This is a genomic window from Bradyrhizobium sp. AUGA SZCCT0176 (genome assembly GCF_018130145.1).
Classification (GTDB): Bacteria; Pseudomonadota; Alphaproteobacteria; order Rhizobiales; family Xanthobacteraceae; genus Bradyrhizobium.
Map to the genome: position 1 here is coordinate 56,726 of NZ_JAFCMB010000011.1, position 57,671 is coordinate 114,396.

Here is a 57,671-nt window from a genome sequence, read left to right on the forward strand (position 1 = left end):
GGCAGATTTCGCTGATCAGGTCGCCGGCATGGGTGCCAACTATGCCGCCGCCGACCACGCGATGGGTCGTCGTATCGAACAGCAGCTTGGTGAAGCCCTCGTCGCGGCCGTTGGCGATGGCGCGGCCCGAGGCCGCCCATGGAAACACCGCCTTGCCGACCTTGAGACCCTCGGCCTTGCACTGCTCCTCGGTCTTCCCGGCCCAGGCTACCTCAGGATCGGTGTAGGCGACAGACGGAATCTGCCGCGCGTCGAAATACGACTTCTCGCCATGCGCTACTTCCGCGGCGACATGGCCTTCATGCACCGCCTTGTGCGCCAGCATCGGCTGGCCGACGACGTCCCCGATCGCAAAGATATGCGCCACGTTGGTGCGCATCTGCCTGTCGACGTCGATGAAGCCTCGCTCGGTCACCGCGATGCCGGCCTTCTCGGCCCCGATCTGCTTGCCGTTCGGGCTTCGGCCGACCGAGACCAGAACGAGATCATAGACCTGCGGCCCGGCAGGCGCCTGCTCGCCCTCGAAACTCACCTCGATTCCGGCTTCTGTCGCCTTCGCACCCACCGTTTTGGTCTTCAGCATGACCTTGTCGAAGCGGCCCGCGTTCATCTTCTCCCAGACCTTGACCAGGTCTCGGTCGGCCCCCTGCATCAGCCCGTCGAGCATTTCGACAACGTCGATGCGTGCGCCGAGCGTCGAATAGACCGTCGCCATTTCGAGACCGATGATGCCACCACCGATCACCAGCATGCGCTTGGGGATTGATTTCAGCTGCAGCGCGCCGGTCGAATCGACGACGCGCGGATCTTCGGGCAGAAACGGCAGTTTCACGGCCTCGCTGCCGGCGGCGATGATGGCGTTGGCGAACTTGACCGTCTTCTTGCCTCCGGCTGAGACAATCTCGAGATGGTGTGGGTCGAGGAAGGCACCGACGCCGGTCGCAACCTCGACCTTGCGCGCCTTCGCCATGCCGGCAAGGCCGCCGGTCAGCTTCTTGATCACGCCGTCCTTGAACGCGCGCAGCTTGCCGAGGTCGATCTTCGGCGCGCCAAAGGAAATGCCGTGGTCGGGCAGATGTTTGACTTCGTCGACTACGGAAGCCGTATGCAGCAGCGCCTTGCTCGGGATGCAGCCGACGTTGAGGCACACGCCACCGAGCGTGTCGTAACGTTCGACCAGCACGGTCTTCATGCCGAGATCGGCGGCGCGGAAAGCGGCCGAGTAGCCACCGGGACCGGCGCCCAGCACCAACATATCGCATTCGATGTCCGCCTTGCCGGCATAGGACGCGGCGGAAGGCGCGGCCGGCGGCGGGCTGGCGGTCGCCGCCGGCTGCGATGCTGGCGCGGGCTTCGGCGCAGCGACCGCGCCTTCTGCCTCCAGCACGAGGATGGTCGATCCTTCGCTCACCTTGTCGTCGACCTTGACCCTGACCTCCTTGACGACGCCGGCGTGGGACGACGGAATCTCCATCGACGCCTTGTCGGACTCGACCATGATGAGGCTGGTGTCGACCGCGACGGTCTCGCCGGGCTTCACCAGGACCTCGATGACGGCAACGTCCTTGAAGTCACCGATATCCGGAATTTTCACTTCGATCTGCTGAGCCATGCTGTTTCCCCCGATCTCAGAACAGCACGCGCCGCAGATCGGCGAGCACGCTGGCGAAGTAGACGTTGAAGCGCGCAGCCGCCGCACCGTCGATGACGCGGTGGTCCCAGGACAGCGACAGCGGCAGCGTCAGCCGCCAGTTCGAGGTCTTGCCGTCGGAAGAGTGCTGCTTCCAGTAGCCCTTGCAGACGCCCATGATCGCGACTTCGGGCGCATTGATGATCGGCGTGAAATAGATGCCGCCGATGCCGCCGAGCGAGGAGATCGAGAACGTCCCACCCTGCATCTGGTCGGGCTTGATCTTGCCTTCGCGCGCGAGCTTGGCGAGGGCGTTCATCTCCTTGGCAATCTCCGGCACCGATTTCTTGTCGGCATCGCGGATGACAGGCACCATCAGGCCGTTCGGCGTATCAGCGGCAAAGCCGATGTGCCAGTAGTTCTTGTAGACGAGCGCATCGCCGTCGAGGCTGGCATTGAATTCCGGGAACTTCTGCAGCGTTGCGACCGCGGCCTTCACCATGAACGGCAGGAGCGAGAGCTTGACGCCGCTCTTCTCCAGCTCCTTGTTCATCGTCACCCGGAATTGTTCGAGATCGGTGATGTCAGCCTCGTCGTGGGTCGTGACGTGCGGGATGACGACCCAGTTGCGGTGCAGGTTGGCCGCGGAGATCTTCTTGATGCGGCCGAGTTCCTTGCGTTCGACCGGCCCGTATTTCGCAAAATCGACCTTGGGCCAGGGCAGAAGGTCAATACCGCCGACGCCGCCCCCACTGGCGGTCGCTGCTTGCGGCTTGGCTGGCGCCGCTCCGCCTTTGCCGAAGGCCTCGACGTCTTCACGCAGAATGCGGCCGTGATTCCCCGAGCCCTTGACCTTGCCGAGATCGACACCCCGTTCGCGCGCCAGCTTGCGCACGGCCGGACCGGCATAGGCGAGCGCGAAGCTTCCTTCATCAAAGGCGCCGACCACCGCCGTTCCAGCGGCGGTGGCCGACGAGGACGCAGGCGACGACACGGGAGGAATGTCGGCCTGCAAAGGTGCTGCGCCAGTTGCGAGCGACAGGATGACCGCGCCCTCGCTGACCTTGTCGCCGGTCTTGACCTTGATCTCGCGCACGGTGCCGGAGAGCGGCGCCGGCACTTCCATCGTCGCTTTGTCCGACTCGAGCGCGATCAGCGGATCCTCGGCTTTCACGCTGTCGCCGATCTTGACGAAGATTTCGATGACCGGAACGTCCTTGAAGTCGCCGATATCAGGGACTCGCACCTCGGCGACGCCGCCCGGTGCACTTACCGGCGACGGCGGAGCGCTGACGACCGGGCGCGCCTCGGCCTGCTCCGCGCCGGCGCCCTCGAACTGCACCACTACCGCGCCTTCGCTGACCTTGTCGCCGACCTTCACGACCACCGACTTCACCACGCCATCGCGCGGCGAAGGCACTTCCATGGTCGCCTTGTCGGACTCCAGCGCGACCAGCGGATCTTCGGCCTTCACCTTGTCGCCCGGCTTGACGAAGATTTCGATCACCGGGACGTCCTTGAAGTCACCGATATCGGGAACCTTGATGTCGATCAGACCACTCATCGCTCTGTCCTCGGCTCCGCTGGCTCACACGGTCCAGGGCGCAGCGCGCCCGGCGTCGATCTTGTATTTGGCGATGGCTTCAGCCACGATCGCCGGCTTGATCGCGCCGTCGTCGGCGAGCGCCTTGAGCGCGGCGATGGCGACGTAGTGGCGGTCGACCTCGAAGAACTTCCGGAGCTTCACGCGATAGTCGCTGCGGCCGAAGCCGTCGGTGCCGAGGGTGACGTATCGCCGTCCGGCTGCCTGGACATATTCGCGGATCTGGTCGGAGTAGCTGCGCATGTAGTCGGTCGACGCCACGACCGGCCCCGGATGGCCTTCAAGTTGCGCCTCGACCCAACTCTTGCGGCGCTGCTCGGTCGGATGCAGCAAATTCCAGCGCTCCGCCGCCATGCCGTCGCGGCGCAGTTCATTGAAGCTGGTCGCGCTCCAGACGTCGGCGGTAACGCCGAAATCCGCCTTGAGCAGATCCGCGGCCGCGATCACTTCGCGCAGGATCGTGCCGGAGCCCATGAGTTGGACGCGCAGACCCTTCTTCGCGGTCTCGCCGCCGTTCTTGAGGAGGTAGAGCCCCTTGAGGATTCCTTCTTCCGCCCCCTTGCCGGCCTCGGCCAGCCCCGGATGCTGATAGTTCTCGTTCATCAGGGTGATGTAGTAGTAGACGTCCTCCTGCACCTCATACATGCGGCGCATACCCTCGCGGACGATAGTCACGACCTCATAGGCAAAGGTCGGATCGTACGAGATGCAGTTCGGGATGGTGGCTGCCAGCAAATGGCTGTGGCCGTCCTCATGCTGCAAGCCCTCGCCGTTCAGCGTGGTGCGGCCGGCGGTGCCACCGAGCAGGAAGCCGCGGGCACGCATGTCGCCGGCGAGCCAGGCGAGATCGCCGACGCGCTGCAGGCCGAACATCGAATAATAGATGTAGAACGGGATCATCGGCACGTTGTTGGTCGAGTAGGACGTCGCTGCGACGATCCAGCTCGACATCGCGCCGCCTTCGTTGATGCCCTCCTGGAACACCTGTCCGCTCTTGTCCTCGCGGTAATACATCAGCTGGTCTGCATCCTGCGGCCGGTAGAGCTGACCGACCGACGAGTAGATGCCAAGTTGGCGGAACATGCCCTCCATGCCGAAGGTGCGGGATTCGTCCGGCACGATCGGCACGATGTGCTTGCCGATCGCTCTGTCGCGCACGAGGGTGCCGAGCATCTGCACGAAGGCCATCGTGGTCGAAATTTCGCGCTCGCCGCTGGCGTCGAGCAGCCGCTGGAACGTTGATAGCGGCGGAATTTGCAGGGAGGCGGATTTGCGCCGGCGCTGCGGCAGACTGCCGCCGAGCTTTGCGCGCTGGGCGTGGAAATACTTCATCTCCGGGCTGTCTTCCGGCAGACGGAGGAACGGAACCTTGCTCAGGTCCGCATCCGAGACCGGCACCTGGAAGCGATCGCGAAAGCCGCGCAGCGCATCCTGCGTCATCTTCTTGGCCTGATGCGCGATCATCTGGCCTTCGCCGGATTCGCCCATGCCAAAACCCTTGACGGTCTTCGGCAGGATGACGGTCGGCTGGCCCTTGTGATTCACGGCGGCGGTGTAGGCGGCGAACACCTTCTCCGGATCATGGCCGCCGCGCGCCAGCGCCCAGATATCGTCGTCGCTCATGTCGGCAACGAGTTCCTTCGTTTCCTCGTATTTGCCGAAGAAGTGCTCGCGAATGTAAGCGCCGCTCTTGCTCTTGAAGTCCTGGTATTCGCCGTCGACGCATTCGTCCATGAGCTGGAGCAGCCGCCCGCTCTTGTCCTTCTGCAGCAGGCGGTCCCAGCCCGAGCCCCACAGCACCTTGATGACGTTCCAGCCGGCGCCGCGGAACACGCTTTCGAGCTCCTGGACGATCTTGCCGTTGCCGCGGACCGGTCCGTCGAGCCGCTGCAGGTTGCAATTGATGACGAAGATCAGATTGTCGAGGTTTTCGCGGCCGGCGAGCGAAATCGCGCCGAGCGATTCCGGCTCATCGGTTTCGCCGTCGCCCATGAAGGCCCAGACCTTGCGATTGGCGGTTTCGGCCAGATGGCGGTTCTCCAGATATTTCAGGAACCGCGCCTGATAGATCGCCATCAGCGGCCCAAGCCCCATCGACACCGTTGGGAACTGCCAGAAGTCCGGCATCAGCCAGGGGTGCGGATAGCTCGACAATCCGCCGCCCGCGGTCTCCTGCCGGAAGCCGAGCAATTGCTCCTCGCTCAAGCGGCCTTCGAGAAAGGCGCGCGCATAGATGCCCGGCGAACAATGCCCCTGGACGAAAATGAGGTCGCCGCCATGCTTCTCGGTCGGCGCGTGCCAGAAATGGCCGAAGCCGATGTCGTAGAGTGTTGCCGCCGACTGGAAGCTCGCGATGTGGCCGCCAAGCTCCGAGCTCTCCTTGTTGGCGCGCAGCACGATGGCCAGCGCATTCCACCGGATGATCGAGCGAAGCTTGTGTTCGATCGCGCGATCGCCCGGCAGCGCCGGCTGCTGGTCCACCGGAATCGTGTTGCAATAGGGCGTGGTCAACGTCTGTTGAATGCCGAGGCCGCCGCTGCGCGCAGCGTCGATCACCGCATTGACGACAAACTCGGCCCGTTCGTTGCCGCGATGGCCCCGGACTGCCGACAAGGCATCCAGCCACTCCCGGGTTTCCAGCGGATCCAGATCATGCGCGTCCGCGACCTTCATTACCTTCTCCATTGCAGGCCAAGCCGAAAACAAGCGTCAACGTTCATTGCGCTCCGCGTACTGCGGAAACGCGCAATGCCGCACAGGCGATATCGCCTGGCGCTCTAGGTGATGAGTTGAATACTGGCTGGCATCTGAACGTCCCCTCGCTTTGTCTGTTCTTGAGCTGCCGCTTCTTTTGCGGATGCTTCTTTTGCCGATTACCTAAGCAGCATTCGTGCCAGACCACGAAAAGCGCGGCCCATCGCGCGCATGCCGTTCATTTTGCTTGAGATTGCGATGCAAGCCGTCGCGCCCTCGGGGGCGATCGGCTCGAATCTGTCTGAAGCTCCGGAAAACCACCCGGACGGATCACCCGAAATGTCGGACCGGAACGGCGACGGGTTCCAAATGCACGGCTCGAAGTCGGAAACCGGCCTGCGCGATCGAGGCAGCAGCGCCCGCGCAGCGCAGCGACCGGTCGCGAGGGGTCGCTGGTGGGAGGACGAAGAATCGAATTGACGAACTTCGTTTGGATAGCCGAATGTCCGCGAGCTGCCGCACTCACGAGGCTGACCAAATGACCGTCATACTCGATCTCCTCAACAGCGATCCGCGAGCCGGGATGCGGCCGGACAAGCCGCGTCACCCCGAAAAAGCCAAACGACCCGACACGCCCTTGCAGAGCAAGCCTGCGTGGATCCGCGTCAAGGCTCCCGGCTCGGCCGAATGGGCCGAGACGAAGCGCATCGTGCGCGAGAACAAGCTCGTGACCGTCTGCGAGGAAGCCAGTTGTCCGAACATTGGCGAGTGCTGGGCGAAGAAACACGCGACCTTCATGATCATGGGCGACACGTGCACGCGCGCCTGCGCTTTCTGCAACGTGCGCACTGGCCTGCCGGGTGCCCTCGATACGGATGAACCGGTCAAGGTCGCCGAAGCGGTAGCCAAGCTGGGACTGGAACATGTGGTCGTCACCTCGGTCGATCGTGACGACCTTGCCGATGGAGGTGCGGCGCATTTCGCCGCGACGATTGCGGCCATCCGCGCGGCAAGCCCAGGTACGACGGTCGAAATCCTGACCCCGGATTTCTTGCGTAAGCGCGGCGCACTCGAAACGGTGGTTGCAGCGAAACCCGACGTGTTCAACCATAATCTGGAGACCGTGCCGTCGAAATATCTGACGGTGCGGCCGGGCGCGCGCTATTTCCATTCGGTCCGGCTGCTGCAGCGCGTGAAGGAACTCGACGCACAGATCTTCACCAAGTCCGGAATCATGGTCGGCCTCGGCGAAGACCGGAGCGAGGTGCTGCAATTGATGGACGATCTGCGCTCCGCCGACGTCGATTTCCTGACCATCGGCCAGTATCTCCAGCCCACGCGCAAGCACCATGCGGTCGCACGCTTCGTTCCCCCTGACGAGTTCGAGGCCTATGAAAAGATCGCCTACGCCAAGGGCTTTCTGCTGGTGTCGGCCACGCCGCTGACACGCTCCTCACACCACGCGGGCGATGACTTCCGCAAGCTGCGCGAGCGCCGACGCGGTTTTCCCTGAGGAGCGTTGCAAAGCGAGTACCATCGAAACCGCGACCGGCTCTTGATCCATGGAATCGCCCCTGATTTTCTTCAATTCTCGCTTGGGTTGACTGACGCGCGACCTATCCGGGACTTCGACAACACGCTCGCTAGTTCTGAAGCTTTCTAAAGTGGAAAGAATAACCGGACCTGTCGAGATTGCCGCCGGGCCAGACGAGGCCTTTGGCGGAATCAATTGAGATCATGCGCGAAGTCATTGCCGAGTTCGGAAAGCCGGTGATGCTGTACTCGATCGGAAAAGATTCAAGCGTCATGCTGCATCTGGCGATCAAGGCGTTCCATCTGGCCAAGCTTCCCTTCCCGCTCTTGCACGTTGATACAACCTTAAAATTTCGCGAGATGATTACGTTTCGCAACGAAACCATTCGCCGAATCGGAATCGATCTGCTCGTTCACGTCAATCAGGATGGCTCGGCGCGCGGAATTGGACCGATTGCTTCCGGCTCCTCCGTGCATACCCAGTCGCGGCGGCCGTGAGCTTCATGGAGCACGAACCGATCATCACCGATCTGCAGAATACGTGGCTTGAGGGATATCAGAACGTGGCACCGGTGTCGAAAGAGGATGAGGCGATGCTTACCTTTGTGATGCTGAGGCGTATGCTGCTGACGGCCTGGATCGCATCGCACCCGGAAACCGAGCCGGCACGTCTGCTGGGAAACGGCTATGCGGAGGGCACAGTGGCGATGGGGCGGCGGTTTCTCCAGACTCTTTGACTGCAGACCGACTCGATCACGAAAATCCTCTTCGACAATTCTGGGTCGGCAGACCATCGCCGAAAAGAAGGTGCGTTAGCGAAGCTTTGCCCGGAGCCGCCGACATGACTGGTGCTCGGTGATCGCAAACGATCGGCAATCCGACTGTAACGCGCCCCGCATCAGTTGATGCCTGGGCTGCGTGGTCCTTGCCCGGAATGAATCGCGCCGCTCTGGCCTTGCGCGCAGCTGCATCTCGTGTTTGCTCGCCAGGTCGTCTGGCTTCGTCTTCACTCGGTGCCGATTGGTCTCTCTCGTTCAAGCGCGAGAGCTACGAACTAATGAAGGATCTGCTCGAGGAATGTCCTCGCCCGCTCGGACGCCGGATGATTGAAGAAGTTTTCCGGAGCCGCTTGCTCGACGATCTTTCCCTCATTCATGAATACGATCCGGTCCGCGACCTCGCGGGCGAAGCCCATCTCGTGGGTGACGCAGAGCATGGTCATGCCCTCTTCCGCCAGCTTCTTCATCGTTTCCAGTACTTCCTTGACCATTTCCGGATCAAGCGCCGACGTCGGCTCGTCGAACAGCATGATCTTCGGCCGCATGCAGAGCGCGCGCGCGATGGCGACGCGCTGCTGCTGTCCGCCCGACAACTGCCCCGGAAACTTTTCGGCTTGCTCGGGGATCCGAACCTTGGTCAGGAAGTGCATGGCGATGTCCTTCGCCTCTTGCTTCGTCATGCCGTTCACCGTCATCGGCGCCAGGATGCAGTTTTCCAGGGTCGTCATGTGCGGGAACAGGTTGAAGCTCTGGAACACCATTCCGGTGTCCCTCCGGATGGCGTCGATGTTCTTGCGCTGATCATCCAGCTCGGTGCCGTTGACGTAGATCAGCCCCTGGTCGTGCTTTTCGATATGATTGATGCACCGGATCAGGGTCGATTTCCCCGAACCGGACGGGCCGCAGATCACGATCTTCTCGCCACTGGCCACCTTGAGATCGATCTCGTTCAAGGCTGTAAATTCGCCGTAGTACTTGTAGACCGCCTCCATCCGAACCGCGGCCACCTCGCCTTTGCGGGGCTGCCCCTGTACATCGTCAATATCGGTTGCCATCGATGCGTTTCCTTAAGTGGCGCGCGAAGCGGAGCTGCTCCTCGCGACCGGAGCTTCGTTCCTCGCAACAACAACCTCCCCTCGACACAATCATGCTCTGGCCTCGAGGCCGGCTTGCGTCGGCGGCGCTGTTGCGTTGGATCTTCGCGATCTTGTCGCGCTCGAACGGCCAAAGTGCTTTTCAAGGCGGCGCTGAGCCACATCCCAGACCGAGGTGAGGATCAGGTAATAGGCCGTGGCGGCCGCATAGACTTCGAGAATCTGAAAATGCTCCTGCATCAGCATGTCGCTTCGGCGCATGATTTCCTCGACCGAGATGACAGAGGCGAGCGACGTCGCCTTCAGGAGCGAATTGATGGAGTTGCCGAGCGGCGGGATCATCAGTCGAAACGCTTGCGGAAGCGTAATGCGCCGGAACGTTACCCATCTCGACAGACTTAGAGCCCAGGCGGCCTCCCGTTGCCCGGCCGACACCGCCATGAAACCGCTGCGAACGATTTCAGCAAGATATGCGGCTTCATTGAGGATCAATCCGACCAGGGCGCAGGTGATCACGTCGAATTTGATACCCAGTTGCGGCAAGCCGCTGTAGATCACCACGAGCTGGATCAGGAGCGGCGTGCCGCGAAAGAACCAGATGTAGAATCGGGCGAAGCCGCTGAGCACAGGGTTGGATGACATGCGCATCAGCGCTATGCCCATCCCCAGAATGAGCCCGCCAACGACTCCGGCAACCGTCAAGCCGATGGTGACGAGCACGCCCTTCATCAGAAAGAAATTGAAAAAGTAGTCGACGCTGGCCGCCAGATTGAAATGGGTCATCGGCTCGTCTCCATGTGTCAGGCCGGACCGGGGCCGACGATTGCAAGCGCCTGATCGATCGGCTGGCTGAGCCAGTTCATCTGCCAGCTGCCGGCTTCGAAGGCGGATGGCTTTCCGATCAGATACCGTTCGGCAGCAAATTTTGTGCCGCCGTCGGGAGCAACGATATCGATGAAGGCTTCGTCGGACATGATGGCATCCTCAAGTCGGGCGAATGTCGCCGGCGCGGCGCGCGGCGCCGAGCGTCGTTGCGATGTCGTCGTAAAGTCCGGGCAGAACCGGCAACAGCGGTGGCCGCGGATCTGCGTTGCGGATCAGGCCGAGTTCTTTAAGGCCCACTTTCATGCGCGTATGCATGTCAACGATCGGTGCTGGACCGTAAATCGCCTTGACGATCGGATAGAGGCGCTCGTTCACGGCGCGCATCGCCTTGAGGTCGTCGGCGACCGACGCCTGCCAGAGTTCGATAAACAGATGCGGCGCCAGGCTGACGAGCCCGGACAGGATGCCGTCGCCACCGACAGCGAGCTGCGGCAGGAACCAGTTGTAATTCGAAGGCAAGACCGCGACCTCCGGATCGGCTTTTTTCACGGCCCGCCGGTTCTCGTCATAGGCGAGCATCGTATCGCTGCCTTCCTTGACGGCGATCACGCGGTCGATGGCCGCCATTTCGGCGAGCGTCTGCGGCGAATAACCAAAACCGGACGCCACCGGATACTGGAAGATAGACACCGGGATTGCGATTGCCTCGCTGACCGACCGCACGAAGCTAACCGGCGCGCGCGACGTGGCGGATGCACCGCCGCCGAGCGCGGCAGGCGGGAACAAGACCGCGCAATCCGCACCGGCGGCCTCGGCGAGCCGAGCCTGGCTGATGACGTCGGCGGTCGAGTGCGCAATGATGCCGGCAAGCAGCGGCTTCTCGCCGATATGGGTTCGGGTTCGCGCGATCACCGCCTGGCGCTCTTCGTCCGACAGCGAGGCGCCCTCGCCCGCATGCCCGTTGACAAAGACGGCCGCGATGCCATCCGGGCAGGCGCAATAATCGAGCAGCCGGGCGTAGCCTTCCCAGTCGATCGTCAGGTCGTCGTTGAATGGCAGCACGGTGGCGACCGTGACGCCGCGCAGATCGGGTTTCTTCATCCGATCACTCATGATCGCTCGCGCCGTGGAACCGCGCTGTGCCTGTGACGAGCTACTGCGATCATATGCGCGCCCTTTCCTCAGCCGGCGACCTGCCTTGATGAAACCATTGCCCCTGGCCAGACTAGGCCGAAGTTCGCTACCAACGCCCGCGCGGCCGCGTCCTGCGGGGCCGGCAATGGCAGACGCGGCGGACGGGGCACGCCGACAGAAAAGCCCATATGGCCGAGCAGCGCTTTGGTGCCGGCGACATAAGCCTGGCCGCCGACGAATTCGATCACCGGCAAATAATCGAGATAGAGCTTGCGCGCCGCATTGATCTCGCCTTCATCGGCGACGAGGCTGAAGATGCGCGCCATCGCCTGGGGCGCCACGTTGGAGGCAACCGCTACCCAGCCCTGCGCGCCCTCCACGAAAGATTCGAAGCCGAGGATGCCGCCGAATACGGTCATCCGGTCACCACACAGCCGGATGATGTCGCGCACGCGCGTCACCTCGAGCGTCGACTCCTTGATGTAAAGACAGTTGTCGATCTCAGCGAGCCGCGCCACCAGTGCCGGCTTGAGATCGACATTGGCAGTCGCGGGATTATTGTAGACCATGATGGGCAACGAGATCGCATCGGCCACGGTCTTGTAGTGATGGACGAGCTCGTCGTCGGTCGGCGTCGAATAGAACGGTGGAATGATCATCACGCCATCGGCGCCCAATTTTTCGGCATGACGGCTGAGGCGCACCACCTCTCGCGTATCCTCCGCACCGGTCCCGATCAGCACCGGCACACGACCCGCCGCCTGGGCAATGACCGTCTCGGCCACCAGAATTTTCTCGTCGTCATCGAGCGACAGGAATTCGCCAGTCGAGCCGAGCGGAATCAGCCCGTGGATCCCCTGCTCGATCTGCCAATCGACAAAGTCCCGCAACGCCTCGGCATCGACATCGCCGCCCGGCGTGAACGGCGTGATCATGACGGTGTAGGTGCCGCGAAATGTCTTCATCGAGGACTTCCAGTTGCTCAACGTGAACCCGAGCAGCGGCCCCTATCGCGGGCCACCGCATTGCTGCAAACGATTGCAGTATTGGCGTTGATTTGGGCAAGACCCATCTCAAATTTAGGCTTGCACGTGCAAATTTCTGCCAATACTGTTTTGCAATCGTTTCCATTCTAACGGCAGGATTGATGAGCGTCACGCTCAAAGATGTGGCACTGGCGGCCCGCGTTTCGATCAGCACAGCCTCGCGCGCGCTGGGCGGCAGCGGATTGACGAGCGAGCGTACCCAGCAGCGCCTGACGCGCATTGCGCGCGAGCTCGGCTACCGTCCCAACCCGATCGCACGCGGACTGAAAACCGGACAGTCGCGGCTGGTGGGGCTTTTGGTCCACAACCTCGCCAATGCGTCGTTCCAGGTAATGGCCGAGGTGGTGCAGGCGCGGCTGAAGGCGCTCGGTTACCAGATGCTGCTGTGCATCGCCGGCGACGATCCGCAGCTGGAAAGCGATACGCTGACGACACTTGCCGACCATCGCGTCGATGGACTGATCGTCGTGCCCACGGGCAAGAACGGCGCCCGCCTGACCGCTCTGGCAAATGAAATCCCGATCGTCTGCCTGGTGCGCCGCGACGACGGGACAGACCTCGAGACCGTACTCGCCGACGATTCAGAAGGCGCATACGTGGGCACGCGCTATCTCATCGAACTCGGGCATAGACGGATCGGGATCATTGTCGGCCGTCCAGATACAACGTCAGGACGGGAGCGACTGTCGGGATATGTCCGTGCACTGCGCGAGGCGTCGATACAAGTGGACGACGCGTTGATCCATGCCGGCCATTTCGAGCCGGAAACCGGCGCCGCCTCCTGTCGCAAGCTGCTGGATCTCGCCGAGCCCCCCAGTGCGATCTTCGTCGCCAACCACGAAGCGACGCTCGGCGTCCTGCGCGTGATCGCCGAACGTGGCCTGTCGATTCCCGATGATCTCTCGTTGCTCTGTTACGAGCATTCGCCCTGGTTCGAGTGGCATCGCCCGGCCATCAGCATCGTCGACAACGGCGCGAGCGACCTTGCCAACCTCGCCGTCGACCGCCTGCTGCACCGCATGGACGCCAAGGGCAACGGCGCCGATGGCGTGCGCGAATATCGCGTCGGCGCCCGGCTGGTGAAGCGCGATTCCTGCCGCCCGTTCGATCCGTCCCCACGCAAATCCTCCGCAACCAAATCGTCCAGAGCGAAGGCCTGACCGATGCCCTATGTCGAAATCCTTGCGCCGCCTGCCCCGCCTCAAAGCAAGGCCGCGTTGGCCAAATCCATCACCGACGGCCTGATGTCGAGCTTCGGCGTCGACGCGCAGACGATCACGCTCTATTTCCTGCCGATCGCTCCCGACGACTATGCCCATGCCGGCGAGATGGGATCACAAGGCACCGGCCAGCGTATCCTGCTCAAGGTGCACGCTTTCCGCCGCAGCGAGGCCGAGCGCCGTGCCGCCGCGGCTGCGCTGACGCGAAGCGTCTGCAACGCCTATGGCGTGCCGGGGGCCGATGTCGCCGCGTACTTCTTCGACCGCGAGAAGGACGAGGTCGCCCACGATTCCAAGCTTGCCAGCGACTGAGGGAAGCGACACGCCATGGACCGTTTCTACACCGAGGACCAGAAAGCGCTGCGAGACACCGCGCGTCGCTTCGCGCAGGCCGAAATCCTGCCGCGCGCCGCGGCGATCGATCGCGACGACCGCTTCGACCGTTCACTTTACAAGGGTATGGCCGACCTCGGCCTGTTCGGCATCTGCCTGCGCGAAGGCGCGGGCGGCGCAGGGCTCGACGCGGTCGCCGCCTGCATCGCCATGGAAGAGCTGGCACGTTGTTCGGGCGCGGTGGCCAACGCTTTCGCCATTCCGGTCGAAGCGGTGCTGTTTTTCGACCAGCACGGCACCGAGACGCACAAGGCGCTGATCCCGCAAATCCTGAACGGCGAGATTATCCCCGCCACCGCCGTCTCCGAACCCGACCACGGTTCCGATGTCGCCGGCATCAGGACATCAGCGGTGCGCGACGGCAACGGCTGGCTGCTCGACGGCACCAAGGCCTGGGTGACACTCGGCGGCGTCGCCGACCGCATCATGGTGTTCGCCCGCACCGGCGCCGAGTCCGGACACCGCGCCATTTCCTGCCTCCTCGTCGATGGCAAATTGCCGGGCATCGCGCGCGGCAAGAATGAAGAGCTCCTTGGCATGCACGGCCTCGAGGATTGCCAGATCACCTTCTCCGGCGTGCGCCTGCCGGCCGACAGCGTGATGGGGCCGGAGAACCAGGCCTTCAAGATGGCCATGAGCAACTTCAATTTCAGCCGGCTGATGATGGCGGCAATGGCACTCGGCATGGCACAGGCCGCGTTCGAGGATGCCACCGCCTACGCCAAGGACCGCAAGCAGTTCGGCCAGCCGATCATCGGTTTTCAGGCGATTCAGTTCATGCTGGCCGACATGGCGACCGACATCGCCGCCGCCCGCCTTCTGATCCACCACGCCGCGCGCTTGCACGACGCGCGCGAGCCGATCGCCAAGGAAGCGGCGCAAGCCAAGCTGTTCACCACCGACATGGCGATGAAGCACGTCTCCAACGCGCTGCAGATCCATGGCGGCAACGGCTATTCACGCGATTACCGCATTGAACGGCTGTTCCGCGACGTGCGCCTCGCACAGATTTATGAGGGCACCAACCAGATCCAGCGCCTCATCATCGCCCGCCAGGTCGAGAAGGAGGCCGCATGACGGCGAGCGTGCAACCGTGCTGAGCATCATCACCGCGGCACAGGCCGCAAGCCTGATCCGCGACACCGATACGCTGATCGTCGGCGGCAATGGCGGAACCGGCGTGGCGGAAGCCGTTCTCGATGCGCTGGAGCAGCGTTTCCTCGGCGGCGGCGGGCCGCACGGGCTAACGCTGATCAACATCACCGGCGTCGGCGCGGTGACCGAGAAGGGTCTATGCCATCTCGCGCATGAAGGCCTGATCGCGCGGGTGGTCGGCGGCAATTTCGGGCTGCAAGTGCCGTTCATGCGCCTGGTGCGCGACGAGTTGATCGACGCCTACAACTTCCCCCAAGGCGTGATGAGCCAGCTCTGCCGTGCCATGGCCGCAAAGCATCCCGGCGTGCTGACCCATGTCGGCCTCAACACCTACATGGACCCGCGCCAGGACGGGGGGCGCATGAATGCACGCACCACCCTGCCGCTGGTCGACCTCGTCGAACTGCAGGGCCAATCGTGGCTGCTCTACCGCGCGCCCTCGCCTCCCAACGTCGCCATCATCCGCGGCACTTCGGCCGACGAGGACGGCTATGTCAGCATGGAGCACGAAGGCACGACGCGCGAGGATCTCTCGATCGCGCAAGCCGTTCACAATGCCGGCGGCACTGTGATCTGCCAGGTGAAACGGATCGTCAAGCGCGGCTCGATCCATCCGCAGATGGTCAAGATCCCCGGCTTCCTGATCGACCACGTCGTGCTCGAACCCGGGCAGATGCAGACCTACGGCACGCTCTACGATCCTGCTCGCTGCGGCGAGACCCGCGTACCGGTCGCGATGATCGTGCCCGATCCGCTCACCGAACGGCGGGTGATCGCCCGCCGCGCCGCCTTCGAGCTGCGCCCGCGCGACGTGGTCAATCTCGGCGTCGGCATCTCGGCGATGATCCCCAATGTCGCAGCCGAGGAAGGCATCGCGGATCTGATCACCCTGACCGTGGAATCCGGCGTGGTCGGTGGCGTACCGGGCCATGCGCGAGAGTTCGGCACCGCCATCAATCCGCGCGCCATTCTCGATCAGGCCTACCAGTTCGATTTCTACGACGGCGGTGGCCTCTCCTGTGCCTTTCTCTCGTTCGCGGAAGTCGACGAGGTGGGCAATGTCAATGTCACCCGTTTCGGCGACCGCCGCGACGGCTCTGGCGGCTTCATCGACATCACCCAGAACGCCAAGCGGCTGATCTTCAGCGGCACCATGACCGGCGGCAAGTTCGACATCGCCGTCGAAAACGGGCGGCTGGCGATCCGCCGCGACGGCGCCTTCCGTAAATTCGTGCCGCAGGTCGGCCAGATCAGCTTCAGTGCTGGTCTGGCCGCGCAGCGCGGCCAGGAAGTCTCCTACGTCACCGAACGGGCCGTGTTCCAGCTGGAGAATGGCGGCATGACGCTGACCGAGATCGCCCCGGGCGTACGCCTGGAGCAGGATGTGCTGGCGCATATGGGATTCCGGCCGCGCATCAGCCCCGACCTCAAGGACATGGACCCGCGCATCTTCCGGCCCGGGCCGATGGGAATCGGCCAGAGCTTCGTTGAGCTGCCGGCTCGCCCGCGCAAGGTCGCCTGAGAACACGCTATGGAAACCACAGCCACCGCGCCGATCAATCTCCGCTTTGAAGATATCGAATCCGGCACGCAGTTCGAGAGCGCGGCACACACCGTGACGCCAGCCGATATCGCGGCCTTCGCCGACGTCACGCGCGATCATCATCCGCTGCATGTCAACGCTGCTTACGCGAAATCCCGCGGCTTTCCGGCAGTGATCGCGCATGGGCTGTATGGCCTGTCACTGATGGAAGGGCTGAAGTCGGAGCTGAAACTCTATGAAGAGACGTCAGTCGCCTCGCTCGGCTGGGACGGCGTGTGCTTCAAGGCGCCGGTGGTCGCCGGCGACCGCTTGCGCGTGCGATTCCGCTTCGTCGAGAAGCGCCCGACCCGCAACCCCGCGCGCGGCGTCGTCATCGAAGCACTCGAGCTGATCAACCAGCGCGACGAGGTGGTGACGGAAGCCCGCCATACCTCGCTGATCCTGACCCGCCAGCCCGATTGCGCATCCGCCACGCCGGACGCGTCATAACGAGACAACGAAAAGACGACCAGACCCGGGAACGCCGCCTCACCTATTCACTTTTTACACAGGGGTTCACGTCATGCGACTTCTCAATATCTTCTCCGCTCTGGCCGTGCTGATCGGCCTAGTCCCAACAGCTCACGCCCAGAACTGCACGCCAAGAGTGCCGGCATCGAGCCTGATCGAAGCCGGCAAATGGCAGATGTCCATCAATCCGACCCTGCCACCGCAGCAGTTCATCGACGACAAGGGCGAACTGCAGGGGCTCAATGTCGAACTGGCGCGCGAAATCGCCAAACGCATCTGCATCGAGCCGGTGTTCCTGCGGATGGATTTCCCGCCAATGATTCCGGGTCTGCGCTCCGGCCGCTTCGACGCCATCAACACCGGTCTGTTCTGGACCGAGGAGCGCTCGAAGATGCTGTACCTCGTGCCCTACGCGCAGCAGGCGATCAGCATCTATACCGATCCTGCATCCAGCCTGAAGCTGGAGAAGTTCGAAGATCTCGCCGGCCGCGTCGTCGGCGTCGAGTCGGCGACCTATACCGAGCGCAAGGCGCGCGAGTACAGCGCCGCGATGGTGGCCAAAGGGCTCAAGGAAATCGAGTTGCGCACGTTCACGACCGTCACCGCGACCTCGGCAGCCTTGCGCGCCGGACAGCTCGAGGCTGCGCTCAACATCAACGAGACCGCCAACTCGCTCGAGCAGCGCGGCATCGCCAAGATCTGGGTCAGGGACATTGCCGGCACCGACATTACCTTCGCCTTCCGCGACAAGCAGCTGGCGCAGGCGGCGGCAGACGCGCTGACGGCCATCCGCACCGACGGCACCTATGACAAGCTGTTCGACAAGTTCGGCATGACCAAGCTGAAAGCCACCACTTTCGTCATCCGCGGCGACGGCCCCACCAACTGACGGCAAGTGCTGCCGCATGGCGCGGCAGCGCTCCCCGGTGAGCAATCCGCAAACCGACCCGACCGGAGCGCGACATGACATTCGACACCATAATCCGCGGCGGCACAGTGGCGACGGCGTCCGACACCTTCGCCTGCGATGTCGGGATATCGGACGGACGGATTGCAGCCCTCGGCCACGGCCTCGGCGATGCGGGGCAGACCATCGATGCTACCGGCCGGCTGGTCCTGCCCGGCGGCATCGACAGCCATGTCCACTTTTCCCAGCCGAGCGGGCCGGGCATCGTCATGGCCGACGATTTCGAAAGCGGCACCCGCGCCGCCGCCTTCGGAGGCAACACCACGGTGCTGCCGTTCTGTCTGCAGGAACGCGGACAGAGCCTGCGGCAGGCGGTGCGGGACTATCACGCCAAGGCTGACGGCAATTGCTACATCGACGTCAGTTTCCACCTGATCATTTCGGACCCGACCGAACAGGTCCTCGGCCAGGAGCTCCCGGCCCTGATCAAGGACGGCTACACCTCGTTCAAGGTATTCATGACCTATGAGGATCTGGCGCTCAGCGATCGCCAGATCCTCGAGGTGATGTCGGTTGCCCGCGAGACCGGCGCGCTGGTCATGGTCCACGCCGAGAATTTCGACGCCATCCGTTTCCTCACCGATCGCCTGGAGCGAGGCGGACGTACCGCTCCGCATTTCCACGGCGCATCCCGGCCGATTGTCGTCGAACGCGAGGCCACCCATCGCGCCATCGCCCTCGCCGAGCTGACCGACGTGCCCGTGATGATCGTCCACGTCTCCAACCGCGAAGCGATGGAAGAAGTCCGTCGTGCCCAGCAGCGCGGCCTCAAGGTGTTTGGTGAAACCTGCCCGCAATATCTCGTCCTGACCGAGAAGGACATGGAGGGGCTCAACATGGAGGGGACTAAATACGTCTGCAGTCCGCCGCCACGCGATGTCCCAAGCCAGGTCGCCTGCTGGGAAGGATTGCAGCAAGGGATATTCAGCGTTTTCTCCTCCGACCATTGCGCGTTCCGTTACGACACGACCGGAAAGCTCGCCCCGAAAGGCCGCACCAGCTTTCGTTGGGTGCCGAACGGGATTCCCGGCGTCGAGACGCGGTTGCCGATTCTGTTCTCGGAAGGCGTGGTCAAGGGACGAATCGATCTGAACCGGTTCGTTGCCCTCTCGGCGACCAACCATGCCAAGACCTATGGTCTCTACCCGCGTAAGGGCACGATCGCGATCGGCTCCGACGCAGATATCGCGATCTGGGATCCGACGCGCGAGGTGACGATCAGCCAGGACATCCTGCATCACGGACCCGATTACACGCCCTATGAGGGCCTCCGCGTCACCGGTTGGCCGGTGACCACACTGGTGCGTGGTGAGGTGGTCGTCGCGGATGGCACCCTGGTCGGCCGCAAGGGGGCCGGCCAGCATCTGGCACGCGCCCCTTCGCAGTTCGCCTCCGCCCGCGACTAACGCGACCGGCCTAACCTCGAAACAATCGACCCATTGGCGATGATGTTCGCTTTGATCGAACGCACCGACGACAGATCGGCAATCGCGAGGTCACATTTCCGTGGCCCCCGCGATTGCGGTTCGTCCTCGACGGCGTCAGGCGAAGAAGTCCATCGGCCGCGATGCTTCGGCCTTGCGCCAGTTGAGATCGGCATCACCGACCCTGGCACCGAACGCGGACATATCCTGCCGCATCAGCGCGAGGAGCTGGTCCGCATCGCCTGTGACGGGCGGATGCGCACTTGCCGCGCCATTGTCGCCGGCGCCGGCATGCGGAGGCGGAGCCGATGCCCAATCGCCGGCGGCGATCGCTCCCACCCTGTCCGCCAGCGGTGGCGCGCGCTGCCCGAGCCAATCGCCGATCGAACGCGGGGGGCTTCCGGCCAGGATTTCGAGCGCTGAAGCCAGGTTCGAGGCCGGTGACGTTGTGCTCGGGGAGTCCGCAGCGGGGACGGCCGGCTGCTGCGGGGCCGACGCGTGGGTCAGCACGGCATCGACATATTGCATCGTGCTGCCATCGGTGCGGGTGTAGAGCCCGCGATTGACGATCGCCGTACTGCCGAACTGCCATTGAGCTTCGGTCGGCGTCGCCACGAGGTTGATCGAGCGCACATTCGCTTGCAGCAGCGACAGGATCTCCGCGTTCTGGGCGATGCCATCGCCATTGCGGTCCTGCCACACCCGGAAGTCCGAGAACCTGACATCACTGGCCGAGAGGATATGGTCTCCATTGCTGTCGAAGGCGCGCAGGCCCTCAAGATCGGAGTGAGCGCCGGCGACGTCGTCGATGAAGCTCAGCTCCTTGATACCGCTCACGGTCCCGTTGCGGTCGCGGTCGAGGAACAGGAAGGCTTCCGTAGCACCGATCCAGCTGGTGTCGTCGGCAATCCCGTTACCGTCGATGTCGAACCTGGCCGCGGACTGGGCGGCGGTCTGTGTCTCGACGCCCCTGCCATCCAGATCGAGGATGATGGGTGCCGCGAGGATGACGGTCTCGCCGTTGCGGAAGATCAGCTTCTCGATGCTCGATAGCGTATCGACCCCATCGTTGCCGTTCGCCGACGTCTGGTTGTCGGTGACCTGGACGGTGCCGCCCGTCGTCACCATCGAGTAGGTCGATCCGACGCCGTTGTAGTAGGCCGTATCCGTGCCATTGCCGCCGTTGATGGCGTCATTGCCGGTCATGCCCCAGAACGCGTCATCTCCGTCATTGCCATTGAGCGTGTCGTTGCCAACACCACCGGCAAGGCGGTCGGCATCGTCGCCGCCGGTGATAGTGTCGTTGCCGGCGCCGCCATAGATGCTGTTCGGGGCACCATTGGTGCCAACCAGCGTGTCGACGCCGGTCGTTCCCTGCACCCAGCCCTGGAAGGCGCTGGAGACGGTGAGCTGGACCGTAGAGGTCGCCGTCGTTACGCCATCGCTGATGACATAGGTGAAGCTGTCGGCGCCTTCATAGCCGAAGTCCGGCGTGTAGTGGATGCCATCGGTATCGAGGACCACGGTTCCCTTCGGCGCCGCGCCGACCGAGACGATGGTCAGCGTATCGCCGTCGATGTCGCTGTCGTTGGCGAGCAGGCTCTCGCGCGCGATCAGCAGCGTATCGCCGTTGGTGACGGAGAGCGGACCGTCGATGGCGGCGACGGGCTTGTCGTTGACCGGCGCAATCGTCAGGCGGAAGACGTCGCTCGCCGTGAGCGCGCCGTCGCTGGCCGTCACCTCGATGTCGAACGCTCCGTTGAAGTTCAACGGTGGCGTGCCCGTGAACCGGGTTCCGCTGAAAGTGAGCCAGGCCGGCAACGGATTGCCGTCGGCCAGTCTGGCCGTATAGGTCAGCGGATTGCCGTCGACATCGGTGAAGCGGCCGGCCGGAATCGTGATCGACACGGCCGCATCTTCGGCCGAAGTCACGTCGGAGAGCGGCACGGTCACGACCGGCGCGTCGTTCACCGGCGTGATGGTCAGCCGGAAGGTGTCGGCCACCGTGAGCGAACCGTCGCTGGCCGTCACCTTGATGTCGATCGCGCCCTTGTAGTTTGCCGGCGGCGAGCCGGTGAACTGCGTGCCGTCGAAGCTCAGCCAGGCCGGCAGCGCAGCGCCGGTGGAGAGCGTCGCCGTATAGGTCAGCGGCGTGCCGTCGACATCCGTGAAGCTGTCTGCCGGGATCGCGATCGAAACCGGAGTGTCCTCCTCAAATGTCACGTCAGGCAGCAGCGTGGTCAGAACCGGCCTGTCGTTCACCGATGAGATCGTCAGGCGGAAGACGTCGGTGGCCGAGAGCGTACCGTCGCTGGCGGTCACCGCGATGTCGATCGCACCGTTGAAGTTCGCCGGCGGCGTGCCGGTGAACCTGGTTCCGGTGAGCGTGAGCCATGATGGCAGCGCACTGCCGTCCTCAAGCGTCGCCGTATAGGTCAACGTATTGTCAGGGTCGGTGAAGCGGCCGGTCGGGATCGTGACCGACACGGCGGCATCTTCCGCCGAAGTCACGTCGGACAGCGGCACAGCCACCACCGGCGCGTCGTTCACCGCCGTGATGGTCAGCGCGAAGGTGTCGCTCACCGTCAGCACACCGTCGCTGGCCGTGACCTTGAGATTGATCACGCCATTGAAGTTCGCAGGTGGCGTGCCGGTGAACTGCGTGCCGTCGAAGCTCAGCCAGGCCGGCAACGCGGCGCCGGTGGAGAGCGTCGCCGTGTAGGTCAGCGGAGTGCCTTCGGCATCCGTGAAGCTGCCCGCCGGGATCACGATCGAAACCGGGGTATCCTCCACAACGGTCACGTCTGATAGCAGCGCGGTCAGCACCGGCCTGTCGTTGACCGGCGAGATCGTCAGCCGGAAGACGTCGCTGGCCGTGGCCGTGCCGTCGCTGGCGGTGACCTTGATGTCGATCGCACCGTTGAAGTTCGCCGGCGGCGTGCCCGTGAACTTGGTTCCGGTCAGCGTGAGCCAGGACGGCAGTGCCGTGCCGTCCTCAAGCGTCGCCGTATAGGTCAGCGTATTGTCAGCGTCGGTGAAGCGGCCGGTCGGGATCGTGATCGACACCGCGGCGTCTTCCGTCGTAGTCACGTCGGACAGCGGCACGGCCAGCACCGGCGCGTCGTTGACCGCTGTGATGGTCAGCACAAAGACGTCGTTCGCCGACAATGCGCCGTCGCTCGCCGTGACCCTGATGCTGAGCGCGCCGTTGAAATTCGCCGGCGGGGTGCCGGTGAACCGCGTACCGTCGAAGCTCAGCCAGGCCGGCAGCGCGGCGCCGCTGGAGAGCTTCGCCGTATAGGTCAGCGCATTGCCGTTGACATCAGTGAAGCTACCGGCGGGGATCGTGATCGACACGGCGGAGTCTTCGACCGAGGCGACATCGGACAGCGGGATCGAAACGACAGGTGCGTTGTTCACCGCCGGGATCGTCAGCCGGAACACGTCGCTCGCCGACAGCGTGCCATCGCTCGCGGTCACCGTTATGTCGAACACACCGCTGAAGTTGGTGGGTGGCGTTCCGGTAAAGCGCACGCCGTCGAAGCTGAGCCAGGCGGGCAGCGCACTTCCGTCGGCAAGCGTCGCCGTCAAGGTCAACGGATCGCCATCGATGTCCGTGAAGCTGCCGGCCGGGATCGTGATCGTGATCGCGACGTTCCTTGGCGAGACCACGTCGGCCAGCGGCGTTGCCAGCACCGGCGCGTCATTCGCCGGCGTGACGGTCAGCCGGAAGGTATCGCTCACCGAGACCGAGCCGTCGCTGGCCGAAACCTCAATGTCGATATCTCCGTATTGATCCATCGGCGGGGTGCCGGTGAAGCGCACGCCGTCGAAGCTGAGCCATGAAGGCAGTGGACTTCCGTCGGCCAGGCGGGCGGTAAACGTCAGCGTGTCGCCGTCGATATCGGTAAACGCCGTCATGTCGAGCGCCACATCGAGGGGTTCGCCCTGGACGCCTGCCTGGTCCTCGAGCGGCCGGATCTGAACCGGCGCGTCGTTGATCGCCCGGACGGTCAGCCGCAAATTGCCAGTGACCGACTGCGAGCCATCGCTGGCCGTGACCGCGATCTCGATATCGCCGTTGAAGTTTTCCGGCGCCGTTCCGACGAGGTGACCGCCCGACACGGAAATCCAGGACGGCAGCGGTGACCCGTCGGCGAGCGTCAGCGTAAAGGTCAAGGCGTCGTCATCGGCGTCCGCGAACGCATCCGTCGGGAGCAGGATCGAGAACGCCTGATCCTCGTCGACTGCCACATCGCTGATCGGGCTCACGATAGCAGGCGCGTCGCCGACCGGCGCGATCGAAACGAGAAGCTCGCGGACGCTCTGCGCCGTTCCATCCGAAGCCGCAATTTCGAGCTGGATCGCGCCATTGAAGTTGGCGGGCGGATCGCCGCTCAGCGTCCTTGTCTGGTGGTCGTAGTGCAGCCAGGACGGCAGCGCGGTGCCATCCTTGCCCCGGACTTCGACCAACAAGGCGTCGCCATCCACGTCGGTGACGAAGCCTGCCGGCAGGGTCGCGATGAAATGCTGATCCTCGGTTCCCTTGAGCACGGGCACGGCGGAGATTGCCGGGGCGTCGTTGCCCGGAGTCACGGTGATATTGACCCGGGTCGTCGCGCTGAGGCCGGTGCTGTCCTCGATTTCGTAGTCGAACCAGGCCGGTCCGTTGAAATCGGCATCCGGCGTGATGCGGAGCTGGCCGAAGCCGAGTTCCGTGACGGTGACGCCCGTGGCGTTCATGATCCGGGTGAGGACGAAGGCCTGCTTGTCGGCATCGCTGTCATTGGCAAGCAGCTGGCTGGCAAACAGCGTCAGCGGCGTGTCTTCGCCAATTTCCAGCGAGTCCGGACGCGCGACCGGCGCGTCGGCAACCGCCAGGACGTTAATCGTGACTGTCGTCGAGACCGGGAAGTCCTGCTCGTTCTTGATCGAGTAATGCAGCACGAGCTCGCCGTTGAAGTCGGCAGTCGGCGTGATGCGATACTTGCCGTTCGCAAGCAGCTCTGCACCTTCGATACCGACAAACGTCAGCGTCGATCCCTCGGGCGCGTAGTCGTTCGCCATCAGGGCGGCCGGATCGATGTCGATAAAGCCGTCTTCGAGCACTTCGAATCCGATATCCGATACCGGGATCGGCAGCGGGACGTCGGGCGCAACGAGCAGCGTCACATAGCCGACGCTGGTGGCGCCATGGCTGTCGGTGACGCGGTAGTGGAAGCCCGCATCGCCGATGTAGCCGGCATCCGGCGTGAAGACGGCCGTGTTGCCGACGCGGATGACCGTGCCCTGGTCGCCGTCGAAGATCTCGACGATCTCGAAGCTGTCGCTTTCGACGTCACGGTCGTTGGCGATCAACGCAGCGAAGTCGATAACGAGCGCCTGGTCCTGTTTCGTCCTGAAGACGCCCTCGGGATCGTTGCCCGTCCCTGCCCCGTCGGCATTGGCGATCGGAGCATCGTTTACCGCGGCGATGTCGAACCTCACCGTGCCGGTCGAGGTCTTGCGTCCGTCGGTGACGGTATAGCTGAAGCTGACCGGACCACTGAGGTTTTCGTTCGGAACGAACTGCCAGCGCCCGCCGGGCAACTCGACGATGCGCCCGCCATTGGCGCTCCGCGACAACGACTGGAATGTGATGCTGTCGCCGTCAAGGTCGCTGTCGTTGCCGAGCAACTGCGCCGTCGTGAATTCGAAGGGCGTGTCCTCGTCGATCTCGAAGACGTCAGTCGCGGCGATCGGAGCGCGGTTGGTAGAGGCGACGTTGACCTTCACCTTGCCGGTGCTTGAGCCGTGGGTGTCATCGGTAACGATGTATTCGAAGGAAGCGACGCCTTCGAAATTGTGGTCCGGCGTGAACACGATATGCGTGCCGTCGAAGCTGACCGTGCCGTGCTTCGCGTTGACGACATCGACGAAGCGCACCGGATTGCCGTCGACATCGAAGTCGTTGGCCAGCAGGGTCTGCGGGTCGATCAGAAGCGGCGTATCCTCGACGGCCGCGACAATATCCTCGACGGGGGTCGGCGGATCGTTCAAGGCGGCGACATGCACGATGGCCGAACCGGTCGACGTACCCTCGCGGTCGTCCGTGACGACATAGCTGAATCCGTCATCGCCGGAGAACGAACCCGTCGGCGTATAGACGGCATAGGCGCCGGCGTTGCCGTCGAAGGCCCGCGTCAGTGTTTCGCTCTGGCTGGCGCCCTCCAGCGTCCGCGTGAAGCGGATATCGAGGCTCGCGGCAAAAGCCAGCGGCACGTCGCCCGAGAGTATCCCGGTCGCGCTGTCGATCGTGAGCCAGGACGGCAAGGCCGAGCCGTTAGCCAGCGTCGCGCTCCAGACTGCACCGTCGAGTTGGCCAAGTCCGGCCGGCGGCACGATCTCGACATGGGCGAGCTCGATGACGAGCGAACCGTTGCCCGGCTGGCCCAGCGAGACAATGCGCAGCGCATCGCGGTCGCGATCGAAATCGTTGCGCAAGAGGTCGGTCACCGCGAAGCGGGTGATTTCACCCTCGCGTCCCGTCAGCGCGTCGGTGGCCGCGTCCGGGCGCTCGCGCGTCGGCTTGATGTCGTAGAAGATCAGCGCCGGCTTCGAGGAGGTGCCGCCCTTCTCGTCGGTCGCGTCATAGCGGAGCACGACGGTGCCGTTGAAATCCGCCGGGACCAGCAGGCGAATCTGCTCGGGCGAGAGCACAGCAGAGGCGCTGATCTCAATGATGCGGAACGTATCGTCGACCACGGCTTCGGTGATCACCGACATGGCCGGGTGGCCGTTGCCCGCGGCGATATCGAGGCGGACCGGCACGGCGCCGATCCAGGAGGGCAACGGGATGCCGGAGAAGGTGAAGGTCGAGGCGTCGAACGTCAGCCAATCGGGAAGCGGCGCGCCGCTCTCGCGCGTCGCCGTAATTGCACCCGCCCCCTTCAGGTCGAGCGCGAACAAGCCCTGGTCTGCGAAATAGGCATTGCCTTCCAGCGCCTGGTTGATCGCATCCATCTGGCTTTCGAGATCGCCTTGCGGATCGATGACGAATTCCAGCGTGAAGCCACGATCGCTCGACGCATAAGTCCCATCCGGGAGCACGCGCGGCGCCGGCGTGAATACGACCTGCAGGCGCGCCAGCTGTGCATCCTCATCCGGCTCAAAGCCGGAAAGGCTGACCGTGCGCGTGGCGGCATCGAACGACAGCCACTCCGGCAGCGGACGGCCGCCGGTGATGGAGGCCGAAATCGTCCCGTTCCTGGTGTCGAACAGCGCGAGCTGGCTGTCATAGGTGACGCCGGCCGGCAGCGCGGCCGGATCGAGCGTCACGCTGTCGGTGAAGGTCAGCGGATCGCCACCGCCCTCCGCCGGACGCGTGAAGGTGATCCGAACGTCGATCGGATCGGTGGTCCCTTCGGGGGGTATCCCGACGAATTGCAGCGTCTCGGCGTCGAAGCTGAGCCAGGACGGCAGCGCCGTGCCGTCGGCCAGAGCCGCCGTAACAGTGGTGTTTTCGTCGAGGTCGGCAGCGCTGAACTCGTAATTGACCGAGAACGGAGACCGGATTTCGTATCCTTCAAGGACATCGGTCCGGGCGTCGAAGCCTTCCGAGACGTTGCTCTCGGTCAGTTCGAACCGCGTATTGAACACCCGCCCGTTCGCGGGATCGCTGATCCAGACATCGACGGAAACCGGATCCATGCCCGCCGGAGCCACGCCGGTGAAACGCATGGTGCCGGGATCGAAATGGAGCCACGACGGCAGCGCCGAGCCGTCGGCCATGGCCGCACTGACCTCGAAATCAGCGGAGAGGTAGCGGTGATCAACGATGCCAAGCACGGTGGTGCGCTTGAAGAACAGCACGTCGCCGTCCTGATCGATGTCGTTGCCGAAGGCCTCGCCGGGGATGACAAAGAGCGGCCCGTCTTCCAGCCCGCTCACGAAGTCATTGCGCACGATCGGAACCTCGTTGCGCGGCATGACCGTGATGGCGACATAGGCGGTCGCGGTGCCGCCACGGCCGTCGCTGATCGTGTATTCGAAGCCGGCCGCGCCGTTGTAGTCGGCGGTCGGCCGGAACTCGATCATGCCGTCCGCGCGCAGGCGGACCTTACCGCCGTCGGCGAACCGGGCGATGCTGTCGATGACGAGCGTGTCATTGTTTTCATCGGTGTCGTTGGCAAGGATCGTCGCGGGGTCGATGATGAGGACCTGATCCTCGAGCGTCCTGAACCCGTAGTCGTTATGGGCCTTCGGCGCGTCGTTGAGTGGCTTGACCTTGAAGTCGTAGGTCAGGGTCGCCGCCGCGCCGCGCGCATCGATGACATCGTATTCGATGCTCGCGAGACCGAGCGACCAGGGCGTAAACGTGATGGTGCCGGTCGCCTCGTCGAAGATAACGCCGCCATTGTTGCCGGGATTGCCGTCGATGCCGCCATGCAGGCCGACGAAGGTAAAGCTGTCGCCCTCGATGTCGAAGGTGTTGGCCATCAGGTCGGCAACGGTGACGGTCGTGTCCTGACCGAGCCGGATCCAGCGATAGGTGTCGCGGTCGCGCGGCGCGTCGTTGACCGGCGCGATCGAGATCTCGACCTTGGCCGTCGAGGTGGCGCCGCTGGCGTCGGTCAGCGTGTAGATGAAGCCGGCCGCGCCGAAATGGTCCGGACGCAGCGTGAACTCGATATAGTCGCCGTCGATTCTGGCGCTGACGTTGCTGGCTTCGAACCGGTAGTCCTGGTGCTTGTAGCCGTCGATCGTCTCTCCAGCCAAATTGGTCAGCGGCGCGATCGAAACGATGCGCAGCTCTTCGAGGTTGGCGTCGCCATCGACATCGAAATCGTTCGCGAGCAGCGTATCGATCCGGATTCGCAGGATCTGATCCTCGACCCCATGAACCAGCGCGTCGTCCACCGCCGTCGGCGCATCGTTGACAGCCGAGAGATTGACCTCGACCCGGGCGGTGGACTCGCGGCCGAACTGGTCGCGCACCGTATAGGAGAAGAATGCGTCGCCGTTGTAGTTCGGCGCGCCGAGGAACTCGATCCTGCCGTCCTCGCGCACATGCACGGAGCCGTTCACAGCCTGGCCGACACCCACGAGCGTGAGGTTTGCGATATCGATATCGCCGTCGTTGTCGAACAGGGTGGCCGGGTCGATAATGACGGGCACGTCCTCGATGGCGAGGTGCACGATATCGTCGGCGGCGTTGAAACGGCCAAGCTGCTGCAACTCGTCGATCCGATCACGCGCCCAGACCGTGCCGTTGCCGAAGACGACCTCCTCGATGCCGGTTTCACGTCCGAGGAAGTGGTCGGTCACGCGCACGGTGTCGACGAGGAAGCCGTCCTGCCGTTCAAACTCGAGCAGCAGATCGTTGCCCTCGCGGATCACCGAAACGTCCTTCGGCGCGAGCGGCGAGGACAGCACCAGGCGGTCGATGTCGGTTTCCGCGCCCTGCTCGGCGATGACGTCCGCGCCGTCGTCGAATCCGAACAGATAGGTGTCGGAGCCCGCCCCGCCCGCGATCGTGTCGCTGCCGCGAAGGCCCTGGAACCGGTCATCGCCGCTGCTGCCGATGAACTGGTCGGCCCAGAGCGAGCCGACGAGCATCTCGATCGAGGTGAGCTGGTCGCCGGCAGCTTCCCCAGACGTGCCGAGGCCGGTCGAAAGATTGACGGCCACGCCTTCATCGGCACGGCTGTAATCGGCGATGTCGAAACCGCCTCGCCCGTCGATGATGTCGGCGCCGCGCCCGCCGCGGATGCGATTGTCGCCGCCGTCGCCGCGGATCGTGTCGTTCTGGTACGAGCCCTGGACGATCTCGATGCCGGAGAACGAGTCACCCAAGGCGTCGCCGCCGCCGGCGGCGCCGTTCGCCATGTCGACGATCACGGCTTCGGCCGATAGCGTGTAGTCGGCGATATCGACGCCGTGGCCGCCGATCAGCTGGTCCGCGTCACGGCCGCCGATCAGGGTGTCATCACCGGCGCCGCCGGTCAGGATGTCGTTGCCGCGACCACCCGACAGGACGTTCGCGCCGGCATTGCCCTCCAGAACGTCGCCCGCATCTGTGCCGGTCAGGTTCTCGATATCCGTCAGGACATCGCCTTCGGCATCGCCGCCATGGGCGGTACCCGCCGCCAGCGAGATCGAGACGCCGGTCGCGCCGAAGCTGTAGTCTGCCGTGTCGCTGCCGGCCCCGCCGGCGAGGATGTCGGCGCCTGCGCCGCCGTTCAGGAGATCGTTGCCATCACCGCCCAGCAGGGTGTCGTTGCCGCCGCGCCCCTCGAGGAGGTCGTTGCCGGCGCGTCCCTCGAGCCGGTTGTCGCCGGCATCGCCGCCGAGCTCGTCGTTGAATTGCGAGCCGACGAGTGCTTCGACGCCGATATAGGTGTCGCCCTGCGCGTAGCCGCCCTGGCCGACGCGCGATTCCAGGTCGGCGCGAAGGCCGATATCGGAGTTCGCGAAGCTGACCGTGTCGTAGCCGTCGCCGCCCGTGATGTGGTCGGCGCCGTCGCCGCCGTCGATCCAGTCGTCACCGGCACCTGCATCGATGCGATCGTCGCCGCTGGCGGCCTCGATCGTGTCGTTGCCTTCGCCGGCCAGAATGAAGTCGTTGCCGGCCAATGCCTGGATCAGGTCGGCGCCGGCTGTGCCGGCAAGGTAGTCCGCCTTCAGGGTGCCGCGCAGCAGCCCGTTATAGCTGTCGGCGACGGAGGCCATCGCAAAGCCGGTGTCGGTCGCACCGTCGGCGTCGGCGATGCGGTATTCGACCGCAACACGGCCGGTAAAGCCGGCGGCGAAGCGCACGACGATGAACTTCTCGCCGTTCCAGTCGACGATCTCGGCCGTGCCGCGCGGCACGCGCTGGCCCAGAGCAAGCGCGTCCGCATCAAAGACGCCGTCGACGCCGAAGAAGGTCGGCCGGGCGCGGTTCGGATTATCCAGATCGTCATCGATCACGCCGTCGCCGTCGTGGTCGGCCTGCTCGGTGTCGTAGTCGTTCTTCAGGAGGTCGCTGACGCGCAGCACCAGCGGCGCATCGAGCTGCGTCACGAAGCCATCGTCCTGCCCGACAGTCGGATCGTCGTTGGTCGGCACCACGATGATGTCGACATAGCCTTCGGCCTCGCCGTCGGCGTCGTCGGTGACCCTGTAGATGAAGCCCGAGCTCTGGCTCGCATCCCGGTTGGGCGTGAAGACCAGATTGCCGTTGCCGTCATACTCGATCGTGCCGTTCAGCTTCTGACCGGCGTCGCCGCCGAAGATCAGCGCATCGAGCGGCGTCGACAGACGCCAGCCCAAGAGACGCAGCGGATCGCGATCGATATCGCTGTCATTGGCCAGCAGTTCCGAAATCGGAATGACGACCGGGATATCCTCGTTCACATAGATGACGTCGCGGCGCGCGACCGGCGCGGCATCGCCGACATTCTCGAACCACATCGTCACCGTGGCGCCGTCGACCGCGCCCTCATTGTCCCTAACGAGGTAGCTGAAGGTCGCCTCGCCCCAGAAGTCGGCGTCGGGCCGGAAGATGATGGTGCCGTGGTCGGTAATCTCGATATCGCCATGGACGGCGTTGCCGGCGCTCTCGAACTGGACCGAGAAGCCTTCCGGATCGAAATCGTTCTTCAGGAGCTCGATGATCGGAATCTCGATCGCATTGTCTTCGAGGCCGCGCAGGATCGGCAAGGCTACGTCGGTGTAACTGTCGTTGCGTGCGACCGGCAGGTCGTTGACCGCCTGGTAGGCGAGCGTCGCGCGCGCCCAGGCGGTTCCGCCATGACCGTCGTCGACCTGATACTCGAACCACGCATCGCCGTTGAAATCGGTGGTCGGGGTAAAGAGGACCGTGTCGTTTTCGAGCAGCGTCGCATGGCCGCCATGGCTGTTGCGGACGGCCGTGATCGTCATCGTCTCGCCGTCGTGCTCGAGATCGTTGGCAAGCAGGCGTGCGGCGCTGATGACAATCGGATTGTCTTCGCGAATCGGATCGCCGGCATCGGTCGTCTCGAAGCGATCGTCATGCAGGTCCGGTGCGTCGTTGACCGGCGTGACCGCGAAGCTCACGCGGCCCGTCGAGGTTGCGCCACTGGAGTCGGCGACAACGTAGTCGAACCAGGTGTTGCCCCAGAAATAGGAGCGCGGCGCGACATGGATGAGGCCGTCCTCCCCGATCGTCACGGCGACATCGGCATTGGACTGCACCGACTGGATGGTGAGCCCGTCGCCGTCGATGTCCACATCGTTCGCGAGCAGCGTGCTCGGATCGAGCGTGAACGTCGCACCTTCGGCAATCGCACCGGCGGTATCATTATGGGCGACCGGGGCGTCGTTGACCGGCGTTACCTGGATGACGACCTTTGCCTCAGCGCGGCCGCCCTCGGGGGTGTTGGCCACATAGGTGAATTCGGCCGTGCCGTTGAAATTGGCGTTCGGCGTAAAGGAGATGTTGCCGTCGCTCGACAGCGCGACCGACCCGTTCACCGCGCCAATCACCTGGCCGACGATCATGCGATCGCCGTCGAGGTCGTTCGCCAGTAGCCGCTCGACGCGGATCACCAGCGAGCCGTCTTCGGCGACCGTAAAGCCGCTGTCCGGATAGGCGGTCGCGACCGGGCGCACCCGAAGATCAATCGAGGCCGTGGCAAAGCCGTTGTGGCCATCGGCAATCGTGTAGGTGATCGCGGCCGAGCCGTAATAGCCGTTAGTCGCGGTGTAGCGGATGTTGCCCTGGGCATCGATGGTGGCGACGCCGGAAGTCCCAGCGTCGACGCCGATGATGGTCAGCGCGTCGCCATCGGCATCGAAGTCGTTGCGCAGGATGTCGGCCGCCGTGATGACAAGCTCGACGCCGGTCGTGACCGAGAAGAAGCCGTCACCGACGGCTGTCGGTGCGCGGTTGCCGAGCAACTCCCTCAGGGTTTCCTTGGTCCAGGTCACGCCGTCGGCGAAGACGTAGCTCTCGATGCCCTTGGCATCGGTCGAGAGCGCATCGAACACGGTCAGGCTGTCGGCGCTATTGCCGGTGAAGCGAATGATGATGGCTTCGGAGCCGCGATAGAGCTGCTCGACACTGGCATCGGTGGATGCGAAATCCAGGATCTGGACCGTGTCGGTTCCCGACGTGCCGGAATCGGCGATCGTGTCGTTGCCCGCGCCGCGACGGAACGCGTAACTGTCGCTATCAGCTGCGCCGGAGAGCAGGTCATTGCCTGCCCGCGCGGCGAAGCTGTCGGCACCGTCGAAGCCGTAGACGTTGTCATTTCCTGTGCCGTCGATGTCGGACAGCGCGCGGGCCCGCATTGCGTCCCGGTTCCAGATCGTGCCATCGGCAAAGCGTACCGAAAGGCCGTTAAAGGCGTTGTTGGACGAACTCAGGGCGTCGATCAGCACCACGCGATCGCCGGTCCCGGAGAAGCTGAGCACGAGATCATTGCTGTCAGGGCCGGCCCGAACCGCGGAGACCACGTCCGCAACATTGTAGTCGGTCAGGCTCAGGACATCCGTTCCGGAGAAAGCCGCATCGATCCGGTCGTCGCCGTCGCCGCGGCGGTAGACATAGGTGTCGTTGCCGTAGCCGCCCTGGACGAGATCGCGGCCCTTGCCGCCCATCAGCGTATCGGCGCCGTCGGTGCCGATGATGATGTCGTTGCCGTCGGTCGAAAGGCTGGCGAGGATCGCCAGGCGCATGTCGGCGACGGTGAACTGAGTGCCGTCGGAGAGCGCGATCGTCTCGATCCCGGCAGAATTGGCACCGAGGGCGTCAACGATGACGATCTGGTCGGTCGTGCCGGCAAAGCGAATGGCGACATCGTCGCTGTCGGCGGCCAGACGGTGGAAGCTGATCTCGGCGGCGGTATAGCCGGAGATCTCGAGGCGGTCGCCCGTCGAGGACGACTTGTCGTCGATGACGTCGCTGCCGTCGCCACGGGCGAAGCGGTAGGTGTCGCTGCCGGCGACGCCGGACAGGTGATCGTTTCCGAGCCCGCCGACCATGACGTTGGCGCCGGCATCCCCGGTCAGCACGTCGTCATCGAAGCTGGGCGCGCGCGCGATCAGGTCGGCGGTCGTCCAGACCGTACCGTCGGCAAAGCGGATCTGTTCGATCCCGCCGGCGCCGAGCGCGTTCTCGATGGTGACGCGCGCGCCGGTCGACGTGACGATCAGCGTGAAATGGGCCCCGTCCCTGCTCTGCGAGACCGTTATGTCTGATGGCGAGATGTCCGCGGCCAGCGTCAGAATGTCATTGCCGGCGGTATCGTTGATGCGGTCGTGACCGGCCGCGAACAAATAGGTGTCGTCGCCGCTGCCGCCCTCGAGGCGGTCGTTCCCCGCGCCTCCGTCGAGCGTATCCGTTCCCGCGTTGCCGATCAGGGTGTCGTCGCCGGCTCCGCCGGCGAGCGCATTGTCGAAATCATCTCCCCGGATGACGTCATCCCCGTCCGTAGCAATCCGCGCCAGCGCGATGAGAGTAGCCTCGGTCCAGACCGTGCCGTCCGCGAAGGTGACGCGGGAGATGCCCATACCCGGCGCAGCAGGCGAGCCCAGATCGATGCGGTCGCCGGTGCCGACGATCTCGAGCACGAGATTCGTGGCGCCGCGCACAACGCGCACCTCGCTCGCCAGGATGCCGGCGGCAAAGCTGAGCGTGTTGGTGTTGGTGCCGGTGTCGAGGATGGTGTCCTGACCATCACCGCGGGCAAACACATAGGTATCGTCGCCGGCCCCACCCTTGAGGGTGTCGTTGCCGGTGCCGCCGATCAAGGTGTCGGCGCCTGCGCCGCCCTGCAGAACGTCGTTGCCGGCCAGGCCGCTAAGGGTAATGAGATCGTTTTCGAAAGCGACGGGAACGCTGAGCGCGTCGTCGCCGGCCGACCCCGGCAGGGACCGTGTCAGCACCTCGCTCCAGCTCCACGTGCTGCCGTCGGCGAAGGCGATGGTCTCGATGGCGCTGTTGCCGTCGAGCGCGCCGGTCAAGCGGACGCGGCCACCATCATTGGCGATGCGCAATTCGATATCGCGGCCGATCTGCACGACGCTGACGTCGCCCGCCACGATACCAGGGGCGAACTCGATGCGGTCGTTGCCGCCGAGATCGACGATGACGTCGCGCCCGTCGCCGCGCGCGAAGTGATAGATGTCGGTGCCGGTGCCGCCTTCGAGGCGATCATCGCCCTCACCGCCCCTGAACACGTCGGTATCGGTCGCAAAGCTGCCGTCGCCGAACCCGATCACGACGTCATCGCCGGTGCCGCCCGACATGATGTCGCTGCCGCCGCCGCCGATGATATGGTCGGCGCCCTCCTGGCCGGCGACGAGGTCATCGCCGAGACCGCCATCGATGATGTCGTTGTCGGCGCCACCGGCGAGCCGGTCGTTTCCGGCGAAGCCATTGATGGTGTCGTTACCGCCATTGCCGAAGATGCGGTCATTGAGCGCGCTGCCGCTCAGGACATGACCGGTGTCGTCGTCGTTGATGTTGATCGAATTGTCGATGGCAATCGGAACGCCGTCGAAATTCGCCGGTGTCAGCGTCGTGGCGTCGATGCCGAGCAGGCGCAGCAGCACCTGGTCGGGCCCCGACGTCGCGCGCATCATGACGACCGTATCGCTTCCCGATTGCGCCAGCCAGATACCGCCGCCCTCGAAGGGATTCGGATTGCTGGACATCAGGCGGATCACGTCGCCGCCGGCGCCCGCCTGGAAGTCGGTGATGACGTCAGCGACAACAGGCTCCACGCCCTGCCGAACCGGAAGGAAGTAGTAGGTGTCGCGGCCGGCGCCGCTGGTCAGCGTGTCGACGGAGCTGTCGGCCGAAAGATCGCCGAAATGATCGTTGCCGTCGCCGCCCGAGAGTGTGTCGGCCCCGTCGCCGCCCCTGAGATAGTCGTCGCCATTGCCGCCACTGAGCGTATCGTCGGTGGCGCCGCCGACCAGCCATTCGCCGCTGACGGCGACGTCATCGACGAGCTGGGTGCGGATATCGGCCAGCGACAGCGTGACGCCGGCGGCTGCAATCTCGAAGGCTTCGACGAGATCGCCGACGGAAGTCCCCAGACCGTTGCGGACGATGATACGGTCGGCGCTTCCGGAGAAGCGGATGATGAGATCCTGCCCGAGCGCGCCGAAGCGGATCTGCGACAGGCTGTAGCCTTCGATCCGCAACGTATCGGTCGTCGCATCACCGCCCTCGGTGATGGTATCGGCGCCGTCGCCGGCCGCGAACACATAGGTGTCCGCACCGGTGCCGCCGATCAGCGTATCGCTGCCAAGGCCGCCGACCAGGCGATCGTCGCCGGCGCCGCCATTCAGTGCGTCGTTGCCGTCACCGCCGAGCAGGATGTCAGCGCCGCCAAGGCCAGTGAGGCTGTCATTACCGCCCCGCCCTTCGAGGCGGTTCGCCTCGCTTGTTCCGATCGTGGTGTCGGCGCCCTCCCCGCCGGTGAAGGACTGATTCCTGAGTTCATTCACCGACCAGACGGTGCCGTCCGCAAAGGCAATGCTCTCGATGGTGTAGTAATCCGGGTAGCGAAGGACTTCGGTGAGCCTCAGCTCCTCGCCGGTGTCGCCAATCCGCAGCACCAGCGTCCAGGTGTCGACGACGCTGACCTTGACGTCGCCGGGCGCGACGCCGGCGCCGATCTCGATGCGGTCGACCCCGCCAGCATCAACGAGCGCGTCGTTTCCGTCGCCGCGACCCCAGCGATAGATGTCATTGCCAAACTTGCCGAACAGCGTGTCGTTGCCGGTGCCGCCGACGAAGATATTGCCGTCGTTCGCCCCAGTCAGCGTGTCGTCGCCGGCTTCGCCAAGCAGCGTGTCAGTGCCGCCGAAGGCGAACAGGCTATCATTGCCCGCGCCGCCCGCCAGGGTTTCACTTTCGCTCGTCCCGATGATGATGTCGGCGCCCGAAGTCGGCGTCTTCCATCGCGCCGCGATATCGGCAAAGCTCCACACGGTGCCATTGGCAAAGGCGAAGCTCTCGATGGCGGCGGGGGACGATCCGTTGTTGATGGTGATGCGATCGTCGCTGTTGCGGAAGGTGATCGCGAGCGTCGACGAATTGCCGATCAGCGCGACGGTGACGTCGGACGGGTCGATCCCGGCGCCGAATTCGATCCGGTCGATACCCGACGCTTCGGTGATCGTGTCCTGCCCATCGCCGGCGGCGAAGCGGTAGACGTCGTTGCCGGCCCCACCTGCCAGATTGTCGTTGCCCTTGCCGCCGATCAGGATGTCGGTGCCGGCATCGCCGTTGACGGCGTCGTTGCCGCCATTGCCATAGAGCGTGTTGTCGTTGTTGCCGCCGGAGATCGTGTCATTGCCGGCACCGCCCCGGATCAGGTCGTTGCCGTCGAGGCCGGACAGGACGTCGTTGCCGACGACCGAACTCGCGACCGCTTCCGTGCGCGTGAGTTTTACGTTGTCGAGGGAAGCGCCGGTCGAGTCCGCGTAGCCGGTGCTGCGGAAGCCGAGCTGGTTGGTTCCAGCCGCTGCCGTCACCAGGATGCTGGAATGCATCATGGCGGTGTAGCTGTTCGCAAAGGTCGCGACGACGACGCCGTTCCACAGCACTTCGAACGAGCCGTTCGCATCATACGTACGGTTGGCATGGTCGAACTGCACGAGGAGGGTTTCGCCCTCGGTGAGACCGGTGACGTCCTGCACGATGTGCAGGTTGCTGTTGCCGCCTCCCGTGCCGGTTCCGTCGAGATCGAGCCAATAACTGCCGTCGGTCGCGGCGATATTGTTGTAGCCGGAATTGATCTGTTCGAAGCCCTGCGTCGTGCCCGGCTGGGTGCTGTTCACCCTGGTCCAGCCCGGCATGGTGGTTGCCGAGTAGCCAAAACTCTGCGCGGTGGCATCCGCGGCACGTTGCTCGAAGCTTCCATTGACCAGCAGGTTGTCGCCGACAGCCCGCCATTGGACGGTGCCTTCGCCGTTGATTTCGTCCGGGCCGGCAGTGCCGGTCAGCGTGTCGTTGCCCGCGGTGCCGGACATCTGCGCGCCGGTAGCGGCGGTGGTGATCGTGGGCTTGTTCGAATACGCCAGGCGCGCTTCGAGGTCGGCTGCGGTCCACACCGTGCCGTCGGCAAACCGGACTTCGGAAATCACGGCATCGTGGCCGCTACGCGAGACCCAGACGCGATCCTCAGTGCCGGCAAAGGACAGATAGAAGTTGCCCCACAGATCGGACGAATCGCTCAGGACGCTCACCTGAGCCGGATTGATCGTCGCATCGAACTCGATGACATTAACGTCGCCGTAGGGAGAGTCGTAGATTCGATCTTCGCCGAAGCCGGCCGAGAAGCGGTAGGTGTCGTCGCCGCTACCACCATAAAGCTGATCGCCGCCCGTCCCTCCGGTCAGCACATCGTCGCCGTAGGAGCCGGACAGGGTGTCGTTGCCACCGCGTCCTTCGATGACGTCGTTTTCATCAGAGCCGTACATCGAGTCGTTGGTCGCGCCGCCGATCATCGGAGGGCCCTGATCCCCGGACTGGCGCGGATGTTCGATCAGGCTCCAGCGCGCCCTGATGTCGTCGGAATTCCATACCGTGCCGTCGGCAAAGCGAATGTCGTAGTCGCTGTCGTTTAAGCCGCCCTCCAGCGTGATGCGGTCTTCGGTCCCCGCTACGCGCAGGACCACGACTTCCCGGGGAAAATCGCCGCCGGTACGCTCGTGCTCGATGATGATGTCGCCGGACGAAATCGTCGCGTCGAAGACGATGTGGCTGACCTCTCCCCTCTCGTAGATCAAATCCTGGCCGAAGCCGGCCGAGAAGCGGTAGGTGTCCACCCCAAAGTCGCCCTGCAGCAAGTCGTCGCCGGTTCCTCCATCCAATATGTCATCGGCCTGGGAGCCATTGAGGAAATCGTGGCCGCCATAGCCCACGATCAGGGAACCCACACCGTAATTGGCCGACAGCCGATCCCAGCCGCTGGTTCCCAGGATCTCAGAACCCTGGTCGCCATAGAGCTCCACGCCAAGCCATGGCTGAACGCGCGACAGGATGTCGTCGTAGGTCCAGATGGTGCCGTCATCGAAATGGATCTCGTCCAGTTCATCGATCGAGTCCAGCATGATCTGGTCGGTGCTGCCGTCGATGGTGACCAGCACTCCCCAGTAAATGTTGTATCCCTGAAGGCTCAGGTGGACGTCCGCTGCCGCGATCGTCGCGTCGAACTCGACGACATCGCTGTCTCCGCCGTAGTAATACGACATAGAGACGCGATCCGAGCCAAAACCGGCGGAGAAGCGATATGTGTCGTCTCCCAGGTCTCCGAACAGCAGGTCGTTGCCGGCCCCACCGATCAGGATGTCGTTCCCGCTACCGGAAAAGACTTGGTCGTTCCCGGCCGCGCCGATGACGGTTTCATTTCCGGCGCCGCCTTGGATGGTGTCGTCGAAGGCGCTGCCGTTGAGTGTTTGATCGGTCGCATCACCCTCGATCAGGCTGCCGGGCAGTTCGACGGCATTGGCAACCAGTTGGTCGCGCGTCCAGATCGTCCCATCGTCGAAACGGACTTCATCGATGCCGGACTCTTCGTCCCCATAGGCGCGGTGGATGATGATGGAGTCGCCGGTGACGACCGACTTCAGGATCAGGTCATAGCTGTCGTGCGAGAAATAGACGGCGATGTCGGCGGCCGCGATTGTCGAATCGAAAACGATCGCATTCACCGAGCCTTCTTCACGGATCTCATCGATCTCATCGTCGCCGAAACCAGCGGAGAAGCGATAGGTGTCCGCGCCGTCCCCGCCCGAGAGGGTGTCAGCGCCGGCTCCGCCATCCAGCATATCGTCGCCGTCCCCGGCCCACAGGTCGTCGTCTCCCGCGCCGCCGACAAGGGTATCTGCGCCGCCGCCGGAATCGAGATAGTCGGCGGTCGCCGTACCGATCAGCGTATCGTCCGCGACAGCGCCCTGCATAGCGATTCCAGGCGTCGGCACCACCGCGTTGACGATGTCGGCCATCGTCCAGACCGTTCCGTCCGCGAAGCGGATGCCGGCGATTTCCTGGTATTGCTCCTCGCCGAGTACGTAGGAGATCTCGATGACGTCTTCGGTGCCTGTCACCCGAATGAGCAGGGTGCTGGTGAGGCCGCCGCCCTCCCAACGGTCATAGGGGCGCTGCAGCTCGATATCGGCCGGCGTCAGGCTGGAATCGAACTCGATCCAGTCGAGCCCGGTATCGCCGGGCGAGATGACGTCATGGCCAAAACCCGCCGAGAAACGATAGACATTGGCACCTTCGTAGTCCGACATATAGTCGTTGCCGGTTCCGCCGATCAAGATGTCGTCGCCGTCGCCGCCATAGAGCTGGTCGTTGCCGGCGCCACCGATCAGGGTATCGTCGTTGCCGCGGCCATCGAGTTCGTCGTCTTTCGCCGTGCCGGTGAGAGTGTCCGCGACTGTTGCATTCGACGCGTACACGTAGCGATCGTTGTCCGCATAGCCGACCGCCCGGGCCACCATCTGCTGCTTATTGAGCACGGTGCCGTCGGCAAAGCGGATTTGCCCGATCGCATCTAGATCACTGATGGTGATCTGGTCGTCACTGCCGGCGAAGCGCAGCCGCGCCTGCCCGAAGTCGAAGTTGCCGTTGCCATTGTCCCAGACAGTGGCCTCCAGCACGAAATCGTCGATCGAGAGCCCGGAACCGAACTCGATGACGTTGTTGGTGCCGTTCCAAGTGTAGTCTTGAATGACATCCTGGCCGAAACCGGCCGAGAAGCGATAGGTATCCGCACCTGCGTTACCCGTCAGCGTGTCGTTGCCGGCGCCGCCGATGATGATGTCGGCATAGGCGCTGCCGTTCAGGCTATCGTAACCGCCGCGCCCGTCCAGCGTGGCGCCGACTGAATAAGCGGACGCATCGATCAATTCGGCGGTATTCCCGCCGACGAGGCCGTTGCCCGCCACCACGCCAATCGCGGTCAGTCCGCTGAAGTCGTTGGCGGCGACCAGCGCCAGCATGTCGGCATAGCTGAGTGTACTGCCGTCGGCGAAGCGCAGTTGCTCGACCCTGGTCCAGTCGGCGGTGATGCCCCGCTGGATCGTGATCCTGTCGTCGGTCCCCAGGATCGCGATGATGAAGTCTTCGCCGTTGCTGCTTTTCGTCACCTGCAGATCGGCGGCGGTGATGCCGGCACCGAACTGGATCTTGTCGTTACCGTAATTCCAGTCGCTAATCGCGTCCTGACCGTCGCCCCGGTTGAACACATAGGTGTCGTCGCCGCCACCGCCGCGGAGCCAGTCATTGCCGGTCCCGCCGATCAGGGTATCGTTGCCATCGCGGCCATCCAGTATCGTATCGTTACCTGCCCCGCCCGACAGCGTGTTGGCAAACTCGTCCCCGCCGAACGTGTCGTCGCCGGTGGTCTGCGTCAGCGATCGTTCACGCATTTGCGCGTAGCTGAGCGTACTGCCGTCGGCAAAGCGCAGTTGCTCGATCCGGGTCCAGTCGGCGTTGAGAGCCCGCTGGATTGTGATCCGGTCGTCGGTCCCCGCTATCGCGATGATGAGATCTTCGGCGTTGTTGCCTTGCGTGACCAGCAGATCGGCGGCCGTAATGCCGGCACCGAACTGGATCGAGTCGTTACCGTAATTCCAATCGCTGATGATGTCCCGGCCGTCACCCCGGTTGAACACATAGGTGTCGTCGCCGCCACCGCCGCGAAGCCAGTCGTCGCCGGTCCCGCCGATCAGGGTATCGTTGCCATTGCGGGCATCGAGGATCGTATCGTTGCCCGCTCCACCCGACAGCGTGTTGGCAAACTCGTCCCCGGCGAACGTGTCGTTGCCCGTGGTCGGCGTCAGCGACTGTGCAAGCATTTGCGCGTAGCTGAGCGTACTGCCGTCGGCAAAGCGCAGTTGCTCGATCCGGGTCCAGTCGGCGTCGATGGCCCGCTGGATCGTGATCCTGTCCTCGGTTCCCGCTATCGCGATGATAAGGTCTTGGCCGTTGCTGCTTTGCGTGATCAACAGATCGGCGGCCGCGATGCCGGCGCCGAACTGGATCATGTCGTTACCGTAGTTCCAGTCGCTGATGATGTCCTGACCATCACCCCGATTGAACACATAGGTGTCACTACCGCCGCCGCCGCGGAGGTAGTCGTTGCCTGTCCCGCCGATCAGGGTATCGTTGCCATCGCCGGCATCCGTCATCGTATCGTTGCCGGCTCCGCCCGACAGCGTGTTGACAAGATTGTTGCCAACGAACGTGTCGTCGCCCCAGCCGCCTTGAACAAGGCCGGTACCCGTGGCGCTCAAGGTCTGATTGGCGACAACCGTGAAGGGTGCGCCGCCGAGATTGACGCCGGTGAGGCTGGCAGGCGCGACGTTGGCCAGGCGCAGCAGCACCCGCGCATCGGCAAAGCGCTGCGTTCCCTGCTCTGCGAAATAGATCAGCGTATCGGGGCCCTCGGCGCGTACCAGCAGCGTTCCCGGCAGTCCGTTAGCAATGGCAATGCTGAGGATATCGCCGGCATCGCCGCTCTTGAAGTTGGAGACGACATCGACGCCCTCACCCCAGCGCGCGAGGGGCACGAAGACATTGTAGGTGTTCCGTTCCGCCGCGCCGGCGAGTGTCCGCGCGAACAGGCCGGAGCCGATATGCTCGATCGTCCCCACCGTCGACGGATCGACACTCGCAGCCTCGGGGTGGGCAACCGAAACGATCTGGACCCGTTGATCGTTGGTTGCTCCTCCCGTCGCAGCTCCGAAGCCGTACCAAACGGTGGTATCGCCGCCGAAAAGGCCGCCGACGACATCGTAGGACTTGGTGCCGATTTGCGTTCCGTCGACGCTGTAGGTGAAGGTCTTGGTCGCCGCGTCCCAGGCGATAACGACGTCGTGCCAGGCGGCGTCCTCGAGCTGGGCGAAGTCGTGCCGCGGGTCGAAACTGTTGTTGCCGGTTTGGCCGTTGACGACGAACTGGCTGAAATCGGAGGCCTGCCCCGAGGTGTCGAAAATGATCCCGAACGAGCCTGGAACCAGCGCGCCCATCCCCCCGCCGCCGGCACCGGTGACCGCGCCGGGTCCGGTGTTCTGAACCGCAAAGGAGAAGCCATCGGCGCCGCCTTCGTTGGCGCCGAAGAACATCTTCGTCTTCCAGACGACGCTGTTCGCAAGGTCGACGGTCCCCCAGACCGCGCCTACCATGTTGCCGGAGTTCGGTGTCAGCTGATAGGTGCCGTTCCCCAACGAACTGGCCGAGCCGACGACCGCGGGACCGCCAACCGGCTGCGTGACGATCTCATGGAGTGCAAGGCCGATCGTCGAGGATGCCGACGTGCCGCCGCCGCCGGATCCCGGATTGGCATCCGCGAAGATCGGATCGGCAAAGGGATCGGTCGAGGGGCTGGTGGGATGGAGCACGCGCTCGGCGGCGTCCGGCGTCAACGCGCGCGCCAGTAGCGTCGCCGCGTTCCACTGCGTGCCGTCGTTGAAACGCACCACGTCGATCTGCGGCGCACTCGCCGTCGCCTGGCCGATAATCGTCAGCCGGTCGTCACTGCCGACCAGGCGCAGCACGATATCGCCACCGTCGCGGATGACGACGACGTCGGCCGGCGCAATGCCGCTCGCGATACGCAGCGTATCGTTGGAGCCCGTCCAGTTCGCCCCTTCGCGGATGGTATCGCGGCCGTAGCCGCGCCCGAAATGGTAGGTCGTGTCGCCGATGCCGCCGGCGAGCACATCGTCGCCCGCGCCGCCATCGAGTGTAGCGGTGATATCGATCTGCGAGCCGAAATCGATCGTATCGGCGCCGGTCCCGGTCGAGGCGGCCGCATGCGAATAGATGTCAGCGAGCTGCCAGACCGTGCCATCGGCGAATTCGAACTGCTCGACGCCGTAGTCGGTCGAGGCGTTGCCGCCGCGGAACATGTCCTTCAGTGTCAGGCGGTCATCGCCTCCGGCAATGCCGATCACGAGGTCGCTTGGGCCGACCGACAGGATGCGGATGTCGCTCGGCAGGATGCCGGCTGCAAAACGCACCTTATCGACCTTGGACGCATCCGAGATCTCGAGGTCGGAGATCGTGTCCTGCCCGTCGCCGCGCCCGAAATAATAGATGTCGGCGCCGCTGCCGCCTTCCAGCAGATCGGCGCCCTTGCCGCCGGTGATGACGTCGGCCCCTCGGCCGCCCTCGAGGCGATCATTGCCGAGGCCACCAAAGATCTCCGAGCCGATGCCGGGGGTCGCGATATCGGCGGGAACGATGACGTGGTCGTCGCGATCGGTTGATCCGAGCGAGGCGGCAATTGCCCGGTAATTCAGGCTGCGGCCATCCGCAAAGAGCAGCTTCGCCACGACCGGATCGGTGTCGCCGGGCGGATCGACCAGCGTGATGCGGTCGTCGGTGTCGCGGATCGACAGCACGATGTTGCCGTCGGCGTCACGGGTGGCGACGATGTCTTCCAGCGCAATGCCCGCGCCGAACACCAGCGTCCCCTTGCCGTCGGCCGAGCCGTTGCTCTCGATGCGGTCCTGCCCGTCGCCGCGTCCGAACCGGTAGATGTCGTCGCCGCCGCCGCCGACGATGACGTCATCGCCGCCGCCGCCCGCGAAGGTCTCGTTGCGCGCGGAGCCGATGATGCGGTCGTCCTGCCAGGTTCCGACCGCAGCCGCCATGTCGCGGAGCTGGTCGAGGGTGAATGTCGTGCCGTCGCTGAAACGAACGGTATCGACGCCGCTCCAGCCCGCGGTGTAGCGCAGCACGATCTGGTCGGTGGAATCGGCGAAGGACAGTACGAGTTCGTTGCGCGCCGGATCGATCTGCGAAACGCGCAGTTCGTCGGGCCGATAGCCAGTGATGCCGAGCGTGTCGTTGCCGGAATTGTCGTCGATGACGTCGCGGCCGTCGCCGCGCGTGAAGCTGTAACTGTCGTCGCCCGCGCCACCGCTCAGCGCGTCGTCGCCGGTGCCGCCCGAAAACGCGTCCGCGCGGCCGCTGCCGACGATGATGTCGTTGCCCGCGCTCGCCTGGCTGGCGATCGCCGCCTGCACCAGCGTCGCCGCATCCCAGACAACGCCATTGGCGAATTCGATGCTGGGCAGGCTGCCGCTGCCGAGCGCGCCCTTGATGACGAGCTGGATGCCCGACGAGAACGCGACGATCAGGTCGGAGGAACCGATCGCCGCGAGCCTGACGACGGCATCGTTCGAGGCATAGGCCTCGAGCACCACCGTGGCGCTGGTGACGCCGGAGGGCATCTCGACGCTGTCGATGCCTTCCAGCGCGCCGATGGCGACGCGCGAGTTCTGGCCAAGGATGAGCCGGTCATGCCCGGCGCCGGGATGCAGCGGGCTGTCTGTCGGCAATTCGCGTAAGTCGACCCGGTCCTGGCCGGCGTTCGACAATCCGTCGCGGATGATGCCGCGCACCTCTTCGATCGACAGCGTCGTTCCATCGGCGAAGACGAAGCTCTCGACGGGTTTGGCGCTGTAGCCGGAAAGGATGGCGAGCCGGTCGGTGCCGTTGCCGATCGTGATCAGCAGGTCGCCGTCAATGTTGCGGAACTGGACCAGCTCGGGCGTGATGCCGTCGCCGAACACGACCTTGTCGATTCCGCCGGTGTCGTAGACGCTGTCGCTGCCGTCACCGATGCCGAATTTGTAGGTGTCGTTGCCGAGCCCGCCCTCGAGCGCGTCGAGGCCCGCGCCCCCCGCGAGCGTATCGTTGCGGTTGTCGAACCCGATCAGGTGATCGTCGGCCGCGGTGCCGGTCAGCATGCGGTCGATGATGGCTTCAATCGACAGAATCCGCCTGTCGGCGAACTCGAACTGCTCGACACGGGTGGTCGACAGGCCGTTGACGATGGTCAGGACATCGAGGCCGCTGCCGAGATCGATGATGAGGTCGTTGCCGTTGCGGCGGACGATAATGTCCTCGAGGCGCACGGAGGCGCCGAACACCACGCGGTCGATGATGCCGGCCGTGTCCGGCCGCTCATTGATGCGGTCGAAGCGATAGCCGGCCGAGAACGCATAGGTGTCGGCCAAATTGCCGCCGTTGAGCGTGTCGTCGCCCTGGCGCCCGTCCAGCACGTTCTCCTGATCGAGCAGGCCGGTGATGGTATTGTCGCCGCGGTTGCCGCCTGCGATCTGCAGCCGTTGCTCGACATCTGATATCGTGACGATGGTGCCGTCGAAGAAGCGGAACAGCTCGACGCCGTCCTCCGCATCGCGGAACTGGTTGCGGATGCGCAGCGTGTCGGTGCGCCCGGTGAGCGAGATCAGAAGGTCGTTGCCGTCCTTGGTGTAGACGACGTCGGCGGTGGTGATGCCGCCGCCGAACTGGACCACGTCGTTGACGGGCACCTGCATGCCGCGCCGGTCCGCCCAGCTCGCACGCACGCGGCGGTCGATGATGACGTCTTCGCCATAGCCGGCGTCGAACTTGTAGGTGTCGCCGCCGTCTCCGCCGGTCAGCGTGTCGTTGCCGGCGCGCCCGTCGAGGGTTTCGGCGAAATTCGAGCCGGTGATGGCGTCGTCGCCATTGGTCCCGACAAGGTCGATATCTTCCGGATTGACGTCGAGGAACGACACCGCGCGGTCGGTGAAGACGAGGTTTTCGACCGCAAAGGTCTGACCGGCGTCGCGCACATACTGGTTCTCCAGCACGAAACGCTGGCCGGTCGAACGGACCGTGATGATCAGGTCGAGCGCGGTGCGGGTGAAATCGACGTCGGTCGAGGCGATGCCGGCGAGAATGAGCTGGTCGTTGCCCGACGAGTCGAGGATGGTGTCGTTGCCCTCCCCGATCGCGACATAGTAGACGTCGTTGCCGCCGAAGCCGATCAGGCGGTCGTTGCCGGCGCCGCCTTCGATGGAATCCGACAGCTCCTCGTAGCCGTAGATCGTGTCGTTGCCTGATGTCGCGGCGATGTTGATGTAGTGCTGGGCCAGCTTGAAGCCGGTCCAGGTGGTGCCGTCGCCGAAGACGATGTCCTCGATGAAATTGATGAAGCCGAGGATCGGGACCGTGTCGAGAAAATCCTGCAGCACGACTTCATCATTCGTGCCCTTGACGCGCATGCGCAGCGTATCGGTCGCACCGTCGCGCAGGAAATCCAGGTCGGTCCAGCGGATCTCGTCGATGAACTTGAGCTTGTCATGCTGCGGCGGATCGAACAGCCCGGGTATAGCGTTGTCGATGATGACGTCGCGGCCGTAGTTTCGACCATAGATATAGGTGTCGTCGCCTTCCTTGCCGGAGAGGAAGTCGTCTCCCGCCCCGCCATCGAGGGTGTTGGCGTTGATCATGCCGTAGATCGCGTCGTCGCCAGTGGTCTTGGCGTTGAGAAGGACTTGCTGGACGATCTGCTTGAAATCGAGGGCGGAGCCGTCGTCGAAGGTGAAGCGCTCGATCAGGTTCGGTGCGACATAGTCAAGGCCGTCGCTGCCGCCCATCGCCTCGGAGAACAGGCCGAGCCCGGTCTTGATGCCGGCGAACTGCCCGATGATCTCGAGGGTGTCGCCGGTCGGGTTGCCGTCGTCATCGAGAATGACGATCTTGAGATTGGCGCTTTCGCCGTCGCGGATCAGCTTCAGGTTTTCGGTCTTGATGCCGGCCTTGAAGCTGAGGACGTCGATGCCGGCCTTGACCGGCCCGAACGAGAAGTTGCCGAGATCGTCGATAACATCGTCCCCGTCGCCGGCCTGGAAGACATAGATGTCTCCACCAGCGCCGCCGCTCATATAGTCGTTGCCCTTGCCGCCCCAGAGGATATCGGCCGAGCCCGAGCCCATCAGGCTGTCATTGAACAGTCCCGCGGCGCGCTCCCGGTCGAGCACTTCCACCGACATGCGGAAGCGGTCCCAGGCCACGCCGTCGGCAAAGACGATGGCGCTGACGCCGGAATCCATCCGCTTGCCGTTGGTCAGGAGCTCATTGAGTTCGCCCTTGAACTGGTCGGTCAGGCGGATGGTGTTGGTGCGGCCGCGGATCTGGAGGATCAGGTCCTCGCCGTCGCGGATTGCCTTGACGTCGCTGGACAGCACATCGGTGAAGCGCAGCTGGTCGCCGTCGCCGTGGTCTTTGTCGTCGATGAAATCGTCGCCGGAATTGCGGCCGACGAAATAGAAGTCCGCGCCAAGCCCGCCGCGCAGCGTCTGAGTGCCGTCCGTCATGTAGAAGTAGTCGGCAGAATCGGTGCCGTTGACGATGGTGTCGCCGGCCGCGTGGGTGATGATGCGCTCGTCGCTGATCGACAGCGCGTGGGCAACACCGCGGATGTCGAGATCGACACCGACGGTCTCGAAGGCCGGCAGCATCATCTGCATGATGAAGGCCTGGTCGACGGCGAGCGTGCTGCCGGCGAGGTTTCCTTCACCCGCGGGACGATAATCCGGATAGACCTGCGCCAGGATCCCGTTCCACTCGGCGAGGTAATCGAACACGGCATCGTCGGCGTTGCTGGCCGGCGCGCCGGCGAAGATCGCCTCGAACATCGGGGCGAGTTCGCGGTTCGTGTTCGGTTTGTAGCTGTCGGAGGCGATGTCGTATTTGACGCCCTGGAAGAAGTCCTTCAGCCCGCCCTGGATGGCGACACGGACCGCATAGCGGCGCGAGGTCGCGATATACTGCTCCATGACCGGCTGCAGCATGTCGATCATGGTCGCGATGCCGGAAACATATTGCGCCGGGTCGGTCGAAAGATTGGCGCTGCCGCCGGGACCGACGGCGTAGGCGATGTGGCCGGTCGCATTATCGAGATGCGCCGTCAGCATCTCCGGACGGAAGTCGACGCCGCCCAGCGAGGTCGCGAAATGGAACTGGGCGGGGGTAAGCATTTCGACGCGATAGGTGGAATCGTCGATCGAATTCACCTCGTCGAGCGTATCGAAATCGATCGCATAGTTGCGCAGGTTGAATTCTCTGGAGTCGCCGGTCTTCCATTCCAGTTCGATGGCGCGATCGAGATTGCGCGCCCAGACGTAGAAGGTGCCGTCCTGGTCGGTGACTTTAACCGTGTAGTCGACGGCGATGCCGTCGGTGAAGCGCACGCCGATCTCGTCGACCGGAAGGTCGGCATAAGGGTTGAAGCCGATCTCTTCGGTCCGCCATTCGGTGCCGGTGGGATGCGCGAGCGCTAGAATATCACCCCTGGTAGCATAACTGGTCGCAGAATTGGACGCGAGCTTCCACGTACCGTCCGCCTGCTTGATGCCGTAGTCGATGATGACGGCGCGTCCGTTCAGGACGCCCATCAGATAGGGCGCGGCCTCGCGGTGGGTCACCGCTTCGTCGCGGTCCGACGGCGACCAGGTCTGCTCGAGGCGCCAGCCGGCACCGGACGCCGCTGCTTGCGCCAGCACGTCCTGCATCGTCGCGCGCGCGATCGGTTGTCCCTGCGCGTCGAGCACCGGCGCGCCGGAGGCGAGCGTCCAGTAGCCGCCCTGGGCGTCCTCGACATAGACGCCGCGGTCGAGCAGCACGGCCTTGCCGTTGCCGTCGAGGCCGACCAGCACCGGCGTCAGCTCGCGCGTCTCTTCCAGCGCCGCGCCCCAGGCGCCGAGCACGTCACCGACCTGCGCGACCAGCGTACGTATCTTCGGCGTGGTCATAGCCGCGGCGGTGGACGTCACCAGTTCGCTGAACGCGATATCGTTCGCCATGGTGATGGCGAGGTTGGTTATCCGCCCAAATCCCTTGACATCCAGCGTCGAGCTGGATTGCCAGTCGGCCAGGCCGGACTCGCCGCCATATCTCGTATCGGTATCGTTCGAGGCCAGAATGGCGTCGAACATCTGGCGCACGGCACCATCTTCGAAAGTGACGTCGCCGACGCCGGTGAGTCGCGCGCCCTGCGGGGTGACAACGTCGATTGCGGTCGCGCCGAGATCGAGGGTGACGATGCCGAGTTGGTCGAGCGTCTTCAGCTCGCCGGCATCGGTCACGCCATCGCGGTCGTAGTCCTGCCAAACCCTGAGTTCGGACCACAGCACATCCGCAGCCGTGATCTTGCCGTCACCATTGGAATCGAGCGCCGCGAGCTGGGCAAAGCCGGACTGGCCGACCCCGCCGAACATTTCCGAGATGTCGTCGATCCCGCCATTGCCGTTGAGGTCACGGACCAAAAAACCGTCATCGCCGCTCAGCCAGCCGGTGCGCTCGGCGAACAAGTCGCCGTCGATGTCGAAATAGACCTGGCTGACCCCGATCTCGGTTGTCTCGATGCCATCACCATCGAGATCGATCACCAGCGGATCGGTGCCGGTGAACCACCTCATGCCCTTGGCAAGTCGCGTCGCGGCCGCGGCCAGGGTCACCGCCTGATCGATCAGCACGTTGCCGCCATACTCCGCGGCGATCGCAATGCCGTACACCCCGAGGAGCGGTTCGAGCATCGTCATGAGATTGGCGATCGGATTGACCCCCTTGAACACCATGCCGAAGTCGCCCTGGCCGGTGAGTTGGGTCTGGTTGAATCCGATATAGCTGCCGATGAGGTCGAAGTTCTCAACCTTCATCCAGCCCTTGAGGATTCCTTGCGCATCGAGGGCCTGCTGTGCCTTGTAGGACTCGCTCGGTGTGGCGCTGAACACCGCCGTAAACAGCTGGTCGAACTGGTTGGTGACGAACATGTCCAGCCCACCGTTGCCGTTGGGCCGGAAGGCATAGGTCATCCACGGGAATAAATGGTCGAAGTAGATCGAGCGCGCCGGATCGAATTTGCCACCGCCCGCACCCACCGAGACCGCGAAGTTGGCCATGCCAACGGCAGCACCAATGCCACCGAACGCCACGAGGCCAGCAATGCCACCCTCGGCATTGCCGCCGGTCAGCGTCAATCCATAGAACTGGAGGACGTCATGGTGCTGCGCGTCCTTGACGACGGTGTTAGCTGAGTACCAGATGTTGTCGGCATTCGCAGCGCTGTCTTCCACCGCCTGGCCGGTGGAGTTCATCACGTCGCCGTAGATCTCGCCACCATTGGACGTATTGAAGATGAAGTCCCTGCCCATTCCCCCGATAGTGATGGCGCGATCACCGCCAAACGCGATCACGACGTCGTTGCCATCGCCGCCGTCGAGCTTCAGCCGAAGATCCTTGATCGCCCGATCACTCTCCGGATCGTCCGGGTCGACCAGAGCGCCAGCCTTGATGAAATCGCCGTTGTACCCGATGATGACATCATCGCTGCCCTTACCGTTGACCTCATCGTGCGAGAACCCCGTCATCCAATCGGTGCCCAGCGTGCCGTCGGAGGAGGTGAGATCGAAACCGAACGCTTTGAGGAAGGACTGGCCCATCGCTTCGGTCGGCGTCAGGTCCTTCTGCTGGTCGACAAGGGCATAGATCCGTTCAAAGAACGGGTCGAATGCCTGCGGAGCTTGCTTATAGAGATATTCCCCGAGTTCCGCGCCCTTAAAGTGACCTACGATTCCACCCGCGACCCCAGCCAGCAGCGTCCCAACGATTCCGCCGAACCCTCTGAGGATCAATCCGTGCGCCGCTACGGCGAGGGCGCCGCCTCCCACGCCACCAGCCGTTTCAAAAATGTATCTCGCCCATATGGTATTGGCTTCCTTGATCTTGCCTTGCTGCCGCAACTCTTCCGTCGTCGCGGCCGTGGTGGCGAACGTAATCACGTCACCGATGATGCCGAGTTTCTTGGCGACCAGGAACGCGCCGCCGATGACGCCGCCGGCGATCGCGAATTTGGGTGTAACCCCGCCATCGATATTGCCGAGTATCTTTTGGGCGCTCGATGGATTGAGCTTGGTGAGCTTGGCGTCGTTGAGGATGACGCTCCTGAATTTGCTGCCTGCCTGGCCGAGCGACGCCAATTGCCCTGACGCCGAAAACGTGTTGCGCCACTGGATGTACTGCGCCTTTGAAAGGTCGCCGTTTGCAACGCGCTGGCCGAGGAATTCCCACGAGCCCACATAGGGCTCCTTGTACATATTTGCGGCCGCGAGATTCCGGAAATTGTTGGTTTTGGCGCCCGAATCCAGCAGGCCCGACTCTAGTCTGTTGTAGAAGTTCGTATCGTCGGTCAGAAGACGGAACACGGAACCGTTCGGCGCGATGGTACGCATCGCCGCCTTTGCGTCCGAATCGACGCCCTGCATCAATTTTTCTATCGCCACATCGCCGAGTTGGCCGCCCGCCCCTGTAGGCAGGCTAAAGTTTGGAACCACGACCTTGCCCGCTTTGGTCATGATCCAGTTCGTCAAGGTTTCACCGAGACCGAACTTCCTCTCCAGCTCTTTAACAACGTTGTCCGGGATGATGACGCGACGCGTGCCGTCGAATTTGGTCAGGAGATCCCATGCGGCCTGCCTTCCGGACACGAAGAGATTATAAAGTGAGCCGGTATCGACGATTAGAAACTGTTCCGCAGCCATCGCTCGTTCCCTTCAGTCCCGCACGAACATCTTGCGCGCGCGAATGGACTCCCATGCCTCCGGAGAATCCAAACTGTCGATCTTACCCATCGCAATTGCGCGCAAGAGACTGTGCACACCGAGATGGCCGCGATTGATCAGCCCATACTTGGCCGTGATCGCGTCCTCAAGCGGCGTCACGACATCCCTTAGAAGGTCGTCGTCGATACCGGCAAATTCGCCCCGCTTGACTACTTCCTTGACGACGTCCCAATAGGCGGAGTTCGCCATCAAGCCGCGGGCCATCCACATCACCTCGTCCGCCGTCGCTTTCGTAGTCAAGATGCCGCTGCGGTCGCCCGCCCGTTGAAAGAACCGATCTTCCAGAAAGGCCCGGGCCTCCGGATCGTCGACGCCGGAAATCGCGCCGCCGCCAATCCATCGCGCGAGCGTGACCGCAAGGTTCAGGAGCAGAGGATCACGTGTGGAGTCGAGCGGCGGGAACGGGACCGCGCCGCAGAAATCGTGAGCAAATGTGGTGGGCCTGCGATCTGGCGCACGCCAGTTCCTGCGGGCAACGAAGTCGGCCAGCATTCGCGCAATGACATTGACTTCTTCGGGTGTGAAATCGCCATGCACACCAACACGATCGAATGCCTGTCCCGCCGCTTCATCAGCCCGGAGAAAAGCTGTCAGTTCGAGCAATTCGTCGATGCTCGTCGGTTCGAACATCTTCTCTGGTGGAGGCGACGACTCGTCGGATTCAGGACTCATGCTATTAGCTCCACGGGTGGAGATTGGCGTGACCCTGGAAGGCGTGCCACTTTGCAGCGACCCGGCGACTCCCACGGTGGCGACCGCGCGCAGAAACTAGGTTGAAGAACATCATGCGCTCTCGCCTTTGTTCCCAGCCTCCCCCACCGGCTTGACCTTCATCTTCTCCAGCACCGCCGGATCAACGAGCTGGCTCACGATCGGATGAATACGAACCGGCTTGTCCTTCACGACCTGCTTGAAGTTCGCGAGCACGGCGGTGGCGACCTTTTGCGAGGGGGCGATGACGTCGAGCAGCCAGGTGGTCTCGCCGCTGTTCCAGTCCTCGGCCTTGAGGCGGACCGGGAACACGCGGGCCTGGATCTGCTCGCGGATCTTGGCGTCGACCTCGTCGGAGACGCTGGCCCAGATCGCGATGCCGGCGGTCTCCTCCATCTTGCCTTCGCCGCCCGATTTCGCGATCGCGATGCGGTCGCGGGTCATCGGCTCGACCACCAGATGCATGACGTCGGCGAGCGTCTGGTTGCGATAGCGCGGCAGGTTCAGCATCGCGAGGACCACTTCGCCGACGCTGGCCTGGATCCGCGTCTTGAACGCCGTGATTTGCGCCAGCACTTCCGGATCGAGCGCGCGGGCCTCCGGAGCGGCCTCCCCGGCCGGAACTCCGCCCTTGATCCCGTTCAGAACCGGCTTCTCGGCTGCTGCTGACGTTCCGTTCGTGCTCTTTGCCACGGGCTCTCTCCTCTGCTTTTCAATCCGCCCGGTCGGGGCGTGTCGTTGTCAGGGGAGATATGAGCTTGCGGCCGGGTCGCGCGCGGGTCAAAGCCCGCCATCGACCAGACCGCAGATTGGCCGGCATTTTTAGCCGGCGGCACCTTCCGTTAGCATGGCGGCAAGTGGACGCCCGACCGGTTCGGCCTGTCTGGCCGAAACCGTGGATGCGCGCGCGTCGTCCTGCCGCCTATGGTCGGAAGTGGCCCCACCACCCCTGTTCCTGTGCGTTCATGGAACATTAATATTTTTACAACCTCAAGACGAATTCGCACTTCCCACCAAAAAACATTTCGCGACTTGTCCGCAGGTTACGTTTTGTGTCTGTTTTGTCTACCGGTCCGGTGCCGGGCTTCGGGTTCCACTCGAACGAATCGGCGCGCGGTGCGGTAAGCAACGCGGTTTTCGCATTGGGGCGATGGATCGATCGTGCTGCGATATACGGCTGGATATAGCGCTCCGACGACTGGAATTTGCCAGCGCACGCGGCGCTGTTGGCATAATATTCTCTTCAGGCCAGCTGCGTAGGGCGGGTTCTCTTTAACCCGCCACTTGGATCGCGAGATGGCGGGTTAAAGCCAACCCGCCCTACGCGAGCTCCAGGATGGGAATCAGCAGCGGGTGAGATAACGGCAGACAACTTCGCGAACGAAGCGCAGACGGTGGTTGGCATAGGCGCGGCCGCCATAGAGGCGGAAATCGACAAAACTCACATAGGCCACGACGCCCTCGGTGATTGACATCGTGTACTTACACAAGAATACAGGGTTCAGCTTCGCCTCACACTGCGTTGAGAAAAACTCGTCATCGTATCCGCCGATATAGTTGGAGTAGCTGGCGACGCCCCGGTAATGCGCCAATCCTTCAAAGCTGTCGTCTTGGCGATTCGGCGCGGACCGCATAACATTGGCGCGCGCAAATTCGGCAAAGTCAGCGTGCGCGCTGGTTTTGATCTGGACGACAGTCTCCTCGGCACGCATGCGATGGCCGGCGGTATTCTGATCGATACCGTCTCGCCGCGCCTTCGCCGCCACCGCCACGCTCCAGGCTTCGCCGCTGCCGCCAACGAACATCAGTAGGACGTCGTCGGATTTGAGCAGCGGTGGCAGCGGGCCCTTGCTGCTAGGCGGTGCGCTCTCCACGAAGACCACATAAGCCCGCGGCACGACCAGATCCGGGAAGTTTGCCTTGCCGACAGCGTCGTTGACGAGGCTGATCCGGATCGGGGTCATGTCGAGCGAGAAGTGGAGGTATTCCGCCCGACCCCGATTGGGCACCTCGTCCGCATGAGCAGGATCGGGGCAGAGGCCGCCCAACACTCTCAACGCGACCACCGCAACAAGCGCCAGCTGCGTAAGGCGGGTTCTCTTCAACCCGCCGCTTGGATCGCGAGATGGCGGGTTAAAGCCAACCCGCCCTACGGGAGCCAGGCCAGCTGTTGCCGATCGCGTCACGCAAACCTCCGATCCGGCCGCACCACGAGCGCCCACCAGAACGCAGCGGAACAAATGCCGCCAATGGCGGCGGCACTTGTAAAGAAGATGAGATCGCCTGCGAGATCGGAGGTTTCGGCGGTCCCTTGCCCGATGCCGATGAACGGCGTTGAATGAAAAAGCAGTTCGGCGGCGAACAGGCTGATCAGGAAGGATACCCACCATCCTCCTGAGCGTTTCAACAGCCAGTACGATTTCGGCCACTCGATGCACAGGCCGATAACCATCGCGAAGGCCAGTGCGATGAAGCTGCCGACGAACCATACGGCCGAAACAAATTCCGCGACGCCAGTGAAGTCACGACGGCCGGATTGGAGAAGGCCAACTGCCGCAAACCCCACTGCAAATATCAATGGCGACACTATTCCCGTCAACAAAATCGCAGCAAGGCCACGTCCGACGAGAGCGAGGCGTTTCATTCGTGTCCCCGACCCGACCGGCCGAACAGCAGCGGCATGGTTCAGACCTCCGGATATTCTGCATACAACATGCCCGCAATTCCATCCGCCTTGGCGCGCGACGGTGACGGGAAAGCGTCGATTCGTCGCCCGAGGATGAAGTTAGCCATCACATCCACGGGTTGTAAACGAGAACGCGGAGCGAGCCCTAACTTTCCGTGAATGGAGACGAGCAATCTGCTGCCGTGGGCAAGGACAAGAGCCCGTTACCCATCTGCGAGCTTCGCGCCGGCGCCTCGCACGCAAGCACAATCTTGCGCCCCGCCTGCGACAAATCAACCCGACGGGCAAATCGGTGCTGATTTTCGGAAATTATGTCAAGCCCCAGACTAAAAAATATTTCTGTTTACCGGAAGGAAAATCAGGTGCATATGTTTGCCCATCCCGTCCTACTCAGAAGGGCGTCGGCCGTCGTCACGGACGTTGGGCGGGTTGCGATGGACGCTTGTTTACGCTGAGACGATGGGCGTGGATTAAGCGTACGGCAAAACCGTGTGGTCCTGGCGCCCGTTGCAGGCGTCAAGCGGTCGGGTAGGCGAGAGCTGAACCGGCAGCGACGGAGTCAACCAAGAACTCGTCTCCGGGGAGATCACGGCATAAGCCGTAAAGCCATTGCGCAGGGAATGTCGGATGTTCTCCGCTGCCCTGTATGCTCGTGTGCAGCCTACTTAGCACTAAACGCACACGGGACCGCGGGTGCAGCGCGCATCCGGCATTCCCTGCGCCCTCTGTCTTGAGAGGGCGGGAAGGTTCTGGCAAAGCTCGGGCGCAATGCGCCGCGAGAATGCGAAACTGCGTTTTGGATGATGGTGGCACAAACAAACACCGCCGTCGTCCCGGCCTTGAGCCGGGACCCATAACCACAGGAAGAAGTTTTGCGAACGGTCTCTGTTACCGCGTCTTCATCGAGAGGTCACGCGGTATGGGTCCCGGCCTTCGCCGGGACGACGTGAGAGATGATCACCCCCCTCATCGCTCCCTGCCCGCCTCGTCGAGGGCCTGCATGATCGGCGAGAGCAGATACTGGATCACCCGCCGCTGGCCGGTCTTGATCTCGGCCTGCACCGAGAGGCCGGGACCGAGCGCCTGCTTGCGGTCGCGAACGCGGATGCTGGTCTCCAGCAGGCGGATGCGGGCGGCATAGACGAGGCCGGGCTGGATCGGCCGGTTCTTCTCGTCGCGCTGCGGCCCGTTCGATTGCGATTGCGACAGGTCGATCGCATCGCGGCTGATGCCCTCGACGATCCCCGGCACGAGGCCATGGTCGGTGAAGGGGAACGCCTCCAGCTTGACCCGCACCGGCTGGCCTTCCCGGATAAAGCCGATGTCCTTGTTGAGGACATGGGCCTCGACCTCGATCTCGGCACCATCAGGGACGATGATCATCAGGGCCTGCGCCGGCTGCACCACGCCGCCGATGGTGGAGACGGCGAGCTGCTGCACCGTACCAGTGACCGGCGCGCGCAGCTGCAGAAACTCGCGGCGCCGCGTGGTCTTGCGCAATTCCTCGGCCGCGAGCTGCGCCTTGTCGCGGGCCTGGACCAGCTCGGTCACGGCGGTCTTGCCAAAAGTCTCGCGCAGCTTGCGGATCTCGGCCTCCAGCGAGCTCATCGCCGCGCGCGCCTTCACCGTGTTGGCAAGCTGCACGTCGATATTCTGGATGTGCTCGATGCGCTGCTGCTCGTATTCGAGCAGCTTCAGGCGGGCGTAATTGCCCTGGTCGGTGAGCTTCCGGCGGGCTTCGAGCGACTGGTCGACCAGCGGGAGCGTGAGCCGGAGCTTGTGGATTTCGACCTCGGTGGACGCGAGTTCAGCCGCGCGCTGCGCGATCTGCTGGCGCAGGCTGGCGATCTGCGCCTCGTACTCCGCGATGCTGGTGCGGACGAACTGCTCCTCGACCGCGACCGTCGCGGGTGGTGCGTCTTCCGGCGCGGCGAAACTGGTCGGATGACCGTCGAGATAGGCGAGCAGCGCGGCGTTGCGGGCATGCACGAGCCTGGACGCCAGCAGGTTCTGGCGCGCCTGCTGTTCGTCGGCGGTCGCAAGCGTCGGGTCGAGTTCGACGAGCGGCTGGCCCTCCTCGACATGCTGGCCGTTGGTGACATGGATGGCGCGCACCTGGCCGATTTCCATCGGCTGGATGGTCTTGACCTTGCTGGACGGGATGATCTTGCCGCTCGCCACCGCCACGACGTCGACGGTGCCGATGATCGACCAGACGAGACCCGCCGTGAAGAAGGCGCAGGTCATGAGCAGCAGCATGCGCAGCCCGGGACTCGCTGGCTTCT

Annotated in this window: 23 protein-coding genes and 1 pseudogene (2 of these 24 running past the window's edge); 10 read left to right on the plus strand and 14 right to left on the minus strand. The window is 63.8% G+C overall.

Features of this window, described 5'->3' with window-relative positions; all coding sequences use genetic code 11:
* The 3 genes in view from lpdA to aceE are tightly spaced (at most 24 nt apart) and all read right to left on the minus strand, a layout consistent with a single transcriptional unit that may run on beyond the window.
* On the minus strand, positions 1–1,612 hold the 5' portion of the coding sequence (gene lpdA, locus JQ600_RS23985) for a dihydrolipoyl dehydrogenase (protein WP_212386129.1). 140 nt of this gene lie to the left of the window's left edge; only the first 1,612 of its 1,752 coding nucleotides appear in the window; the start codon lies at positions 1,610–1,612; its stop codon lies beyond the left edge, outside the window.
* A gap of 16 nt (positions 1,613–1,628) precedes the next feature.
* A complete protein-coding gene (locus tag JQ600_RS23990) occupies positions 1,629–3,194 on the minus strand; it encodes a dihydrolipoyllysine-residue acetyltransferase (protein WP_212386130.1) in 1,566 nt (521 codons plus the stop codon).
* A 24-nt stretch (positions 3,195–3,218) separates the two neighbouring features.
* Positions 3,219–5,906, minus strand: a complete 2,688-nt coding sequence (aceE, locus tag JQ600_RS23995; RefSeq protein WP_409363256.1) for a pyruvate dehydrogenase (acetyl-transferring), homodimeric type — start codon at positions 5,904–5,906, stop codon at positions 3,219–3,221.
* A 559-nt stretch (positions 5,907–6,465) separates the two neighbouring features.
* Here aceE and lipA point away from each other — a divergent pair.
* The 3 genes and pseudogenes from lipA (at position 6,466) to JQ600_RS24010 (ending at position 8,197) form a co-directional block, all read left to right on the plus strand.
* Entirely contained in the window at positions 6,466–7,440 is a 975-nt protein-coding gene (lipA, locus tag JQ600_RS24000) for a lipoyl synthase (protein ID WP_212386132.1), read from the plus strand.
* 224 nt (positions 7,441–7,664) lie between these two features.
* Positions 7,665–7,943: pseudogene (locus JQ600_RS24005) on the plus strand (phosphoadenosine phosphosulfate reductase family protein); the annotation flags it as partial.
* A gap of 11 nt (positions 7,944–7,954) precedes the next feature.
* On the plus strand, positions 7,955–8,197 hold the full coding sequence (locus tag JQ600_RS24010; protein WP_212269422.1) for a hypothetical protein: 243 nt from the start codon (positions 7,955–7,957) through the stop codon (positions 8,195–8,197).
* 317 nt (positions 8,198–8,514) lie between these two features.
* On the opposite strand, the gene JQ600_RS24015 is transcribed toward JQ600_RS24010, so the two are convergent.
* From JQ600_RS24015 to dapA, 5 genes are all read right to left on the minus strand, one after another.
* Entirely contained in the window at positions 8,515–9,294 is a 780-nt protein-coding gene (locus JQ600_RS24015) for an amino acid ABC transporter ATP-binding protein (protein WP_212269421.1), read from the minus strand.
* 90 nt (positions 9,295–9,384) lie between these two features.
* A complete protein-coding gene (locus JQ600_RS24020; protein ID WP_212269420.1) occupies positions 9,385–10,116 on the minus strand; it encodes an amino acid ABC transporter permease in 732 nt (243 codons plus the stop codon).
* A gap of 17 nt (positions 10,117–10,133) precedes the next feature.
* Positions 10,134–10,307: a hypothetical protein gene (locus JQ600_RS24025; protein ID WP_212269419.1), complete on the minus strand. Its 174-nt coding sequence runs from the start codon at positions 10,305–10,307 to the stop codon at positions 10,134–10,136.
* Between the two features lie 10 nt (positions 10,308–10,317).
* Positions 10,318–11,259, minus strand: coding sequence for a dihydrodipicolinate synthase family protein (locus tag JQ600_RS24030; RefSeq protein WP_249136053.1), 942 nt, complete (start codon positions 11,257–11,259; stop codon positions 10,318–10,320).
* An 80-nt stretch (positions 11,260–11,339) separates the two neighbouring features.
* Positions 11,340–12,257 (minus strand): 4-hydroxy-tetrahydrodipicolinate synthase, encoded by a 918-nt coding sequence (gene dapA / locus JQ600_RS24035; protein WP_212386135.1) that lies wholly within the window; start codon positions 12,255–12,257, stop codon positions 11,340–11,342.
* 182 nt (positions 12,258–12,439) lie between these two features.
* Between dapA and JQ600_RS24040 the strand changes: the two genes are divergently transcribed.
* From JQ600_RS24040 to hydA, 7 genes are all read left to right on the plus strand, one after another.
* Positions 12,440–13,498 (plus strand): LacI family DNA-binding transcriptional regulator, encoded by a 1,059-nt coding sequence (locus tag JQ600_RS24040; protein ID WP_212269416.1) that lies wholly within the window; start codon positions 12,440–12,442, stop codon positions 13,496–13,498.
* A 3-nt stretch (positions 13,499–13,501) separates the two neighbouring features.
* The gene (locus JQ600_RS24045; protein ID WP_212269415.1) at positions 13,502–13,870 is read left to right on the plus strand and encodes a tautomerase family protein; all 369 of its coding nucleotides are present in this window, start codon (positions 13,502–13,504) and stop codon (positions 13,868–13,870) included.
* A gap of 15 nt (positions 13,871–13,885) precedes the next feature.
* Positions 13,886–15,028 (plus strand): acyl-CoA dehydrogenase family protein, encoded by a 1,143-nt coding sequence (locus JQ600_RS24050; protein ID WP_212386136.1) that lies wholly within the window; start codon positions 13,886–13,888, stop codon positions 15,026–15,028.
* A 16-nt stretch (positions 15,029–15,044) separates the two neighbouring features.
* Positions 15,045–16,628 carry a CoA-transferase gene (locus JQ600_RS24055; RefSeq protein ID WP_212269413.1) on the plus strand — a complete coding sequence of 528 codons (1,584 nt, stop codon included), beginning with the start codon at positions 15,045–15,047 and terminating at the stop codon, positions 16,626–16,628.
* Positions 16,629–16,637: 9 nt separating this feature from the next.
* Positions 16,638–17,138 carry a MaoC/PaaZ C-terminal domain-containing protein gene (locus JQ600_RS24060; RefSeq protein WP_212269412.1) on the plus strand — a complete coding sequence of 167 codons (501 nt, stop codon included), beginning with the start codon at positions 16,638–16,640 and terminating at the stop codon, positions 17,136–17,138.
* Between the two features lie 73 nt (positions 17,139–17,211).
* Positions 17,212–18,048, plus strand: a complete 837-nt coding sequence (locus JQ600_RS24065; protein ID WP_212386137.1) for a transporter substrate-binding domain-containing protein — start codon at positions 17,212–17,214, stop codon at positions 18,046–18,048.
* Between the two features lie 74 nt (positions 18,049–18,122).
* Positions 18,123–19,532 carry a dihydropyrimidinase gene (hydA, locus tag JQ600_RS24070; protein WP_212386138.1) on the plus strand — a complete coding sequence of 470 codons (1,410 nt, stop codon included), beginning with the start codon at positions 18,123–18,125 and terminating at the stop codon, positions 19,530–19,532.
* A 135-nt stretch (positions 19,533–19,667) separates the two neighbouring features.
* On the opposite strand, the gene JQ600_RS36980 is transcribed toward hydA, so the two are convergent.
* From JQ600_RS36980 to JQ600_RS24280, 6 genes are all read right to left on the minus strand, one after another.
* Positions 19,668–51,908 (minus strand): tandem-95 repeat protein, encoded by a 32,241-nt coding sequence (locus tag JQ600_RS36980; RefSeq protein WP_249136054.1) that lies wholly within the window; start codon positions 51,906–51,908, stop codon positions 19,668–19,670.
* Between the two features lie 12 nt (positions 51,909–51,920).
* On the minus strand, positions 51,921–52,661 hold the full coding sequence (locus tag JQ600_RS24260) for a hypothetical protein (protein WP_212386139.1): 741 nt from the start codon (positions 52,659–52,661) through the stop codon (positions 51,921–51,923).
* Between the two features lie 111 nt (positions 52,662–52,772).
* Complete coding sequence (locus JQ600_RS24265; RefSeq protein ID WP_312010871.1) at positions 52,773–53,393, minus strand: toxin-activating lysine-acyltransferase; 621 nt, start codon at positions 53,391–53,393, stop codon at positions 52,773–52,775.
* Positions 53,394–54,043: 650 nt separating this feature from the next.
* Positions 54,044–54,805 carry a hypothetical protein gene (locus JQ600_RS24270; RefSeq protein WP_212386140.1) on the minus strand — a complete coding sequence of 254 codons (762 nt, stop codon included), beginning with the start codon at positions 54,803–54,805 and terminating at the stop codon, positions 54,044–54,046.
* A 77-nt stretch (positions 54,806–54,882) separates the two neighbouring features.
* Positions 54,883–55,344 carry a hypothetical protein gene (locus JQ600_RS24275; protein WP_212386141.1) on the minus strand — a complete coding sequence of 154 codons (462 nt, stop codon included), beginning with the start codon at positions 55,342–55,344 and terminating at the stop codon, positions 54,883–54,885.
* Positions 55,345–56,352: 1,008 nt separating this feature from the next.
* A protein-coding gene (locus tag JQ600_RS24280) for an HlyD family type I secretion periplasmic adaptor subunit (RefSeq protein ID WP_212386142.1) crosses the window boundary here: on the minus strand, positions 56,353–57,671 show its 3' portion. 148 nt of this gene lie beyond the right edge of the window; 1,319 of the gene's 1,467 nt are visible here — the last part of the coding sequence; its start codon lies off the right edge, out of view; the stop codon is at positions 56,353–56,355.

Excerpts from the sequence above, each read along its gene's own strand:
- JQ600_RS23990 (WP_212386130.1), bottom strand. The coding sequence starts at position 3,194 with ATGAGTGGTCTGATCGACATCAAGGTTCCCGATATCGGTGACTTCAAG.
- aceE (WP_409363256.1), bottom strand. The coding sequence starts at position 5,906 with ATGAAGGTCGCGGACGCGCATGATCTGGATCCGCTGGAAACCCGGGAG.
- lipA (WP_212386132.1), top strand. The coding sequence starts at position 6,466 with ATGACCGTCATACTCGATCTCCTCAACAGCGATCCGCGAGCCGGGATG.
- JQ600_RS24015 (WP_212269421.1), bottom strand. The coding sequence starts at position 9,294 with ATGGCAACCGATATTGACGATGTACAGGGGCAGCCCCGCAAAGGCGAG.
- JQ600_RS24020 (WP_212269420.1), bottom strand. The coding sequence starts at position 10,116 with ATGACCCATTTCAATCTGGCGGCCAGCGTCGACTACTTTTTCAATTTC.
- JQ600_RS24025 (WP_212269419.1), bottom strand. The coding sequence starts at position 10,307 with ATGTCCGACGAAGCCTTCATCGATATCGTTGCTCCCGACGGCGGCACA.
- JQ600_RS24030 (WP_249136053.1), bottom strand. The coding sequence starts at position 11,259 with ATGAAGAAACCCGATCTGCGCGGCGTCACGGTCGCCACCGTGCTGCCA.
- dapA (WP_212386135.1), bottom strand. The coding sequence starts at position 12,257 with ATGAAGACATTTCGCGGCACCTACACCGTCATGATCACGCCGTTCACG.
- JQ600_RS24040 (WP_212269416.1), top strand. The coding sequence starts at position 12,440 with ATGAGCGTCACGCTCAAAGATGTGGCACTGGCGGCCCGCGTTTCGATC.
- JQ600_RS24045 (WP_212269415.1), top strand. The coding sequence starts at position 13,502 with ATGCCCTATGTCGAAATCCTTGCGCCGCCTGCCCCGCCTCAAAGCAAG.
- JQ600_RS24050 (WP_212386136.1), top strand. The coding sequence starts at position 13,886 with ATGGACCGTTTCTACACCGAGGACCAGAAAGCGCTGCGAGACACCGCG.
- JQ600_RS24060 (WP_212269412.1), top strand. The coding sequence starts at position 16,638 with ATGGAAACCACAGCCACCGCGCCGATCAATCTCCGCTTTGAAGATATC.
- JQ600_RS24065 (WP_212386137.1), top strand. The coding sequence starts at position 17,212 with ATGCGACTTCTCAATATCTTCTCCGCTCTGGCCGTGCTGATCGGCCTA.
- hydA (WP_212386138.1), top strand. The coding sequence starts at position 18,123 with ATGACATTCGACACCATAATCCGCGGCGGCACAGTGGCGACGGCGTCC.
- JQ600_RS36980 (WP_249136054.1), bottom strand. The coding sequence starts at position 51,908 with ATGGCTGCGGAACAGTTTCTAATCGTCGATACCGGCTCACTTTATAAT.
- JQ600_RS24260 (WP_212386139.1), bottom strand. The coding sequence starts at position 52,661 with ATGAGTCCTGAATCCGACGAGTCGTCGCCTCCACCAGAGAAGATGTTC.
- JQ600_RS24275 (WP_212386141.1), bottom strand. The coding sequence starts at position 55,344 with ATGAAACGCCTCGCTCTCGTCGGACGTGGCCTTGCTGCGATTTTGTTG.